Raw genomic sequence first — 57345 nt, forward strand, 5'->3', positions numbered from 1 at the left:
AGGGACTTGCCGCCATTTCAGACGAATTTCCGCAAATTATCGAGGAGATCAGGGGCACTGGCCTGATGCTCGGCATCAAATGCAAGGTCGAGAACGGCAAGGTCAATGCAGCCCTGCGCGACCAGCATCTGCTTGCCGTGCCTGCGGGCGACAATGTCGTCCGGCTGTTGCCGCCCTTGACCGTTTCGGATGAGGAAATCCGCGAGGGCTTGGGGCGCATCCGTGCGGCTGCGAAAAGCCTTTCCGAAGCCGCATCCAGCTAACGAACGCCTGGGGTTCGCCATGACCAGTGGTATCCGCCACTTCACCGATCTTTCCACCACCGCAGCGGCAACGCTGCGCGGCATCCTCGATGATGCTGCAGCCCGCAAGGCGCGCCTGAAAGCCGGCGAGCGCTCGCGTCCGCTGGAAGGCAAGGTCCTGGCGATGATCTTCGACAAGCCTTCGACCCGCACCCGTGTTTCCTTCGATGTCGGCATGCGTCAGCTCGGCGGCGAAACCATCATGTTGACCGGCACTGAAATGCAGCTCGGCCGCTCCGAGACCATTGCCGATACGGCCAAAGTGCTGTCGCGCTATGTCGATGCGATCATGATCCGCACCACGGCACATGAGCGCCTGGTCGAGCTTACCGAAAATGCCACCGTGCCGGTAATCAACGGCCTCACCGACGATACCCATCCCTGCCAGATCATGGCCGATATCATGACGTTCGAAGAGCATCGCGGCCCTGTCGCGGGCAAGACCTTCGCCTGGGTTGGCGATGGCAACAATGTTCTGCATTCGCTTTTGGAGGCATCGGCCCGCTTCGGCTTCAACCTCAATATTGCCGTGCCCAAGGGCAGCGAGCCGCAGCAGAAATATGTCGACTGGTCGCTTGCCAATGGCGGTGCCGTCAAATTTACCAGCACCGCCGAAGAGGCGGCTACGGGAGCCGATTGCATCGTCACCGACTGCTGGGTGTCGATGGGGCAGGAGCATCGGGCGCGGGGTCACAATGTCTTTCTTCCCTATCAGGTGAATGCCGCGCTGATGGGACATGCCAACCCTGACGCGCTGTTCATGCATTGCCTGCCTGCCCATCGCGGCGAGGAAGTCACCGACGAGGTTATCGACGGGCCGCATTCGGTGGTTTTCGACGAGGCGGAAAACCGCCTGCATGCGCAGAAGGCGGTGCTGGCCTGGTGCCTGGGTGCCTGAAGGGCACTGCTTGCGCATCCGTTGAGGGCATTGACCGCGCTTGGCCGGCGGCCTTGATTGTCCGGCTGGGCATCCCTATTTGCGGCCATCGCTTGCCTTTCATTTGAACCTTGGCGTTTCCGGACTATCCTGCCCGGACGCTGCTTCCCGGGATTTGGACTCGTGGCTGACAATGAACTGAAACTCGGCGAATTCGGTTTCGCCGGCGACGACACTGTGGTTCCTTTCGATGTCGGGCCGCTGGATGTGCGCGGCCGCATGGTCCAGCTAGGTCCGGTGCTCGATCAGATTCTGGCACGCCATGCCTATCCCGAGCCCGTTGCCCGGCTGCTCGCCGAAGCGGTCGTGGTGACCGTGCTTTTGGGCACGTCGCTGAAATTTGAAGGCAAATTCATCCTTCAGACCCGCACTGACGGGCCGGTCGACATGCTCGTCGCCGATTTCGCCACGCCGCAGTCGCTGCGCGCCTATGCGCGCTTCGACGCGCAGCGCCTGCAAGCGCTGCTCGATGCCGGTGATGCGGTCCCGCAGGCGCTGCTTGGCAAAGGGGTTCTGGCGCTCACTATAGATCGGGGCGCGCATATGCAGCGCTACCAGGGTATCGTGCAACTCGAAGGCACTACACTGGAAGAGGCGGCCAAGACCTATTTCCGCCAGTCGGAGCAGATCCCGACCGACGTGAAATTGTCGGTAGGCAAGCTGGTGCTGCCTGCCGAGGGCGGCAGCCGCGAGCATTGGCGGGCCGGCGGGTTGCTGGCGCAGTTCCTGCCCAAGGCGGCGGAGCGGCGGCACATGCCCGATCTGCATGGCGGTGATGGCGATCCGGGCGAGCCAACCGCGGCACGTGAGCCGACGGACAATGCCTGGCAGGAGCTTCTCGCGCTGGCTGCGACAGTCGAGCACAATGAACTGCTCGATCCGGCCGTGGGCTCGGAGCGACTGCTTTATCGCCTGTTCAACGAGCATGGCGTACGTGTCTATGACGGCACGCGTGTCCTGGACGAATGCTCCTGCTCACGCGAACGCATCCGAGGCATACTCGACAGTTTTTCGGCTGACGAGATCACCGAAAGCGTCGAGGACGGCGTCATCCGCGTCAACTGCGAATTCTGCTCCAAGAAGTATGAATTCGAGCCGGCGGAGTTTGCCGCGTAGGAAGCCGGTTTCTTGTCCGGATTGTGTAAAAACAAAGGGTTAGAGCGGTTTAACAATTCGTTAGAAAATGAACCGCCTGGGCTTGATGTTACCCCTCCGGCCCGTTGGGGCCGGAGGATCTGCGACCTCAATTCACGGTCTTCGGCGTCGGCAGATCGAGCGAAAAGGCCGGGATGTCGACGTCGAACAGTTCGTCTCGCGCATTGCGCATCGTATAGCGCCCGACCATGATGCCCGAAGGGGTCGAGAGCGGGCAGCCCGACATATATTGGTAGCTGTCGCCGGGGCCGAGTTCCGGTTGTTCACCGACCACGCCGGCACCGCGCACTTCCTCCACCCGCCCCAATCCGTCAGTGATGTGCCAGTAGCGCGACAGGAGTTGCACCCTTTCGTCGGATTGATTGGCAATCGTTACACGGTATCCCCAGACATAGCGGCTGTCTTGCGGATCGGAGCGGTCTTCCAGGTAAAACGGCTCGACGGTCACTTCGATGCCATAGGTCGTGGTGCTATACATGGCTCGTCACTCCGTCTCGGCCCTGCTGGGTTCAATGAAGTTCATACCCATCATCGGCCTGATTGTGATTTCCGCATGGCAGGCTGTTTCCTTCTATTGCACGAAAGCCCATCGTTTCTAATAGCTTGGGCCAGACGGTAAACGCCGGCCTTCGTCATTCAGGAGATTTCCCCATGCTGGACGGCTGGGCACGCAGGCATCTCGACCCCATTCTCGATGCGGCCGGCAGTCGAATTGCCACCGCCGGCATCTCGGCGAATGGTGTGACGCTTGCCGCCTTCGCCGTTGGAATTGCCGCCGCGGCCTTCATTGCCCAGGGCTGGTTCCTCACCGGTCTCGGGCTTCTGCTCGTCAGCCGGTTGGGCGATGGGCTTGACGGTGCTGTCGCCAAGGTGAGGGGCAAGACTGATCTTGGTGGATATCTCGACATAGTCCTCGATTTTACCTTCTACGGCGCGATTCCGATCGGTTTTGCCCTGGCGGACCCGGCGGTCAATGCGGTTGCCGGCGCGGTTCTGGTGTTTTCCTTCTACGTCAACGGAGCGAGTTTCCTCGCCTACGCTGTCATGGCCGAAAAGCGCGGTCTGGAAAGCGAGGCGCGGGGAGCAAAGTCGCTGTTTTTCACAACCGGGCTGGCGGAGGCCACCGAAACGCTCGCCGTCTTCGTCGCCTTCTGCCTCTTGCCGCAGTGGTTTGCACCGATCGCCTACGGCTTTGCGGCACTCACTTTCTACACGGCGCTGTCACGCATCGTGCTGGCCGCGCGAACCTTCAGATAGGCAAAAAAAGCTGGCGGCGCGACTTGTAGGCCGCTTTTTCCCACATCCGTGCAGCGCGATATAGTAGTTGTCGATCCTTATATAGTTATGCATACTTCAGGTAATGGCACCTTGGAGGAAAATCTTCCAAGTATATTATGTGGGAGATAAGTACAATGGAAAAGGAATTCGGCAGGAACAAGGCAATTGTCAGCAGCGCTGATCACGTGCGTGGCGGTGGTACAGAAAATTCTCTTTTACCGATGCTTATCGGTGGCCTCATCATGATCGTGATCGGCGCGATTATTGTGATGGCTTTTGTGTGAGTTCCAGAGCACTCATTTTTTGCGCCTTAATAGATATATTTTACATATATCATTTTATCCGGGGCCGAGCCGGCGCGACTCCAATATGCGCACATAAGGCGAGTTCTGGGCTCGGCCTGGTCCTGGCGGCCCCTTGGGGCTGGTCTTTTCGGACTGGAAGCGGCCCCAAGAACACACTCTGCGCCACTTTGCCGCTATGCCAAACACCCGGCGAGACATTCGCCGGGTGTTTGGTTTCGACAGTCCTGCCGTCGTGCCTACACGCCGATCGGCATATGTTCCGCCGACCGGGTGACGGCGCGCGGGGCGGTGATTTCCTTCCACTTCGACAGCGCCTGATTGACCGCAGGGAAAGGGCGGCGCTTGATGAACTTGCCGCGTCCGGGCTGCGGCATCGAATTTTGCCCCTCCGACCAGACGATATCGCCACGAGACAGCGTGTAGCGTGGCAGGCCGCGCACCTTGAAGCCCTCAAAGACGTTGTAGTCGATGATCGACTTCTGATTGGCGGCCGAGATCGTCTTCGACAGTTTGGGGTCCCAGACGACGAGATCGGCATCCGAACCGGGCAGGATAGCGCCCTTCTGCGGATAGATGTTGAGGATCTGGGCGATATTGGTAGAGGTCACCGCGACGAATTCGTTCATGGTCAGGCGACCCGTTTCCACGCCGCGCGACCATAGCACCGGCATCCGGTCTTCCAGCCCACCGGTTCCGTTGGGGATCTTGCGGAAGTCGTCGAGGCCGAGCGTCTTTTGCTCGCTGGTGAAGGCGGCATGGTCGGTCGCCACCACCTGCAGCGAGCCGGCCGCCAGCCCGGCCCACAGGCTGTCCTGATTGCGCTTGTCACGGAAGGGCGGCGACATCACCCGGCGGGCGGCATGCATCCAGTCGGGGTTCTGATATTCGCTTTCATCCAGTGTCAGGTGCTGGATCAGCGGCTCGCCATAGACGCGCATTCCCTTCTGGCGTGCCCGCCTGATGGCTTCGTGGCTCTGCTCGCAGGAGGTGTGCACGATATAGACCGGCACGCCGGCGGCATCGGCGATCATGATGGCGCGGTTGGTTGCCTCCCCCTCGACTTCCGGGGGCCGGGAATAGGCATGAGCCTCCGGGCCGGGCACGCCCGCATCGATATATTTCTGCTGCAGGGCCGCAACGATGTCGCCGTTCTCGGCATGAACCAGCGGCAGCGCGCCAAGGGCGGCGCAGCGCTGGAAGGAGGCGAACATCTCGTCGTCATTCACCATCAGCGCGCCCTTATAGGCCATGAAATGCTTGAAGGTGTTGATGCCGCGCTCCACCACCTTGGCCATGTCGGAAAAGACCTGCTCCGACCAGCTGGTGACGCACATATGGTAGGAATAGTCTGATGAAGCCTGCCGCGTGGCGCGGCCTTCCCACTCCTGCAGTGCCGCCAGCATCCCGTCCGGTCCTGGGATGACGAAATCGACGACGGTTGTGGTGCCGCCGGAAAGTGCGGCGAAAGTGCCGCTTTCCCATGTTTCGGCTGCCGTGGTGCCCATGAAGGGCATTTCCAGATGGGTGTGCGGGTCGATGCCGCCCGGCATCACATAGGCGCCCTGCGCATCCACCACCGTATCGCCGGAAAGGTCCTTGCCGATCGCCGTGATCTTCTCGCCTTCGATCAGTATGTCGGCCTCATAGGTTCTGTCGGCGGCAACGATGGTGCCGCCCTTGATGACTTTCGACATTGCGGTCTCCTTCCTCAATCCATCCTCCGGCGGCGGGGCCGCCGCATTCCCCAATGGTGGCCTCTTTCGGCGCGGATTTGACAGCGCCGTGGGCCGGATATCGATTAGGCCACTCTACCCCCTTTCGGATGGCGGCAAAGCGCTTTCCTGAACCGAGATGGCCGTCAGCGCGCTCCGCAGCCTGGCGTCGATGGGCGTAGGCCGTCGCGTGTTTCTGTCGACATAGACATGGACGAAGAAGCCTTCGGCGGCGGCGGTCTGCGCGTCGTTGCGAAACAGGCCGATCTCGTAGCGCACCGAGGAGGTGCCGAGTTTCGCCACCTTGAGCCCGGAGGTGATCAGGTCCGGATAGCCCATCTCGGCAAAATAGCGGCAGCCGGTTTCCACCACCAGGCCGATGCGCGCGCCGCCACCGATGTCGAGCAGGCCGTTGTCGATCAGCCAGCCGTTCACCGTCGTGTCGAACAGCGTGTAGTGGACGGTGTTGTTCATGTGGCCGTAAATGTCATTGTCCAGCCAGCGGGTGGCAATGGTGCGGAAGGCCCTGTAGGCGTCGCGCGTCGAGGGGGCAGGCCGCTCGCTCATCACCTCACCATGCCGCCCGGTAGATGGAAAGCGCATCGGCCTCGGAAAGCCCGCGCGGATTGTTGACCAGAAGCCGCGTCTGCTTCATCGCATCCGCCGCCATCTTGGCCAGATGTTCTTCGCCGATGCCGACATCGCGCAGGCGCGGCGGCAGGCCGAGCTTGCCCGCCAGCGCGGCCAGTTCCGCGATGAAGGCGGCGCAGCGGCCCTGGATGTCCTGCTCGCGCTCCAGATGCGGGAAGACATCGGCGGCGATCTCGGCATAGAGATGGGCGGCCTCGGGCGCGTTGAAGCGCAGCACATGCGGCAGTACCAGCGCATTGGACAGCCCATGCGGCACATGGAAGGTGCCGCCGATCGGATAGGCCAGCGCATGCACGGCCGCCACCGGCGAGTTGGCGAAGGCCTGCCCGGCCAGCATGGAACCCAACAGCATGGCGCCGCGCGCCTCGACGTTGTTGCCGTCAAACACCGCTTTCTCGATATTGGCGCCGAGCAGCCGCAAGGCCTGCCGCGCCAGCATCTGCGACAGCGGGTTGTTGTTGGCGCTCTTCGAGGCATAGGCCTCGATGGCATGCACCATGGCGTCGATGCCGGTGGCGGCGGTGATCGCCGGCGGCAGGCCGAGCGTCAGTTCGGCATCCAGCACGGCGATGTCGGGCAGGATGATGGGAGACGACGCCCCGCGCTTTTCCTCCGCACCCACCGTGATGATGGACACCGGCGTGACTTCCGAGCCGGTGCCCGCGGTGGTCGGCACCAGCACCAAGGGCAGGCGCGGGCCCTTGGCATTGCCCACGCCCCAGGCTTCGTCCAGAACCTCGCCCGAACCGATCAGCAGGGCGGCAAGCTTGGCGACATCGAGCGAGGAGCCGCCGCCAAAGCCGACGACACCGGCCACCGAGGCCGCCCGCCCGGCCTCGACCGCCTTGTTGAGCGTTGCCAGCGACGGATCGGCCTCGACCGCATCGAAGACCGTGACCGCAATGCCCTCATCCTCCAGCGAGCGCAGCGCATGATCGCACAGCCCCAGCTTGCGCAGGCCCGGATCGGTGACCAACAGCACCCGGCCGCCGAGGCCGGGCCCGGCAAGCCTGCCGAGGCGGCCGGCCGCCCCTGCCTCGAAGATGATGGACGACGTCGTGTTGAAGCGGAAAGAATCCATTGTGGTGTTGATCCTGGAGTATGATGCCGAAAGCGGGAACCGGCTTTCGGGAAGGATCATGCTCCAATGGAGAGATGGATCAAGTTATTATCTCGTCTAAAGGATGCGCTTACCGAATGCGGACATGACGAAATTCACCGCTTCGGAGGCGATATGCTCGTCGAGGTCGCGGGTCAGGCCTGAAACATTCATCGAGATCATGCCGCCATTCAAGGCTATTGTTTCCATCGCCTGATGGGTCTCGCGAACGGTGATCCCGCCGGCCCCCTTGCTCCAGCCATGCATCTCGGTTGCGCTCGGCGAATAGCTGACGTGAAAACCGCGCGTGCCCGATGAAGCGACCTTCAGCGCCTCGCGCATCACGTCGCGCATGCCCGAAGCGTCTATCTCCGCCATGGTGAAGACCGAAATGCGGGAGCTTTTCAGCAGGCGGGCTTCGGCCGGGTCGGCATGGCGCAGCCCGACAAGGACGACGTTTTCCGGCGAAAGCTGCGGCTGGGCGGCCCCCAGTCTTCCGTCTAGGCCGAGCAGGCGCGTAAGCGCCGAGAAATCTGGTCGCAGATCCGGTGTTGTGTTTGGCGGCATGAGTGCGGCAATCGAGTCGATCCAGATCAGCCCGAGTGCGTCGGCGTTGCGTGCCGAGGCGGCCACGGCGCGCAAAGCGACCCGCCTGTCCTCGCCTGCGGAAAGCCGGAGGGACGTATCCGACATGGCCTCTCCGTCCCCGGTCATTGCAACGTCATAGTCCATGGCTTGCAAGCGAGCGTCGATGGCGTAGCGTACCAGCAATTGCGAGGCTGCAGGCTCTGCGTCGATCACGACCACCTTGGGCGGGGCAATGGTTTCGGTGTCCTGTATCGGTGTTTTTTCTACATATTCCGAGGTCATCGCCGTCAGCAGAGCGCCATAGTCCATGCGGAAGCTGACGCTGTCTCCGACCGCAAGCGCAGGGTCGGCATCGGTCACATCCAAAACGAGATGGTCGCTCGATGCGCCGAGAACCCTCACGCCTTTCTGGATCGGGGTCAGACCCTCAACGATCGTGTCCTCGCGCCCGATATTGGCGATGGCACGCAGCCGGTCGCCTTCGTCGACAAAGAGCGGCCTCTTGCCGAAGGCGTCGAAGCCCGCTTCGCCGATCGGCAGCGACGGCTTGAGTTTGACCTCGATCAGTTCTCCCGTCAGACGAAAGGCATCGGTCTCAAGTTCCGGCCACGGGTCGGCGCGGAAAGCGTCCACGCCGCCTTGCAGGATCGCCTCGCCGATCCGAAGGTTGTTGATCCCGGCGGGCATGCGTCCCGCTTTCAGCAAAGGCAGCGAGGATGAATTGCCGCCGGAAACCCAGTCCAGCCCGACGCCGGTAAGCCGTTCGATCTTGTAGGCATGGGCGACGAGCTGGCCAAGATTTTCCTCCGTCGGTACGATGGCGCCGAAGCAGGTGAGGTTGGTGCCGAGGCCAGCGATGCGCACGCCACGAAGTTCCAGGATTTTCTCCACAGTTGGCAAGAGGTCGTTGGGCCAGATGCCTTCCCGGAGGTCGCCGAGATCGACCATCACGATGATGTCGTGGATGCGGCCCATGCGCTCGGCCACGCGCGCAATTTCGCGGATCGTCGCCAGTTCTGATTGAAGGCTGATGTCGACGGTGCGCACCACTTCCTCGACGCGGGCCATTGGCGGACTGCGCAAAAGCATGATCGGGCAGGAAATGCCGCTGTCGCGCAGGCGGCGGATGTTTTCGAACCGGGATTCGGCTATGCCGGCAACGCCCCCGCGCAACATAGCGCGCGCCACCTGCGGCATGCCGCAGGTGCCCTTGGTGACCCCAAACACCTTGATGCCCGAGCGATTGCACAAATCGACAACGGTCCTTGCATTGCGCTCTATGCAGCCAAGGTCGATGGCGATCTGCGGTCCCATTGCCCGAGCCTCAGTTCACCGGCACCAGGCCTTGCGGGTCGATGTCAGGCTTGCGGCCGGCCACGACGTCGGCCAGGAATTTTCCCGAACCGGCAGCCATTGTCCAGCCGACATGGCCGTGGCCGGTGTCGAGATAGAAGTTTGCATAGCGGCGCGTCGGCCCGATCACCGGCACCGAACTCGGCATCATCGGCCGCAGCCCCGCCCAGCATTGGGCCTTCCTGTCGTCCACGGCGCCCGGGAACAGTTCATGCGCCGATCGGAACATCCGGGTAAAATCGCTCGGCCGGTGGCTTCTGTCGAAGCTCGCGAATTCCGCCGTCGAGGCCAGCCGCAGGCGATTGCCGATGCGCGAATAGGCGACGTAGCGGTCCTCGTCGACGCCGCCCATCGTCGGCCCCTTGGCGGGGTCCTCCAGTGGGATGGTCGCCGTATAGCCCTTGATCGGATAGATTGGCAGGTCGATGCCATGGCGTCGTGCGAAAACGCCGCTTTCCGGGCCCATGGAAAGGACGACGGCGTCGCATGCGATCGCACCATTGGCCGCCCGAACCGTGCGCACGCGCCCATCGGCGATATCGAGGCCCTTGACCTCGTTGTTATAAAGGAAAGTCACGCCGAGCCGATCTGTTGCCCATTGTGCCAACCGCGTGGTGAACAGGAGGGAATCGCCGGTCTGGTCCATCGGCGAATAGATGCCGCCGGCAATCCGGTCGCCTGAGTCCGCCAGGCCGGGTTCGATTTCGAACAACCGCTTGCGGTCCACCACTTCCATTTCAAGGCCGCGCTCGCCGATATAGCGGAAGTGCTCAGCGCCTGTATCGAGGCCCTGCTGGGTACGGTAGAAATAGACGATGCCCTTGCGGCGCTCGTCAAAATCGATGCCCGTATCGGCAGTGATCTCATTGATGCAGTCACGGGCATGAAGCGCAAGCCGCAGCTTCACTTCGGTATTGGCGTTAGCACGCGTTTGTGTGCACTGGCGCAGGAAACGCCATGTCCAGGCAAGCAGATAGGGATCGCGCAACCTCAGCTTTATGCCGAGATCGGGCGTGTAGAGCGATTTAATGAAGGTCCTGAGCGCGGAAGGGGAGCCCCAGGCATAGGCGTCTCCGGGCGAAACCAGTCCGGCATTGCTGTAGCTCGTGCCTTGCGCCGGCCCATCGTGACGCTCGATCACCGTGACCTCGTGGCCGTCACGCGCTAGATAGTATGCGGCCGCAGTGCCGACGACGCCTGCGCCCAGAACCAGGATTTTCATCAAGCCCCTCAAATTCCCTCGGCCACGCCATGGCCGGACCGGACGGGGTCCGGCCGAATGCTATCGCGTGTTCTTGCCGGTCAGTATTCTTTCCCACGAAAGCGCATCGCCGACAATGCCGTCAAGATCGTCATGCTCCGGCTTCCAGCCGAATTCGCGGCGGGCAAGATCGGAATTGGCAACGATCGCGGCTGGGTCGCCGGCGCGGCGGGGTCCGGTCGTCACCTCGAAATCCTTGCCGAAGACGCGGCGCACGCTTTCGATCACCTCCAGCACCGAATAGCCATGGCTGTAGCCGCAATTGGCGACCAGGCTGTCGCCGCCATCGCGCAGCCGCTGCAGCGCAAGCCGATGCGCGGCCGCCAGATCGCTGACATGGATATAGTCGCGCATGCAGGTGCCGTCGGGCGTCGGATAGTCGCTGCCGAACACCTGCATGGATGCCCGCTTGCCCAGCGCCGTCTCGCAGGCGACCTTGATGAGATGGGTGGCGCCCGGCGTCGACTGCCCGGTGCGGCCCTTCGGATCGGCCCCGGCGACATTGAAATAGCGCAGCGCGGTATAGCGCAAATCATGCGCCATCGCCGCGTCGCGCAGCATCCATTCGCTCATCAGCTTGGAGGTGCCGTAGGGTGATTCCGGTGCCAGGCGGGCGTCCTCGCGAACTGGCTCCAGCCCGGCAGTGCCATAGACCGCCGCCGTCGATGAAAAGATGAAGTGGCCCACCTTCTCGCGCACGGCGGTTTCGATCAGCGAGCGGGTCTTGCAGGTATTGTTCTCGTAATAGGCGAGCGGATCGGCAACCGATTCCGGGACGATGATCGAGCCGGCAAAATGGATGATGGCGTCGACGGAGTATTCCCGAATGATCGAAGTAACAAGCTCACTGTCGGCCACGTCGCCGACCACAAGCGTTGCCTCGGGCGCGACAGCCCAGTCGAATCCCGTGGAGAGGCGGTCGATGACGACGACTTCTTCGCCGGCGTCGATCAGTTCCCACACCATATGGCTGCCGATATAGCCGGCGCCGCCGGTCACCAATACGGTCATATGAGCCTCCATTTTGCGGCAATATCTACAATTATCGGGACAATCGCGAAAGTGCTCCCGCAGCTCTGAACAGCACAACCACGGGCGGCATTTCGTGCCCGCACTTACACCAAAGTGCAGCGTGGCAATTTGACCGTCATGCGGTAATAGACGAAATGACGAGCTTGCGTTTATGATCCCAGCCAAAATTGGGAAGCCGAGATGAACTATCAGCGTTTTTTCGAAGAAGCGATAGACCAGATTCATGCCGAACGGCGCTATCGTGTTTTCGCAGATCTTGAACGAATCGTCGGTTCCTTCCCACAGGCCATATGGCGCAACAATGGCGAGAAGCGGGAGATCACCGTCTGGTGCTCCAACGACTATCTCGGCATGGGTCAGCATGAAGACGTCATCAGAGCCTTCCAGGAGGCAGCCGGCAAGATGGGGTCCGGCGCTGGCGGCACACGCAATATTTCCGGCAACAACCATCCGCTGGTCGAGCTGGAGCACGAGCTTGCCGATCTCCACGGCAAGGAATCCGGGCTGGTGTTCACCTCGGGCTTCATCTCCAATGAAGCGTCGATCTCCACGATCGCTCGCTTGCTGCCCAACTGCCTCATTCTTTCCGACGAGCTCAACCACGCCTCGATGATCGAGGGCGTGCGCCGCTCCGGTGCGGAAAAGAAGATTTTCCGTCACAACGACGTCGCGCATCTGGAAAGCCTGTTGCAGGCGGCCGGGCGTGAGCGCGCCAAGCTGATCGTGTTCGAGTCCGTCTATTCGATGGATGGCGACATCGCCCCCATCAAGGAGATTGCCGATCTCGCCGAAAAATATAACGCGATGACCTATATAGATGAGGTCCATGCCGTGGGCATGTATGGCCCGCGCGGCGGCGGCATCACCGACCGCGAAGGCCTGGCCCACCGCATCGACATCATCGAGGGAACGCTGGCGAAGGCCTTCGGCACGCTCGGCGGCTACATCACCGGAAAGACCGCCATCATCGATGCGGTGCGCTCCTATGCGCCGGGCTTCATCTTCACCACCGCCTTGCCGCCGGCAATCGCTGCGGCTGCCACCACGTCGATCCGGCACCTCAAGAATTCGCAAGCCGAGCGTGATGCGCAACAGCGCCAGGCAGCACGAACCAAGGAGGTGCTTGCTTCGGTGGGCCTGCCGGTCATGCCTTCGGCCACCCATATCGTACCGATCCTGGTGGGCGACCCCGAGCTTTGCAAAATGGCGACCGATCGCCTGCTTGGCGTCCACGGCATCTATATCCAGCCGATCAACTACCCGACGGTGCCGCGCGGCACCGAGCGTCTGCGCATCACGCCCACGCCTTTCCACAACGATGCCCTGATCGATGTGCTCAAGGATGCGCTGGTCGAGACCTGGAACGCGCTGGGTATTCCCTATCGTACCGAGGGCCAGACCTCGGTTGCCGAAAGCGAGCGGATCGTTTCGCTGCTGGTGCCCAAGTCGGGCGGCTGAAAAGATCGTCCGTCCTGGCCGCCACTGGCGGCCGACACCCATAGAAATCAGATCGTGCGAATCCAGCCGGCGAGCCTCGTTGCAGCCTCTTCGAGCTGATCCAGCCTTCGATTGAAGCACAGCCTGAAGAAGGCTTCGCCGCCGTCACCGAATGCCGTTCCGGGCGCCAGCCCGACATTGGCCTTGTCGACGATCTCGAAGGCCGCGCTGCGGGAGTTGGCGACCCCATCCACCGCAAAGAACAGGTAGAAGGCGCCCTGCGGAACGCTGAGGCGCACTCGTCCGGTTTCACCCAATATGCCGCAGATCAGATCGCGCGCCTGCTTCGCCCTCTCGATCTGCGAGGCAAGGAAGTCGTCGCCAAGCTCAAGGGCCGCCACGCCGCCGCGCTGCATGAACGGAGCAACGCCTGACGTCGAATACTGGATGAGGTTTTCGAATGTCTGTTGCAGCGAGGGATGCACGCGCAGCCAGCCCATGCGCCAGCCGGTCATCGCCCAGTTCTTGGAGAAGGTGTTGACGAACAGGATACGGTCTTCGTCCTCCATGATGTCCATGAAGGAGGGAGCGCGTGCCCCGTCGAAGTAAAACAGGGCATAGATTTCGTCAGCGATGATCCAGAGCCCGTGCCGCCGAGCAAGCTTGAGGACGGCCTTCAGCGTGTCGATATCGGCTGTCCAGCCGGTCGGGTTAGAGGGGCTGTTGAGGAATATCGCCTTGGTGCGCGGCGTGATAGCCGCCTCGATCTTGCCGACATCGCACATCCAGCCATTGTCGGAGTGATCGAGTTGCACGCCGACCGGGCGCGCGCCGGCGATGCCGGCTGCACCGGCAAAATTCGGCCAGGCCGGGGTCAGGTAGATGACCTCGTCGCCGGCACCCGCCGTCGCCTGAAGCGCAAGCTGGATTGCCTGCATGCCGCCGCCGGTCACCAGAAATTCCTGGTCGGCAAAGTGCCGTCCGAAATGACGGGCGTGGTAACGGGCGAGCGCCTGCCGCAATTCAGGGATGCCGCGTTGCCAGGTGTAGAAGGTCTCACCGGCATTTAGCGCCTTTGTGGCGGCGTCTGCGATGAAGGCCGGGGTTGGCAAATCGCCTTCGCCGACCCATAGCGGGATCAAGCCGTCGCGACCGCGGCCGTAATTGGCAAGGGCGACAATGCCGCTTTCGGGAGCGAGCCGAGCTTCGGTGCGCAGATGTTCGACGAGGGTCATGGCGGCCTCACTGAATGGTCGTGTCAGAGTGCTACACGCTTTCGCCGCTCGTCGGAACTGAAAAGCCCCGGCCTTTTTATGGGCCAGGGCTGGCTATGGTTGGCAATTGCCGCGACCCTGCAACCGCAGGATCGGTCGGCGAAAACTATCGCTTGGCCAGGAGGTCGCGAATTTCCGTCAGCAAGGCGATATCGGCAGGCGGTGCCTCCGGTGTGGCCGGCTTTTCGGCGATAAGGCGGCGCCGCATATTGTTGACGGTCCGCACCATCAGGAAAATGATGAAGGCGAGGATAAGGAAGTTCAGGACGACGGTGGCGAAACTACCATAGGCGAAAACCGCGCCTTGCGCCTTGGCGGCATCGAGCGATGTTGCGGTGACGGCTGACGACAAGGGAAAGAAGTAGTTGTTGAAATCGAGTCCGCCGAAAATCGCGCCGACGATCGGCATGATGATGTCGTTGACCAGTGATTCGACAATTTTGCCGAAGGCGGCGCCGATAATGACGGCAACCGCCAGATCCATCACATTGCCCTTGGAAATGAATTCCTGGAATTCCTTTAACACTGTGTCCTCCTTAAGCTGACGACCGCGCGACCATATCGCCCGCCGCTTGTGATGCCGGCCGGTAAAGTCATCATAACAAAAACTTCAGATTGCAAAACGACCAAAATAGAGGCGGATTTTCATCGAAAATCGCTAAATTAGTATCCGCAGATACAACCCGGCAGTCCCCGCGCCACCAATCCGATGGACAAGGCTTTCCGGCTGTGATTGCCTCTGTGCGCAAGCGTTCCGGACAAGTCGGACATGGAGGTGGCGAAGCGTGCAAGGCTGGGTGATCGTCATCATCGCTATCGCCTATGTGACGCTGCTGTTTGCGATCGCCAGTCTGGGTGACCGTCGTGGGGCGATGCGGAGCGCAAGCTGGCCAAGACCCTATATCTATGCGCTCAGCCTCGCCATTTATTGCACGTCCTGGACCTTCTTCGGCTCGGTGGGCCTTGCCTCCGAGCGCGGCATGGAATTCCTCGCCATCTATATTGGCCCGGTTCTGGTCTTCGTCTTCTGCTTTCCGCTGCTCAGGCGCATCGTCAAATTGGCCAAGGCCGAAAACATCACCTCGATCGCCGACTTCCTTGGCGCGCGCTACGGCAAGAGCTTTGCGGTCGCTTCGCTCGCCACCTTGATCGCGACGATCGGCACGCTCCCCTATATCGCCCTGCAGTTGAAGGCGATTTCGAGTTCGGTCAGCCTGATGATCGAGCACTATAGCGGCTCGCGGCCGTCCTTCGATCCCTTCGTCAGCGATATTTCGCTGATCGTGGCCATGCTGCTTGCGCTGTTTGCGGTCCTGTTCGGCACCCGCCATGCCGACGCCACCGAGCATCAGAACGGCCTCGTGTTGGCCGTGGCGGTCGAATCGGTGGTCAAGCTTGCGGCTTTCCTCGCCGTTGGTCTTGCAGTCACCTTCATCGTCTTCGACGGGCCAAGCGGCATGATGGAAATATTGTCGGCCAATGCCGAGGTCCAGCAGGCGATGGACTACCAGACCTCGCTCGGCACCTGGCTCGTGCTTACCACCATCAGCGGCTTTGCCATCATCATGCTGCCCCGGCAGTTCTACGTCATGATCGTGGAGAACCGCAGCGAAGCCGAATTGCGCACGGCAAGCTGGGTGTTCCCGCTCTATCTGGTGGTCATCAACCTGTTCGTGCTGCCCATCGCCTTTGCCGGGCTGGTCATGGTCGGTTCGCGTACCAGCAGCGACCTCTATGTGCTGTCGGTGCCGCTCTTCGGCGGCCAGAACATCATGGCCATAGCGGCCTTCATCGGTGGCCTTTCGGCAGCGACCGCGATGGTGATCGTCGCCAGCGTTGCCCTCTCGATCATGATCTCCAACGATCTCGTCATTCCGCTCTTCGTCCGGCGCCGCCTGGTCAAATCCGAGGCCGGAGAGAACGAGGACTGGTCGACACTGATTCTGAACATCAGGCGCGCCTCCATCTTCCTGATCCTGTTTGCCGCCTTCCTCTATTATCGCGAAGGCACCAACAGCACGCGGCTGGCCTCGATCGGCCTGATGTCCTTTGCTGCCATCGCTCAGTTTGCCCCGGCCTTCTTCGGCGGCCTGATCTGGCGCGGCGCCAATGCCAGGGGGGCGGGCCTTGCCATGGCGGGAGGTTTCGGCGTCTGGACCTATACGCTGCTGCTGCCGACCCTTGTCGCACCGGACAGCGCCATCCTTGCCGAAGGCCCGTTCGGGATCGAGGCACTGCGGCCGCAAGCGCTGTTCGGCCTCGTCGCCGAGCCGCTCAACCACGGCGTCTTCTGGAGCCTGACGGTCAACACGATCTGCCTGATTTTGGGGTCGCTCTCGCGTGCCTCCACGCCGCTGGAACGCATCCAGGCCTCGATCTTCGTCCCGCGTGATACCAACCCGATGCCAAGCCTGCGCCGCTTCCGCACCGCCATTACCGTCAACGACCTGAAGGACACGATCTCGCGCTATCTGGGCGTGGAGCGCACCGAGCGCTCATTCCAGACCTTCGAGAACACCGGTGGCGTAAAACTCAATGGCAACGAACAGGCCAGCATCGCCGTGGTGCGCTTTTCCGAGCAGCTTCTGGCCAGCGCGGTCGGATCGTCCTCGGCCCGCCTGATCCTGTCGCTCTTGTTCAGGCGCAATGACGGGACGTCAAAAGATACGTTCCGCCTGCTCGACGACGCCACCGAAGCCCTGCAGCACAATCGCGATCTGCTGCAGATCGCGCTTGACCAGATGGAGCAGGGGATCACCGTCTTCGACAAGGATTTCCGGCTGACCTGCTGGAACCGGCAGTATCGCTCGCTGTTCGATCTTCCCGACGACATGGGCCAGGTCGGCGTTTCACTCGACAAGATATTGCGTCATCTCGTGGCGCGCGGCGATATCGTTGCCGAGGCGCGGGTGGCTGCGCTCGACCGGCTGACCAGTTTCGGAAGCCCATGGCAGATGGAACTGAAAACCAGCGGTCGCATCATTGAACTGCGCTCGAACCTCATGCCCGATGGCGGCATTGTCGCGACCTATACCGATATTTCGGCGCGTGTGGCGGCGGATCTCGCGCTCAAGCGCGCCAATGAATCGCTGGAACAGCGCGTGGAAAGCCGTACTGCAGAACTGACGCGCGTGAATGAGGAACTGGCGCAGGCGCAGATGCTGGCCGAGGAAGCCAATCAGAGCAAGACGCGCTTCCTTGCCGCCGTCGGCCATGACATCCTGCAACCGCTGAACGCTGCCCGGCTCTATTGCTCTTCGCTGATCGAAAAGACCGGCAAGAAGAACGAATTCAGCAATGCTGCCGCCAATATCGATTCCTCGCTGGAATCGGTGGAGGCGATATTGGGCGCGGTTCTCGACATTTCCAGGCTCGACGCCGGCGCCATGAAGCCTGTCGCGACGGTTTTTCGGCTGGACGAAATCCTGCGGCGCATCGCCACCGACTTTCAGCCGCTGGCGGCAGAAAAGCGCCTCGAGCTGATCGTCGTCCCGTCATCGCTGTCAGTGAACACGGATCGCAACCTGCTGCGCCGACTGGTGCAAAATCTGGTTTCCAACGCCGTCAAGTTCACCCGCAATGGCCGTGTGCTGGTCGGGGTCAGACGGCGTGGCAATCTGGCCGAAATCCAGGTCTTCGATACCGGCATAGGGATACCCGTCGACAAGCTCGAGATGGTGTTTCGTGAATTCACCCGTCTCGACGAAGGCGCGCGCGAGGCGCATGGCCTGGGGCTGGGCCTTTCCATAGTCGATCGCATCGCCCGGGTGCTGCGCCTGGAAATCCAGATAGAATCCGGCCGGGGGAAAGGGACGCGGTTTTCCGTCCTGCTGCCCATCGCCAAGGCGCAGAAACAAGGTCCGGTCGCAGAAGTCCGGCGGCGCCTTCCGGTGATCGGTGCGCTGAATGGATTGCGGGTACTGTGCATCGACAATGACACCCGGATTCTGGAAGGTATGCGCCTGCTGTTGCAGGGATGGGGATGCGAGGTACAGGCCTATTCCGGCTCAGCCGCATTCAATGTCGGTTGGCCGAAAGCAGCTCCGGATATTATCCTGGCCGATTACCATCTGGATAACGAAAGCGGTCTCGACGTCATCGTCAGGCTGCGCGCGATGTTTGCGGCCCAAATCCCCGCCATGCTTCTGACAGCAGACCGCTCCAACGAAGTCCGGGCCGCGGCCGATCGGCTTGACGTGCCGGTGCTCAACAAACCGGTCAAGCCCGCCGCCCTGCGTTCGATGATGACGCGCCTGCGTCAGATGACGCCCGCTGCGGAATAGACGGCAACGATAGTCTCTGTTTTCTATGCAACCGGCAGCGGATCGCTGCCGATCCTCGACAGCATGATAACCGCCTGTGTGCGGCTATCGACCCCGAGCTTCTGCAGCACGGCAGACACATGTGCCTTGATCGTCGCCTCGGATACCGAGAGTTCATAGGCGATCTGCTTGTTGAGCAGCCCTTCCGCAAGCATGCCGAGCACCCGGGTCTGCTGCGGCGTCAACGATTGCAATCGCTTGATCAGGTCTGAAATCTCGGGGTCCCGCTCGACACCGAGATCGACGCCGGCAGGTGCTGCGATGCCGCCCGAAAGCACCGTGCGGACGGCGCTGCGGATGTCTTCCATGCTGGCGGATTTGGAGATGAAGCCAGAGGCGCCGAGTTCGAGCGCGCGGCGAATGGTTTCGGGGTCGTCATGCGCCGATACGACCACCATCGGGATAGCGGAATGAATGGCGCGCAGCGAGATCAATCCGGACAGTCCGCTGGCTCCCGGCATCGACAGGTCCAGCAGCACCAGATCGGCATCCTCATTCGCGGTGATGACCGTTTTGGCCGTCTCGAAGTCGCCGGCTTCAAGAATAGTGCCGACACCGTCTATGCCTGACAACGCCTGCTTGAGCGCGCCACGAAAAAGCGGGTGATCGTCCACGATCACGAACTTGTAGCCTGACGGCACATATGCCTCCCGAAATACCCACCCCGAAAACCCCGCGCCGCTTGTCGTTCTTGTCTGGAGCGGGCCCGAGTTTCATCGATTATGCGGTCATATGGCGGCTTTTCAAGCGCGAAGCCAGCAATCAATCCGCCCGAACGTGCCTATGCGCACAAAAAATACAGGAAAAGCGCGGGCATCACGTCTTGTTGGGTTCCGGAGCCTGCTGTGTGCCGGGCGTCTTGGACTCTTCCTCCATATCCTTGGCGATACCCATGAAGCGGCGCAGGAAGCGCTCCATATAGCCCATGGTCTTTTCAAACTCCTCCTCGGTGGGCAGAGCCGATTGCGGTTTGGCCGGCAATGCTGCTTCCAGCTTGGCAATCCTTTCCTCCAAGGCGGTCACGGCGTCCTGCAGCCGCTCGACTTCACCTTCGAAGGCCGTGCGCATATCGGTGGCAAGCTTGCAGATCAACTGGCCGTCGCGTTCCTCGCAAATGGACATTTCACCCGTCTGCGTGTCCATGCGGACATAACCCGTATCCGTTTTTTCCAGCCGGTAGCGCTCCGTCTCGGCGGCATTGGTGTTGGTCGAGGCGAGCATGGTCAGAGCCATCGGGATGACTGTCGTGATGAGACGCATGGCTTCCTCCTTCGGCAGTTCGCGAGAGCATGGCTTTCCTTTGCGCCCGAAATAGGGAAGGACAGCGCTCGCATCCCTTTACCCTTCGCGGGCTTTCGGACTATAGCGCAGGCATGCGACAGACCATCTACAAGATATGCACGCGAACCTTGTGGCGCGAGGCCCAAAGCCTGGGTGTCTTTACCGGTGCTCCGGTAGACATTGCCGACGGGTTCATCCACTTCTCGACCGCCGATCAGGTCCGGGAAACGGCGGCCAAGCACTTTGCCGGCCAGGACGATCTGGTGCTGGTGGCTGTCGACGCGGCGAGACTTGGCCCTTCGCTGAAATACGAGGTTTCGCGCGGCGGGGCTCTGTTTCCCCATCTTTACGGCACGCTTGATCCGGCTACCGTGCTTTGGGTCAAGCCGCTTCCGCTCGATGCCGAGGGCAATGATGACTTCCCGCCACTGGATGCCTAATGACGCTGCTTGACCATCTTGGCCGCAACCTGCTTTTTGCGCTCGATCCGGAAACCGCGCATGGGGTATCCATCAGGGCGTTGAAATGCGGTCTTGCACAGACGCGCAAGGCGCATCCGGACCAGCGTTTGCAGGTGCGGCTCTGCGGCCTCGATTTTCCCAACCCTCTCGGCATGGCAGCCGGCTACGACAAGAATGCCGAAGTGCCGGACGCGCTGCTGGCTCTTGGCTTCGGGTTCGCGGAAGTTGGCACGGTCACGCCTCTTCCCCAGCTGGGAAACCCGAAGCCGCGCATTTTCCGCCTGACGGCAGATGAAGCCGTGATCAATCGTCTTGGCTTCAACAATGAGGGGCATGCACGTTGCGAACAGCGGCTTGCCTCGCGCTTGGGCCGTCCGGGTATCGTCGGCATCAATATCGGCGCCAACAAGGACAGTGCCGACCGAATCGGCGACTACGAGCTGGGTGTGAAGCGCTTCTCGCGCTACGCTTCTTATCTCACGGTGAATATTTCTTCGCCCAACACGCCCGGCCTGCGCGACATGCAGGCACGTGCCAATCTGGCGGAACTCCTTTCGCGCGTCGTCGCCGCTCGCGACGAAGCGGTGACCGGACCCGGCCGGAAACCGCCGCTGTTCCTCAAAATAGCGCCGGACCTGCACCAAACCGACCTTGAGGACATTGCCGCCGAGATCCAGGATAAGGCCATCGAAGGCGTCATCGTTTCGAACACGACGATTTCACGCCCCGCTCTCAAAAGTGCCGTGAACACGGCAGAAACCGGTGGCCTTTCAGGCAAGCCGCTATTCCAGCGCTCGACCGTCGCGCTAGCGAAAATGCGTAAGCTGCTTGGGCCTGACCATGCCATTGTCGGCGTTGGCGGCGTGGATTCGACCGAGACCGTGCTGGAAAAAATCCGCGCCGGCGCCGATCTGGTCCAGCTCTATACCGGCATGATCTATGCGGGGCCGGCCTTGCCGGGGCGCATTGTCAGCGGGCTGACACGGTTTCTCGACAGCCAGGGCTTGTCGAGCCTGCGCGCGATCCGCGATACGCGGCTCGATCACTGGGCCGCCCAACCGCTCGATTGAGCAGTTCTGTCAACGCCGGTAGCTGAACAGCCGCAGGATAAGGAAGGCCGGCACCACGATTGCCGCGCCAAGCAGGAAATAGCCGACGAAGCGATCGATCGCCGCAAAGCCCATATTCCATATGTCGAGAACGAAGTCCCGAACCCGGTACAGCACGTCGTAGGGCGACCAGCCGAAGAAATTCATGACGACGCCGACCAGAAACGACACGATGATCAGTTTGAGGAGTACCCGCAGCGGGCTGTCGCCGAGAAAGCGTGTAAGTCCTGACATGGTATTCTCCCGCAAGCCGGTCCCTGGCGATAAGCGTCCGACGGAGATGCAAGGCGCAACCCCTGTGCCGCATGCCAAACATCGATTCAGGCGCAAAAGCCATCATGCAGCGCTGCGCGCACATACGAATTTATGCGATCCGCTTCAAGCCGATGGTGGCCATCCCAGTGCAATCACCGATGGTTTTGAAGTTGCCGATCACGTCGCGACCGTGATATCTAACCCCTGTCGCGGGTATGATGTAATGGTAGCTTGTCAGCTTCCCAAGCTGATCGCGCGGGTTCGATTCCCGCTACCCGCTCCATTCTGTGAATATTGATGTATCTAACGGGCGCGTTTCGTGATTCGCCGGTGAGCCATGCGTATTACCTGATGGGGGCGAATGACGAACTGTGTCCTGGTGTTGCATTTCCTGAACACTGGTGACGTGTCGTCTCCGGCGTGCGGCGCACTCCAATCGTCTTCTTTATGGCGCCTTGGGGTTTAACTGTGATAACAGGGCGGTATCTTTAAGTGTCCGCGTCAGTCAAAATTGGCGGTTGCAGCATAGTGTTGAAGTTTCTCGGGACAGGTCGAATCAATATCTTGCGGATCGGCAGTGTAGCGCTCGATCTGGCGATTGCGGCTGGATCGTTCGTGGCTGCCTATGGCTCGGTCTATGGATTCGATCGGCTGAAATGGGTGCCGGGGCTGGAGGAGAAGACCGCTACCTACACCCTGATATGCGCCGTCTGCTTCGTGGCCTTCGGCGTCAATAAAGGGTCCTGGCGCTACGTTTCGATCTCCGAACTGCTTGCTGTTATCAAGGCTGCGGTCGTCGCCATCGGCATATACACCGTTGGAGCGTTCCTGATCTCGCGCGGCCAGAATGTGCCGCGCAGCGTCCCGGTTTTTTCTACCCTGTTCCTGATCGGCGGGCTCTCGGCCGTCAGGCTTGCCTATCGCCTGGCCATGGATGGCACTTGGAAAGGGATCGGGTGGAAGACAAAGGCCCCGCCGGAGCGAAAGGTGCTGCTGTTTGGGGTTTCGAACGCCGCGGAAAGCTTTATCCGTAGTGCCCGCAGAAATTTCGATAGCGGCATCACGATCGTCGGGGTCTTCGATGACAATCCGGCCAAATATTCGCGGCTGATTCATGGCGTGAAGGTGGTCGGTGCGCTCGGCGACATCAGAAAGCACATGGAGCGCCTGGCCCGGCGCGGCATCCGCCCCACCGAATTGATAGTGACGGAGAACAAGCCGAGCCGCCAGAGACTGACCGAGATCCTCGCGGTGGCGGCAACGGTCGGTCTGAAGGTGACCAGAATTCCCGATATCACGGTCACTTCCTCGATCACCAGCCACCTGCTGCTCAAGCCCAAGCCGATCGAACTCGAAGATCTCCTGGGCCGGCCGGAAGTCACCGCCGATCTTGACGGTATTGCCCATCTGATCAATGGTCGCACTGTGCTGGCAACCGGCGCCGGCGGCTCGATCGGGTCGGAATTGTGTCGGCAGATCGCAACCTTCAATCCGCGCCAACTCATCATCACCGACTGTTCGGAATTTCACATCTATCTGCTCGACAAAGAGCTGCGCGAGAATCACCCTGATCTGCCCATCGTCACGCGCATCGTCGATGTGCGTGACCGTGCCAGGGTCAACGATATGTTCCGGACCTATAGGCCCGAAGTGGTTTTCCACGCGGCAGCGCTCAAGCATGTCCCCTTGGTCGAGGACAATCCGGTCGAGGGCATCAAGACCAATGTGCTTGGTACGCGCAATGTGGCGGACGCCGCCCTTGCCAATGAAGCCAACACCTTCGTCATGATTTCGACCGACAAGGCGGTCAATCCCACCAACATCATGGGTGCCACCAAGCGCGCCGCCGAAGCCTATTGCCAGTCGCTGGACGTCAATTCGAAGACGACGCGCTTCAAGACCGTTCGCTTCGGCAATGTGCTGGGCTCCAACGGGTCGGTGGTGCCGCGCTTCCAGGAACAGATCGCTGCCGGCGGGCCGGTCACGGTCACGCACCCCAATATCGTACGCTTCTTCATGACCATTCCAGAAGCGGTGCAGCTTGTCCTGCATGCCTCCTCGCACGCGCTGCTGCACATGACCGAGCGTGGCAAGATCATGGTGCTCGACATGGGCAAGCCGGTCCGGATCGTCGATCTGGCCGAGCGGATGATCCAGCTTGCCGGTTACGAGCCGCATGTCGATATCGAAATCGCCTTTGTCGGGCTGCGGCCGGGAGAAAAGCTCTATGAGGAGCTTTTCGATCCCTCCGAGGTTCAGGATACGCGTACGGATGAGGGCTATGTCGTGGCCGCGCCACGCATCATCGACAAGACATTGCTTCTCAAGACCTTCACCAGCCTAGAGGCTGTCGTCGAGCGGGAGGAAGCGGAAAGAGCCATCGAACTCCTGTCGCATGTGGTCCCCGAATATCGCAAGGAAACTACGCCGCCGGATCTGATCCCGTCGCCCGAGGCCCTGGAACTCAAATAGTCGATCCGTTGAAGGGCGCGGCGCCGGATTCAGCCGGCGCGAAAATGCTTGGAAAGTTTCAGGCCCTGTGCCTGGTAGTTCGAACCAAGATCGCTGCCGTAAAGCGCCTTCGGGCGCGCCGCCATGCGCTCATAGACGAGGCGGCCGACGATCTGGCCATGTTCGAGGATGAAGGGCACTTCATGGCTGCGCACTTCCAGAACGGCGCGACTGCCCGTGCCGCCGGCCTTGGAATGGCCGAAGCCCGGATCGAAGAAGCCGGCATAATGCACCCGGAACTCGCCGACCAGCGGATCGAAGGGCGTCATCTCTGCCGCATATTCAGGCGGAACATGCACCGCCTCGCGTGAAACCAATATGTAGAATTCATCGGGGTCGAGCACGAGTTCGCCCTCGCCACGCCGGTAAAGCGGCTCCCAAAAATCCACTACATCCTGCGCCGCGCGCTTGTCGACATCGACCAGCCCGGTGTGATGCTTGCCGCGATAGCCAATCAGGCCGTCCGCATTGCCGTGGAGGTCGATCGAGAGCGCGATACCGCCGCCGGAAATATTCGGCCTGTCGGAAGCGACCAACTGTTCGGCCTCGTGCAACGCATGAAGCTCTGCTTCACTCAGTAATGCATTGCCGATGCGGAAGCGGATCTGCGACAGGCGCGAGCCGGTGCGCACGATGATCGGAAAGGTGCGGGGGCTGACTTCCAGATAAAGAGGGCCGCTGTACCCGGCTGGAATCTTGTCGAACTCCTGGCCGTGGTCGGTCATGACACGGGTGAAGATATCGAGCCGGCCGGTCGAGCTTTTCGGATTGGTTGAGGCCGAGACCTCCGCCGGCAAGTCAAGCCTCTCCAGCAAGGGCACGATATAGACGCAGCCGGTTTCGAGCACCGCGCCCTCGGTGAGGTCGATCTCGTGCAGCTTCAGCCGGTCGAGTTTTTCATCGACCCGGCATCCTGGCCCAGGCAGGAAGCTTGCGCGTACCCGCCATGCCTTCTCGCCAAGTCGCAGATCGAGGCTCGCCGGCTGGACCTGGTCGCGGTCTAGCGGGCGTGGGGCGACAAGCGCGCCGGACGTGAACAGGGCTGCGATCTCCTGGTCCGGAAGGATACCCGACTTCTGCAACGATCAACTCCTGAAATAACCCATCGACGTTTAATGATACGCGTCATTGACGCAAGCCGGCACCGGGTCTAAAGGCATTTTATCCCGTGGTGATTTGCCGGTCGGCTTGCAGCCACGTTAAACAAGTCGCTAAAGGGCCGCCTTTGGACCGGCACGCGACTTTTTGCGGCCGGTTTTTTTGTGTCTGGATCAAAGCGATGACCATCGAAAAGAAGCGTAATTGGAAGCCCGCAACCCAACTTGTCCACTCCGGAACAATGCGTTCCGGTTTTGGTGAGACCTCCGAGGCGATCTATCTCACGCAGGGCTATGTCTATGACAGCGCGGAGGCCGCCGAGGCCCGCTTCAAGGGCGAGGAACCCGGATTCATCTATTCGCGCTATGCCAATCCGACCGTCGACATGTTCGAAAAGCGCATGTGCGCGCTCGAAGGCGCGGAAGACGCCCGTGCCATGGCATCCGGTATGGCGGCAGTGGCTGCCGCAGTGTTGTGCAGCCTGAAAGCCGGCGACCACATCGTTGCGGCGCGCGCTCTGTTCGGCTCCTGCCGTTGGGTGGTCGAGACGCTGGCGCCGCGCTACGGCATCGAAGCGACGCTGGTGGACGGCACCAAGGCGGAGAGCTGGGAAAAAGCGGTGCGGCCCAACACCAAGCTGTTCTTCCTGGAAAGCCCGACCAATCCGACGCTTGAAGTGGTGGACATCGCAGCCGTTGCGGCTCTCGCCAATTCGATTGGTGCCAAGGTGGTGGTCGACAATGTGTTCGCCACGCCCTTGCAGCAAAAGCCGCTGGAACTTGGCGCGCATGTCGTCGTCTATTCGGCGACAAAGCATATTGACGGGCAGGGGCGCTGTCTTGGCGGCATCGTGCTGTCGAGCAAGGAATGGATCGACGAAAACCTGCATGATTATTTCCGTCACACTGGGCCAAGCCTGTCGCCGTTCAATGCCTGGACGCTGCTGAAGGGGCTGGAAACGCTGTCGCTGAGGGTGCGTCAGCAGACGGAAAACGCTGCCAGGGTGGCGGATTTCCTTGCCGGGCGCCCGGAGATCGCGCGGGTGATCTATCCCGGCCGCGCCGACCATCCGCAGGCTGATATAGTCGCCAGGCAGATGTCGGGCGGATCGACGCTGATATGCCTGGATGTCAAGGGCGGCAAGAAGGCGGCCTTCGCCTTCCAGAACGCACTCGACATTTTCCTGATCACCAACAATCTCGGCGATTCCAAGAGCCTAATTACCCATCCGGCAACCACCACGCACAAGAACCTGACGCCGGAAGCACGTGCCGAACTCGGCATCGGCGATGGCACGCTGCGCCTGTCCATGGGTGTGGAGGATATCGACGATCTGCTGGAGGATATCGAGCAGGCGCTGCGCAAGGCTGGATAGGGTCTACCGGCCAGCCTCGGCTATCCGGTCGAGCAGTACCCGCTGCACCGCAAGCCCGCTGATCTCGCTCGATTGCCGTGCAGCGTTCTTGCTCAGCCCGGGGATATGCACGCAATAGTCCCGGCCAAGCCGCTGCAATTGCCGGTCCAGCCGCTCTGCAAAACCTGGCGCGATGGCTTGCGCATCAATCGCCAGCACGAACAGGCCGGCGCCGGGGCTTTGCGAACCTTCGCTAAAGGAGGGGGCGTCGAGCGACCAGTTGGCGCCCGCCAGTCCGGCTGAAAGCACCTCCACCATCAGCGCGATATTGGCGCCGCGCGCGCCGCCGAATGCGAGCAGCGCGCCGCGCATCGCCTCGCGTGGATCGGTGGTCGGCTTGCCGGATTTGTCGAGCGCCCAGCCTTCCGGGATCGGCTTTCCTTCTTCGGCAGCACGACGGATGCTGACAAAGGCTGCCGCACTCGAGGCCTGGTCGATCAGAAGCGGCGGCCCGTCGGCGCGCGGCGCCGCAAAGGCCAGCGGATTGGTGCAGAAAGTCGGCTTGGTCGCTCCCGATCCGGCCAGCAGGGCCGGCCCGTTGGTGGCGGCAAGGGCAAGCAGGCCGCGCCTGGCCAATCGTGCCGTGAAATAGCCGAGCGAGCCGCAAGTATAGGCATTGGCCTGCGCGAATATTCCGACACCGAGCGTGCGCCCCGTTTCGACCAGCTCTTCGAAGGCGGTGTCGAAACCGAGATGCGCGACACCCCCGCCGGCATCCGAATGGATGATTGCCGGCAGGGGCCGGGTCAGCACCGGCCGGGCTCCCGCCTTGATCCTGCCCGCTCGCCAGCTGTCGAGATAGTCGAGAAAATGCGCCAGCCCCACCGTCTTCTGGCCGGAGGCCTCGGCATCGACGCTTGCCCGTGCGACTGCATGTGCCGCTTCGGCGTCCGCACCGCAGCGAAGCGCCGCCGCAACGCAAATCTCTTCCAGCGCATCAAGCTGGATGGTGATGGTTTCGGCCGTTATGTCAGAGCCCGAGCGCAATCTTGCGGCCTTCATGGATGGCATAGGGCGCCTGCCTTGCGGCCACGCAATCGCCAATCGCCGTGAAGGCGATGCCGCGTTCGGCGAGTTCGCCCGCCAGTGTGTCCTCCGCCATATTGGCCGTGGCGAAAACCAGCGTGTCGGCCTCGATCTCACTGCTGCCGTCATCGAGCAGCGAGACGATGGTCGCCGCGTGGCCGCTCCATTGCGTGATCACGCTTTCGGTCATGAAGCGCACGCCGAGTCTCGCCAAGGCGCGGCGCAAGGGGAAATCGGCGGTCGTGCGCTGCAGCTCCTTGCCGACCAGTGCGTCCGGCGTGACCAGCGTCACCTGATGGCCGTCCTCGGCCAGTTTCCAGGCTGTGCCGCAGCCCTTCCAGTTGCCGCCCTCGTCCAGCACGATCACGCGCTTTCCCGGCCTCGCTTCCCGCGCCATGACGGCTTCGGCCGAAAACACATTGCCGTGCTCGATGCCGGGCAGCGTGTCGAATTGCGGCAGCGCCTTCTGGAAGCCGGTCTCGGGCGGCAGCGATCCCGTGGCCAATATGATCTCGTCGGCCCGCTCGACCTCGATGTCTTCGGCGCTCATGTAGCTGTTGTAGCGGATTTCCACGCCGAGTTTCGTCAATTGCCGCTCATACCAGTCGATGAGGTCGAGTATCTGCGCCCGGCGCGGCTGCATCCCGGCAAGACGGAACTGGCCGCCGAGCCGGCTGGAGGCTTCCGCCAGCGTGACCTTATGGCCGCGCTCGGTCGCCACGCGCGCGGCCTCCAGCCCGGCCGGCCCACCGCCGACCACCAGTATCCTCTTTTTGCGAGATGTGGCCACGAAACGGTCACCGCCCCATTCCCACTCACGGCCGGCGGACGGGTTGACGAGGCAACTGATCCAGTAGTCGCGCGAGCGGCGGCCCCAGCACATCTGGTTGCAAGACAGGCAGCCGCGAATATCTTCCGGGCGTCCCTCGCGCGCCTTGGTGGCAAGATGCGGATCGGCGATCTGGCCGCGAACGATCGAGACAAGGTCCGCGCGCCCTTCGCTGAGCACGCTTTCGGCGTTTTCCGGGGTGCGGATATGGCTTTCGGCGGTGACCAGCGTGTGTTTCAACGCGCCTTTGAGCGTGGCGGCAAGGTCCGCACCCAGCTTTTCGGGATAGAGAAAGGTCGGCATCAGCTTGTAGAAATCGAAATAGCTGCCGGAGCCGCAGGTGACGTAATCGAGCAAATCCTCGCTTTCATGGCGGGCGACGATCTCCGCCAGTGCTTCGCGCCCCAGCGCTACCTCCACATCCGGCTCGTCATTGACCGCCAGCCCGACGATGAAATCCTCGCCGCAGGCCTTGCGTATCCGCGCCATCACCTCGCGGCTGAACCGTGTCCGGTTTTCCAGGCTGCCGCCCCAGCAGTCGTCGCGCCGGTTGGACCATGGCGTCCAGAACTGGTCGAGCAGTCCGTGATAGGCCGCCCAGACCTCGACGCCGTCGAAGCCCGCCTCCCGGCAGCGGCGTGCCGCCTGCACGAAACCATCAATGGTTTCCTCGATCTCCCGCTCGTTCATACGGTGCGAGCCGTCGGAATCATGATAGCTCGGCAGGCCCGAGGGCGACCAGCCGGCATGGAAGGAATTGTCGGCGTCACCATGCTGGCCGACATGGTAGAGCTGCTGGATCGCCACCGCCCCATTACCGCGAATGGCCTCCGTCACCTTGCGGAAGTGTGGGATCACGGCATCGTCGCCATGGCGGAAATTGCCGCGCGTCAGCACCGCGGCGGCATGGACGGGCATCGGCTCGACCACCACCATCGCCGCACCGCCGATCGCCCGCTCGGCATAATAGGCGACATGGCGTTCGGTCGGCAGGCCCTCCACCGCCATATTGGCGGTATGCGCGCCGAACACGATGCGATTGCGCAAGGTCTTGCCGCGCAGCATGGCCGGCGTGAAGAGATGCTTGAATGTCGGGCGATCCATCGGCACTCTCCGGCGTGAGTGCCGTCAAGAATGACTTCCCATAAATCTGTGTCAATCGAAATGAGTCTGGGGAGCTATTGGCGCTGGGCGACCAGCCAGTCGCGCACGCGGCGCGCGGGCTCGGTCAGCGGGCGGTTCTTGACCGATGCGACATGGAAGGACTTGCCCGTCGACAATATGTGATCGGTGACCCGCACCAACTGCCCGCTTTTGACCATGCCGTCGGTCAGATGGCGCCATCCGAGGGCGATGCCCTGGCCTTCGATCACCAACTGGATCAGCGGCACGTAATCATTGATGCGCAGCCCAGAGGGCGTGCGCCTGCCGTCTATCCCGGCCGATTCCAGCCATTCGGCCCAAGTCGCGGCCGGCCGGTGCGGCTCCTCCAGATGCAGCAGCCGATGGGACAGCAGGCCTTCGACCGTATCGGGAATGCCGTGGCGATCGCGATAGGCCGGGCCGCACACGGCCTGGACCTCCTCCGGCGCCAGCGCGAGAAGATCATATTGCGGCCAGTCACCAGCATCGCCGCCCCTGATCCCGAGCGGAAAGCCCTCCGCAACCAGATCGAGGTCGCGGTCGGCCGTTTGAAGGCGCAGGTCGATATCGGGCAGGTCCTCGCGGAATTTCTGCAGCCGCGGCACCATCCAGAAGGACACGAAGGCGGTCGAGGCCGAAAGCGTGACATGCGGCCCGTTCGACGCCGAGCGCAGTTCCAGCGCCGAGCGATGGATATAGGACAGGCCGAGCGAGACATCGGCGAAGAAACGCGCGCCGGCATCGGTAAGCCTCACCCGCCGATGCTCGCGGTGGAACAGCGCGGCTCCCATCTGCCGCTCCAGCCGGCTGATGGCATAGGAGACGGCTGCCTGCGTCATGCCCAGTTCGCGCGCGGCGGCGGTGAAGCTTGCCAGCCTGCCCGCCGCCTCGAACACGATCAGGCCGCCGCCCGAGGGCAGCAGATGTCGAAGGTTTGCCATAAGTTCAGTTTATCGAATTGATGAATCTTTTCCAGCGTCACAACGCCGGCGGACTTGATAATCTTCTCCCGGACCAATCGGCATTCATGGGAGGCATCATGAGCGTCGCTCAAGCGGTAGTCGCTGACGGTACATCGAGGCGCGAGCGGGGAGGGCGCAGCGCAAGGCGCGAGCAGCGCTCGCATGGGCCGCAAGGGCTGGGCCGGCCCTATATCACCCGCAACATCCCCAGCTATGACATTCTGTCGGAAGAGAACCTCCTGCGCATCGAGGCGGCGGCGGATCGCATCCTTGCCGAAATCGGCATCGAGTTTCGCGACGATCCGGTGGCGCTCGATCACTGGAAACGGGCGGGCGCCAATGTCGATGGCGAGCTGGTCAAGTTCGAACCGGGCATGCTGCGCGAAATCCTGAAGACGGCACCTGCCGAATTCACCCAGCATGCGCGCAACCGGGAAAGGTCGGTGCGGATAGGCGGCAAGAATGTCGTGTTCTCGCCCGCCTATGGCTCGCCCTTTGTCATGGATCTCGACAAGGGCCGCCGCTACGGCACCATCGAGGACTTCCGCAATTTCGTGAAGCTGGCGCAGTCCTCGCCTTGGCTGCATCATTCCGGCGGCACCATCTGCGAGCCGGTCGACGTGCCGGTCAACAAGCGCCATCTCGACATGATCTATGCCCATATCCGCTATTCGGATCGCGCCTTCATGGGCTCGGTGACATCGGAAAGCCGGGCGGAAGACTCCATCGACATGGCCCGTATCCTGTTCGGCCGCGACTTCGTCGAGGAAAACTGCGTCATCCTCGGCAATGTCAATGTCAACTCGCCGCTGGTGTGGGATGCGACCATGACCACGGCACTGCGCGCCTATGCGCGCGCCAACCAGGCGGCTGTGGTGGTGCCCTTCATCCTCGGCGGTGCGATGGGGCCGGTCACCAATGCCGGCGCGATTGCGCAGTCGCTGGCCGAAACCATGGCCGGCTGCGCGCTGACGCAGCTTGAGCGGCCGGGCGCGCCGGTGATCTTCGGCAATTTCCTGTCATCCATGTCGCTGCGTTCGGGCTCGCCCACTTTCGGCACGCCGGAGCCGGCCATCGGCTCGATGGTGGTGGGGCAGCTCGCGCGCAGGCTCAACCTGCCGCTGCGCTGTTCGGGCAATTTCACCACCTCCAAGCTGCCGGACGCCCATGCGATGAACGAGGGCACGATGTCGATGCTGGCGGCGGTGCATTGCGGCGCCAATTTCATCCTGCATGCGGCCGGTTTTCTCGATGGCCTCCTGTCCATGTCCTATGAGAAGTTCGTCATGGACGCGGATTTTTGCGGCGCCCTGCACACCTATCTCGACGGCGTGCAGATCGACGACAACCAGCTTGCGCTCGATGCCTTTCAGGAGGTCGGCCCCGGAAATCACTTCTTCGGCTGTGCGCACACCATGGCCAATTACCAGACCGCCTTCTGGGATTCGGAGATCGCCGACAACGAGCCCTTCGAGAAATGGGAAGCTGCCGGCGGCGAGGATGCCGCAAGGCGCGCCAATCGCAAATGGAAGAAGGCGCTTCTGGAATATGAAGCGCCGCCGCTGGACATGGGCATTGATGAGGAACTGCAAGACTTTATCGCCCGCAAGAAGGCCTCGATGGAGGATGCATGGTATTGAGGATGCCCAGGTGAACGTTCCTCTTCGCAACGACCCCTTGCTCCAGCCCTATGACCTGAAGCATTTGCGCCTGAAGAACCGGCTGATGTCGACGGCGCATGAGCCGGCCTATTCCGAAGACGGCATGCCGAAGGAGCGCTACCGGCTCTATCACGCCGAAAAAGCCAAGGGTGGCATTGCGCTGACCATGACGGCCGGCTCTGCGATTGTCTCGCGCGACAGCCCGCCCGCCTTCGGCAACCTCCACGCCTATGACGATGCCATCGTTCCGTGGCTTTCCGAGCTTGCCGATGCCTGTCACGAGCATGGCTGCGCGGTGATGATCCAACTCACCCATCTTGGCCGCCGCACCGGCTGGAACAAGGCCGACTGGCTGCCGGTGCTCTCGGCCTCGCCGGTGCGCGAGCCGGCCCATCGCGCCTTCCCAAAGGAGGCCGAGGACTGGGACATTGAGCGCATCGTTGCCGACTATGCGTCTGCCGCCCAGCGCATGCAGGCGGCCGGGCTCGACGGCATCGAATTCGAAGCCTATGGCCATCTGATGGACGGTTTCTGGTCGCCTCTGACCAATCGGCGCGAGGATGCTTTCGGCGGCTCGCTCGACAACCGCCTGCGCTTCACCTGGCAGGTGCTCGACGCGGTGCGGGCGGCGGTCGGATCGCAATTCATCGTCGGCATGCGACTGGTGCTGGATGAGGACAAGCAAAACGGCCTGGCGCGCGAAACCGGCATCGAGATCGCCCAGCGCCTGAAGGCATCGGGCAAGGTCGATTTCCTCAACATCATCCGCGGCACCATCGAGACCGATGCTGCGCTGACGAAGGTCATTCCGATCACCGGCATGGCTTCGGCGCCGCATCTGGATTTTGCCGGCGAGGTTCGGGCGGCGACGAAGTTCCCGGTTTTCCATGCCGCCCGCATTAGCGATGTGGCGACCGCCCGCCATGCCATTGCCGAGGGCAAGCTCGACATGGTCGGCCTGACCCGGCCGCATATGGCCGACCCCTATATCGCCAACAAGGTCGCGGCGAGCGAGGAGCATCGCATCCGGCCTTGCGTTGGCGCCACCTACTGTCTCGACCGCATCTATGAAGGTGGCGAGGCGTTGTGCATCCACAATGCCGCCACCGGCCGTGAAGCCACTGTCCCGCATGTCATTTCGCGCAGCGATGGCCCGCTGCGCAAAATCGTGGTGGTGGGGGCAGGGCCGGCGGGGCTGGAGGCTGCGCGCGTCGCTGCCGAGCGCGGCCACAGCGTGACCGTGCTGGAAGCCGCAAGCCAGGCTGGCGGCCAAGTGCGACTGGCCGCGCAAAATGCCCGTCGCAAGGAACTGATCGGCATCGTCGATTGGCGGCTTGCCGAACTCGAGCATCTTGGCGTGACGGTCCGCTACGATATCTGGGCCGAGCCCGATGACGTGCTGGCGCTTGACCCGGAAGTGGTCGTCATCGCCACCGGCGGCCTGCCGCAGAACCCCGGACTGGAGGCTGGCGATGAGCTGGTCACGTCGAGCTGGGACATCGTTTCAGGTGCTGCCAAGCCGGCCGAAACGGTCCTGCTTTATGACGACAATGGCGGGCACCAGGGCATGAGTGCGGCCGAGATGATCGCCACCTCTGGTTCTGCGCTGGAACTGGTTTCGCCCGAGCGCTTCTTTGCGCCGGAGATGGGCGGCATGAATCATGTGCCTTATATGCGCGCCTTCCATGAGCATGGCGTCAGGGTGACGATCAACACCCGCCTGAAGAAGGTGGCGCGCGAGGGCAACAAGCTGGTGGCGACGCTGGCCTCGGACTTCGCGAGCGGCTGGAGCGAAGAGCGGCGCGTCGACCAGGTCGTCGTCGAGCACGGCACGGCCGCCAATGACGAACTCTACCACGCGCTGAAGCCGCTCTCCGCCAATGGCGGGGCGGTGAACTATGAGGCGCTGGTTTCCGGCGGCGACATCTTTGCGCGCCGCAACCAGAACGGCTGCTTCACGCTTCTGCGCATCGGCGATGCGATCGCTTCGCGCAACATCCATGCCGCGATCTATGACGGCATCCGCTACGCCCTGCGCTTCTGAGCGCAACCAAGAACAACAAACCGCTAGGGGAGAAAGACATGACATTTTTCAGGAGCAATGGTGACCGCGTCCCGCAGGTCATCCACAAAATGGCCGAGGAAACGCGCGCGGGCCGCATGGACCGGCGCGAATTCCTGGCGCTCGCCAGCGCCATGGGCGCGACCACAGCCCTTGCCTATGGCATGATCGGTGCGGCCGTTCCCAGCCGGGCATTAGCGCAGGAGCCCGCCAAGGGCGGCACGCTCAGGGTCGCCATGGCGGTGAAGGCGCAAAAGGACCCGCGTTCCTATGACTGGGTCGAACTTGCCAATATCACCCGCACCTTCCTGGAACCGCTGGTCACCTATACGCGCGAATTCACCTTCGAGCCGGTGCTGCTGGAAAGCTGGGAAGTCAATGACGACGCCACCGAATATGTGCTTCACATCCGCAAGGGCGTGACCTGGAACAATGGCGACGAGTTCAACGCCGACGATGTGGTCGTCAATTTCAACCGCTGGTGCGACAAGGGCGCGACCGGCAATTCCATGGCCGCGCGTGTCGGCAACCTCATCGACGAGGCCACCGGCAAGGCTAAGGAAGGCGCCATCACCAAGGTCGATGACCACACCGTCAAGCTCAAGCTGAATGCGTCCGACATCTCCATCATCCCCAACCTGACCGATTATCCGGCGCTGGTGGTGCATCGCAATTTCGAGGCAGATGGCGCCGATCCGACCAAGGCGCCCATCGGAACCGGCGCCTTCGAGCTGGTGTCCTATGAGGTCGGCTCGCGCGCGGTGGTCAAGCGGCGCGAAAGCGGTGCCTGGTGGGGCGGCGAAGCCTATCTCGATGGCGTGGAATTCATCGATTACGGCAGCGACCCATCGGCCATGATCAGCGCTTTCGAGTCCGGCGAACTCGACGTCAATCTGGAGACGCCGGCCGATTTCGTCGACATTCTCGACGGCATGGATCTGGTCAAGTCGGAGGTGGCAACGGCTACCACGCTGGTTGCGCGCACCAATGTCGGCCACAAGCCCTATGAAGACCAGCGCGTGCGCAATGCCTTGCAGATGGCGGTCGACAACAACGCCGTTCTCCAGCTCGGCTATGGCGGACGCGGTACGGTGGGCGAGAACCACCATGTCAGCCCGATCCACCCCGAGTATTACGAGCTGCCGAAAAAGACCCGCGACATCGAAGGGGCGAAGAAACTCCTGGAGGAAGCCGGCCAGCTCGACTTCGAGCACGATTTGATCACGGTCGAGGATGACTGGCAGAAGAACACCGGTGACGCCATCGCCGCCCAGCTGCGCGAGGCCGGCATCAAGGTCAAGCGCACGGTCCTGCCGGGCTCGACCTTCTGGAACGACTGGACGAAATATCCCTATTCCATGACCATCTGGTATATGCGCCCGCTCGGCGTCCAGGTGCTGGCGCTGGGTTACCGCACCGGCGAGGCGTGGAATGAGAGCGCCTATTCCAACCCGGAATTCGACGCCAAGCTCGAAGAGGCGCTGGCGATCAGCGATCCGGACAAGCGCCGCGAGGTGATGAAGGATATCGAGCAGATCCTGCAGGATTCCGGCGTCATCATCCAGCCGTTCTGGCAGTCGCTCTACTGCCATATGGTTCCGGCGGTGAAGGATTACGGCGTACACCAGACCTTCCAGATGGATTTGCAGAAGGTCTGGCTGGAACAGGCGTAAGTCGCCTGAACATCGGCGCAACAGGGTGCGGCCCCACTGCTGATGCGGGCGGGGCCGCGAACTGGTCCTATTCCTCGATCGTATAGGATTCCATCTCGCAAAGGTTTTGCGTGTCGGTCGTCGTGTCGAGATCCGAATCTTCGCTGAATTCGAAGCGCAAGTCGTATTTGCAGACCCGGCGGCCATCGGCGATCGTGACTTGGGCAGTCTCGCCCGGATTGAGAACGTCGCGGCCCAGAATGTCCTCTTCCCACTGCTCTACATTGGCGGGCGACGCATAGAATTCAGTCAAAACCGAATTCGTGCCGTTCTTCAGCGTGAATACTAGATTATCGGCCTTCGCCACAGAAACGGATGCAACGCAGGCAGCCATGGATGCAGCCAATAAATAGTTTAATTTCAAAGTCATAATATGATCCGCCCGAGATTGGGCAGCGCCTGATAGCAGCAGTCGTCGGCGTTGGGAATAGGGCAGGAGGCGACACCACAGGCCCATCATCGCGATGAACCGCGACCTGTATGAGGGAATGATCCTCCGGGATGCCTGTTTCGGTCTGTGTCACAATGTGACCGCGGCCGGCACATCTGTGGGTTGAAATCACATTGTCGCCGGACAATCGTGTGCGCGGAAGGAAACCGTCCGTGCAACAACGATCGACATTGCGGCAGCGTCTGATCGCGATCCTTGTTACCGGTGTCGGTGCGACGGCGGCCGCAGCCATTTCCTTCGGGGTAACTGTCTACGAAGCGGCCCACCCGCGGGCAGTTCCCGTCGTTCCAGCCGGCGAGCCTATCGATACCGGCCGCTGGAACATCACGTTTCAGGCAGCCCACAGCGGCCCGGTGCCGCCGACAGGCGTCGAGCCGTCCGAGTCCAAGAAATTCGTCCTGGTCGAGTTTGACGCAACCAATCTTTCGGCGGCGACCGGCTTTGTCTCGCCGACGCTTTTTACCGTCGATCCACCAGTCCCGAACCTGCCGGCCCCTGTCTTTTATCTTGCGCGTGACAAGTGGATTGCCAGTGGTCTCAACCCCAGTATGCCTGAGCGGATGATTGCTGTTTGGGAGTGGCCGCAGGCGTTGGCATTGCCGGAAACGTTGCGCCTGACGGTAGGCAGCCAGATCTACAAGCGGCGTGACAATCTTTACGGCGCCTCCAGCTGGTTCGACCGTGATCCGATTGCGGTCGTCGAACTGCCGGTTTCGCGGGACGGCGCGAGATGATGAGTAGGTTCAGGGAAATAGCGGCGGTTTTTCTCGTTGCGGCGATCCTCTATGGAATGCAGCGCACCACGCCCCTCTACAGTGAAATCACATCTCTGGTGCCAGCTTATGGCGAGCAGGGTAAGCGGATCGACGCGCGGGCCTTTGCGTTTGCAGTGGTCAATGTCCACCTCGCACGGATGGTCAGAACCGAAAGCTTTGGCCGCACCCAAGATTTTACCACATCGGGCGTCTGGGTGTTAATCGAAGGGGCGGCAGAGGCGAAACGGGAGAGCCTGACGCTTACGACCGCGAATTGGCTCGGGCCAAGCGGTATCAGCTATGCGCTCAGCCAGCGATTTTCGATTCTGCCCGGCCTGCTGCCGAATCAGAGGCTGGAGCCGGGTTTGCCGAAACCGGTTCTGTTGGCTTTCGAGGTGCCCGAAAGCGAAGTCTCCGGCGCGACCCTGCTGGTTCCCCGCAATTACATGACACCACTCGACGAAGAGATACGGATGCCGGTGACGAATATCGACACCAACGCTATTCATGCCGCGATCACCCTGAAGCGAAGCACCGTCGGCCTCCCCTGGATTCTGGAGACTGAATGATGGGGGACGTCGCACCACGCGAAAGGCGCCACTATTGGCTCAGCCTGGCGGCGCTTGTCGTCATATTGCCGGCCACCGTCCTGGCGAGCAGCTGGGACAGCCTCATGCAGTGGCGCGCCAACCACTATCGCATTCAGATCTCGGTCGAGAGACAGGCAGCCCAGCGTTATGCCGGTGCCGACTGGAAGCTGTCGGAGTTGACGCGCCTTCCCGGCGGAATGCCTGAAGAATCGGTAGTGCTCGTCGAGTTCGAGGCGGCGGTGGACGATCCCGCCATCCTGTCGAAAAGCCCCTGCGAGGTCGCGCTGACCGACGAGCAGGGCCGCATATGGAAGCCCGTCTTCCTGACCGAACCCATCGTGCGCGAATTGCACCCGGAAGCGGCTGAAAAGCAGGGATGCAGCAATTTTGCCTTCGAAGGCTCCAGCAAGGGGAGCAGGATCACAATGGCCGAGACCTTTACGGTGCCGACTGCCGCGGAGAATTTAGCGCTTTCGGTTACCGTATTCGGCGCCTTGCCGGACTATATGTTGCTCAAGTAGCTGAGGGTACAGGCAATCGTTCGCTGCGTTGCGAGGCAACCGCATATTCCAGGACCGCAGCCAGAAGGGCGATCCGCACCGCGTCCAGAAGAATGCCGCCATTGAGATCACTCGGGCTCCCGATGAACGCGGCAGCGACGGAAAAGGCGATCTGCCAGGCGTCGAGATTGGGAACATCAAGCGTGCGTGTCATCCAAAGCCAGGCCCACGCACTGAGCCAGCCGAGCAGGCGATAGACGATCATGAAGCTCAGCAATGTTGCAATCCCCGTGCCCAAGGTCATCTTCAGGCAGGCCCAGACAGGCCGGTAGCGCGTGCGGTAGCCGCCGAGGAAATGTGCCACGAAATCATGCAGCCACTTTCGCCCGGTCGTGGCGCGAGAGGGCTGGGCGGGTGCAGCGGCGGGCGCTGCCGACAAATCATAGCCATTGATGATCGCCGCCATTACCAGCCAGACAATCGGCAGCAGCGCGTAGAAGAACAGGCCCTGCGCTTGCTCCCAAAATTCCGGTTGGCGGAACTCGACGGGCGTGAAGCCCTCGGCCGCAAAGGCGGCCATGCTGGGCACGAGCTGCTGCAGGCCCATGCTGAATTGATCGAGTATCGCGCCAGCGCCGATCCAGGCGATGAATTCATTCTTCCAGATGCTGAGCGCGTAAAGGCCGATGAATATCCAGCTTGCATCCGCCGCCACGATCAGGAGCCGCCAATAGGGCGAGCGGGCGTGCCGGTTCATGCGTTTGGCAAACCAACGCACGACCCAGCAGGCGACGATGGACAGGATGAGGCCGCGAGACTGCAGCAGTTCGAAGATTTCGAGTTTTTCGCCAAACGGCACCCGTGCCAGTGCGAGTCGGGAATATTCCCGAACCGTGTCGCCAAGAAAACCCCAGGCGGCGTAATAGGCGAAAAAGGGCAGGATCACGGCGGCGGTGACCGCCAACATATGTTCGGAGCTCTCCTTTGTGGACGCCGTCTGCCGGCTTGTATCGGAGGCCGCTTGGCGCAGAGATGCCAAAGCCGGCAATCCTGGCCGCAGGGCGGCGAACATCGCCACGACGACCACAAGCTTTGTCAGCACCACGAGTGACAGCACTACCATGCCGCCAAGCGGGTTTTCCAGCCCGACTGTGACTGCCGCGCTGAGCAGAAGGGTGCGCGTAATGTAGCCGATGGCGCCGAGCAGGAGAAGTTGCGGCCAGAAGCGGACAAGAAGACGGGCAGTCAGGGCAAGCGGGCGGGCGATGTCCTCGATCATCGTCATATTGCCTGCTTAGCCGACGGCGCTCTGCGCCTCAACGGACCCGACGGTCAGATTTCGACGCCCCCATTCACAAACCGTGTCCGGGATCGGCCGCTAGCAACGCCGTGCCGTTATCGCGACGACCACCGCGGCCATGCCGGCAACTTTGCCGTTACGCAGGCCGGCGTTCTCATGCTATGTTGCCGTGCGGGGCTTCCTTTGAAGGGAAAGGCAATGCTGGCCCTCTCAGCCTGGGTGCGCAGCGCCATTGTCGCAGCGGTCGTTGGCTACGGCTCGATGCTGCCCGTTACGTCCGGTGCGGACGACGCCGACGATCTCATAACCGGGACCAGACTGGCCGAACTGCTGCGCGCGGGCCGCAACATCGTCTCCAACTACCAGGAGCTTATCAACGATCCCGCCCGTGGCGACAAGCAACTGACCAGCGATCGATTCACCAAGGAAGCGATCGCGCTTTATTCCAAACGCACCGGCCACGATCCTCTTTCCGGTGAATTGTCGCAGCGCGACAAGCGCCTGCTCAACGCCCAGATCGAGGCGATGCGCGAGGTGCTGGACGAACAGCAGGCCGACATCAATCGTGAGGGGATAGGCTTCAAGGGCTTCGTGCCGGCGGTGTTTGCGCGGCTGGTGAATGAAAAATTCATCGCCAAGGTCGGTGAGGACGCCAGGGTACGGGTGACCGCGCCTGAATATCTGGTGCGCAATCGCAAATCGCTCCCGGACGATTGGGAGGCCCGGATCATAAACGATGTTCTTTCAGATCCGAAGCGGACCAAGGGTGAGGTCTATACCGAAGTTGCCGAGGCGGATGGACGTCCGGCATTCCGCATGCTCTTGCCGGAATATTATACCGAGTCCTGCCTGACCTGCCACGGCGCCCCGAAGGGCGAGATCGACGTTACCGGTTATCCCAAGGAAGGCGGCAAGGCGGGTGATCTGGGAGGCGCAATCAGTATCGTCCTGTTCAAATGAGCGCTTCTGGAGCCCAATCCGCGATCGATCCCGCTCCGCCGCGGGACACTGGTGCACAAGCGCCCCAGCCTCGCCGCGGCCTGACCTATCGCATCGCCAATTTGCCGATTTCCGCCCGTGTGGCGGCGCTGACGGCGGCAGGGCTGATCAGCCTCATCCTGTCTTCGATCTTCCTGACCCAGGCGCTTTACCGCAGCGCAGATCGCACGGCCGAAACCAAGGCGCTGTTCGACCATGCGGCGACAGCCGCTGCCGCCCACGTCACCTTCGGCGAATTGCGATATTGGCTCACCGACCTCTCCGTCAGCCTGCTGATGAATTCGCAGCGCAATGCCGAGCAGGCGCGCGAACGGCTGGGCGAGCATCTGGACAGCCTTGCGGGGACTTCGCCCGAAGTGGTCGCGGCCCTGCGTACCGAGATCGACGCCTATGTGAAAACGGCGCTGGAAGCCGCCGACAGCTACACGCAGGACAACCGCATCATCGGCAACGCGCTGCTGGCGGAAGCGCGCACGCATAGTTCAAATGTCGATGCAGCGCTCAACCGGCTTGTCGATCAGGCGAGTGCGGCCGCCGAAAGCGCCCGCAATGAAGCGGTGGGACAGGCACGAGACACCGCCAGGACCGCCGCCATCCTGGTGGCCATAGTCCTGCTGATAGGCTCGGTCCTGACCGCGCTTGTGCTGCGTTCCATCATTGGCCCGTTGCGCCGTCTGAACAAGGTCATCGCGGAACTGACCGCCGGACATTATGACGTCGAGGTTCCGGAGGAGGGAGGCGACGAACTCGGCTCGATGGCGCGCACGCTTCGGCTGTTCCGGTCGAGCGCGATGGAGAGGCAGCGGCTGGAGGAGGAGGCCGAGGGGCAGCGGCGGACGATCGCGACAGCCTTGGAGGCGATCTCCGACGGGTTCGTCCTGTTCGATTCGCAGGACCGGATCCTGCTGGCCAACAGCAAATATTGCGAGATATTCCCTGATTACGAGCAATCGGACCTTCCCGGCCGAAGCATCGAGGAAATTCTGAGACGGCGCCTGGCAAGCGGCCAGATCAATCTCCGGGGCACGCCGCCGGAGGAGTGGATCGCCGACAGGCTGCGGGTTCACAAGAACCCGGCCGGTTCGATCCATGAGGGACGGTTCGGCCAGCGCTGGGTGCGCATCACCAAGAGAAAGACGCCGAATGGCGGTACGGTCGCGGTCTACACCGACATCACCGAACTGAAGGAGCGACAGGGCGAACTCGAACGCGCCAAGAGCCGCGCCGAAACGGCGAACGAGGCCAAGAGCCGCTTCCTGGCTTCCATGAGCCACGAACTGCGCACGCCGCTCAATGCGATCATCGGCTATAGCGAGATGCTGATTGAAGAAGGCGACGAGCAGGATTTGGAGGAGTCAGTTGCGGTACTGGAAAAGATCGCAGCCGCTGGGCGCCACCTGCTGTCGTTGATCAACGACATCCTCGACCTGTCGAAGATCGAAGCCAACAAGATGGAGATCTATCTCGAGACCTTCGACGTCGATGGTCTGCTGCGTGATGTCCAGGCGACGGTCGTGCCGCTGATGGCCAAGAATCGGAACGAATTCGTGCCTGAGATCGACGGAAATCTCGGGAAAATGTATTCCGATCAGACCAAATTGCGCCAGAATCTGTTCAATCTGCTCAGCAATGCCGCCAAATTCACCGAAAATGGGCGGGTCACGCTCTCTGTTTACCGCGACAAGCGGCCGGATGGCGACTGGCTGGTATTTCAGGTGTCGGACACCGGGATCGGCATGACGCCGCAACAGCAGGAGCGCCTTTTCAGCGCCTTCACGCAGGCCGACGCTTCCACCACCCGCAACTATGGCGGGACGGGTCTGGGTCTCAGCATCACCCGTAGCTTCTGCCGCATGATCGGCGGCGTCGTCACCGTCCGCAGCGAGAAGGGACAAGGCTCGACCTTCACCATGGAGGTTCCGGCCGAGGCGACTGCGGAGACTGCTGTGGAACAGCCCGCCGCGGCCCCGTCGCCGATACCGTCGAACAAGGCCGTCCTCATCATCGATGACGAACCTGCAGCCCGCACCATCATCGCCAAGGCGCTTTCGGAAGCGGGGCTTTCGCCCATCGAAGCTGCAAGCGGCGCCGAAGGTATAGAAGCGGCACGCATGCATCGGCCTGCCGCCATCATCCTGGACATCATCATGCCGCATCAGGATGGCTGGTCGGTCCTGCGGTCGCTCAAGAGCGATAAGGAGCTGTGCGAAATTCCGGTGATCCTGGCCACGATCCTTGCCGATCGCGAACTCGGCCTTTCGCTGGGTGCGGTCGAGTATCTGACCAAGCCGATCGACACCGACAAGCTGATCCGCACCATAGAGGCGTGCGGCGGCGGCAATCGCGATGTGCTGGTGATCGACGACGATCTGGCCTCGCGTGATTTCCTGCGCCGTATCCTGGTCAGGAAGAATTGGCGGGTCCATGAGGCAAATGACGGCTTGCGTGGCCTCGAACTGATGAAGCGCCTGCGGCCCCGCCTGGTCCTGCTCGACCTGCTGATGCCGGAGATGGACGGGTTCCAGACCCTGAACGAGATGCAGCAGATACCCGAACTGCGCAACATTCCCGTGGTGGTCATCACCTCGAAGGATTTGTCGTCGATGGAACTGAAATGGCTGCGCGACCGTGCGGTAGCGGTGGTGACCAAGGGCGCAAACAGCAGGTCGCAACTGGTCAAGGCGCTGGAGCGCCAGATTGCGCCGCGCGAACCCGCCGGAGCGGACGTTGCCGGCAGTTGAACGCCACATGTCTGGAGGAAGCCACGCATGATGAGGATCCTTCTGGTGGAAGACAACGAAATGAACCGTGACATGCTTTCGCGGCGGCTGTCGCGGCGCGGCTTTGAGGTGCTTCTTGCCGAAAACGGACAGGCAGGGGTGGAACTGACGGTTTCGCAGAGGCCCGACCTGGTGCTGATGGATATGAGCCTGCCGGTTATGGATGGATGGGAGGCAACAAGGCGCATCAAGGCTGATCCGTCGACCTCGGCCATACCTGTCATTGCTCTGACGGCGCATGCAATGGCGAGCGACCGGGATATGGCGCTTCAGGCGGGTTGCGACGATTATGACAGCAAGCCGGTGGATCTGGCCCGGCTCATCCAGAAGATCGAGCAGCTGCTTGATGCCTCGCAAAAGCCGCCGGCTGGCCGACTGGGAACATGACGGCAGAAAATGAATTCCAGCGGCGCGCCGTCGCGGCCCACGTTGCGCAGCAACTCGTCGGCTCCGCGCGGGCAATACAGGGATTCCAGGATCTGCTGATCGAACAGGCGCGCGGGCTCGGTCTGGTGCAGATGACGCCGGATATCGAGAGGATAGGCATTGCCGCGCGGCAATTGAACGGCCTCATAGACGATTTGATCGCCGGCAAGGGCGAACTGCCCGAACAAGGCGATTTCGGGCTCGAGGCGAAACTGCGCCACGACCTGCGAACGCCGCTCACCGCAATTGTCGGCTATTCCGAAATGATCCTCGATGAAGTACGGGAATTGGGCGAGGTCCGCCTGGAAGGGGACGTCACGACGCTGCTAGCGGCGGCGGCCGAACTGCTCGCGCATGTCGACGCGATCGTGGGTCTGTCACGTGCGGGCAATACTGCGGGGTCGAACACACTGCAGGAGATGGCGTTCGACGCGGCGGGGCTCGAAAGGGCACTGAGCAGGACCGAGGAGGATGTGTCGACTGTCGCAGGCGGCAGGATACTCGTGGTGGACGATATCGCCAGCAACCGCGATCTCGTCTCGCGCCGCCTGCAACATGACGGCCATGAGGTGGTCACAGCCAAATCCGGACCCGCAGCACTTGCCTGCCTTGAAGGAGACGACTTCGATCTGGTCCTGCTGGACATATTGATGCCGGACATGAACGGCGTGGAGGTGCTTTCAAGGCTGAAGGCCGAGCCGCGGTGGCGGCACATTCCGGTCATCATGATTTCGGGCCTGCACGAGGTGGACGCGGTGGCGCGCTGCATCGAAGCCGGCGCAGACGACTACCTGCCCAAGCCGTTCAATCCCACGCTGCTGCGTGCCCGTATCAGTTCCACTCTTGAGAAAAAGCGCTGGCTGGATCGCGAGCACCAATATCTCCAGCGCATCGAAGCCGAGAAGCAGCGCGCGGATGCGCTGCTCCATGCGGTTCTGCCGGGCCAGATCGTGGCGCGACTGCAAGCCGGCGAGGCGATCATTGCCGACCGCTTCGATGAAGTGACGATCCTGTTCGCCGATATCGTCGGCTTTTCTCCCATTGCCGCAAGGCTGGCGCCATCGGACCTCATCAAGCGTCTCGACCGGCTGTTCAGTACCTTTGATCTGCTGGCGGAGAAACATCGTGTGGAGAAGATCAAGACCATAGGCGACGCCTATATGGCCGCCTGCGGTATCCCGGAACCGGCAGCCGATCATGCGGACAGGATCGTGGCGCTGGGCAAAGCCATGCTGGAATCGCTGGGCGAGCAGGGGCCGGCGGATGGGGAGTTCCGCATCCGCATCGGTGTCCACACCGGACCTGTCGTTGCCGGACTGATCGGCCGGCGAAGGTTCGTCTATGACGTCTGGGGTGAGACGGTGAACATTGCAAGTCGGCTGGAGTCGCAGGGCATTCCCGGCCGTGTGCAAATCTCGGCTGCGACCAGGCAGGCACTGAGGTCGCCCTGGCACTTTGAACCACGCAATGCGGTCGACCTGCGAGGCGTCGGCAGGATGCAGACATTTCTCATCCATTGACGATAGGGCCGGCAGGGTGCCTCATGGCCGTGATCGGGCTTCTGGTGATGACATGAACATGCCTTCGTCTTCCACCCGCGAAAAACTCGAACCGACCCTGCGGGCGATCCGGCCCAGTGATGCGGAAGCGCTCTGCGCGATGGCCAATATGCCCGGATTTCGCCGCGGCACGCTACGCATGCCGTTTGAAACGGTGGAATCCTGGGAAAAACGGATCGCCAAGGCTGGCGCGGGCGACAGCTGGATCGTTGCCGAAGTCGACGGAAAAATCGTCGGCCACGGCAATCTCGTGGTGCGCTCTACCCCACGCCGGGCTCATATAGGTGAGATCGTCATGGGGGTTGCCGACGATTTCGTAGGTCGCGGGATCGGCACCGCGATCCTGTCGGCACTGCTCGATGTGGCCGACAATTGGCGTGGGCTCAAACGGGTGGAACTGACCGTCTATGCCGACAACGAACCGGCAATCCGGCTCTATGAAAGCCGCGGTTTTGAAGTGGAGGGTCGGCATATAAAGGCAGGATTCAGCGATGGGAAATACCACGACCTGCTGACGATGGCGCGCTTGCGGTTCTAGGGCATGATCCGGAAAAGTTGCAGACTTTTCGGACGAGATCATGCCTCAATTACGGCAATTGCGCTGCGAGCCTTCGCCATCTTGCGTTATCGTCGATCACAATGAGATTGCGGGTGACATCGCCAAGCGTTCGCTGCCGGTAGTGGCGATATAGTTGCGGCAGGATATCCGTTGCCGGCAGTCCGGCGAGTTGGTCAAGAACAGGCAGCTGTTCGTCGATGACTCGCATGCCCCATCCACTTTCCCGCTGCGCCAATTCAGCCGCCAGTTCGCGTTCGTCGCGCGAATTGTTGTCCAGGGCAGCCTGCAGCACCGATTGGAAGAGCGGGACATAGCCGATCTGACGCGGCCCGCCCATGGCTCTCACCCTCGGCAATATTGCCAGCACCAGAAACACCAGGAGCAGATTTGGCAGCAGTTCCCCGTCCAGCAAGGCTTGGCGCAGACGCGGGCGATCGAGTGGGATCGACAGGCCGTGCGGTCGCTCCGGCTCGACCAATCTATCCTGTTCAACGACCAGCTTGCGCACGCGTCGGTCGCGGACGCCCCAGAAGTGAAGGGTCCCGCCCGGCAGGAAACCACCGAAAGGGCCGTTGGATGCGAGTTGCAAAGCATGTTCGAGGCGGCGGCGCCGCTGAGGGTCCGCCAGCAGCTTTGAGGGGATGCTGTCCTTATCTTCAAGATGGCGGGCCAGGACCATTGCGGCGAAGCGGTCATCGATGAATATGGGCTTGGCCAGCGGCAGGCGATCCCATTCGCACGCCAGATCGGCATTGAGGGCGGTTATTGCGTCGGCGGCAGTGGCAAACATCTCGTCGGCCCGTTTGAGCAATACGTCTGCAAGCTGGGTGCCGGGCATCGTCTGCGAGACTGCTTCCAGCGCCTGCCTGTTGATGGACACCGGCCCTGTCGCGCAGACGCTGCGCCGTGACAGCTTGTGGCGTCCCATACCGAACAGATTGACTTTGTCCGTACCGGTGTCGAGCCATCCGGGTCCCTCGCGGCCGATCGTCTCCATCGTCATCGTCGTTCCCGAGAAGACGAGGAAAGCGGGTAGCCGGTTTTCGGCCGCGCCGAGCCAACTCAGCACAAAGGCGTCGAAGGTCGTCCGGTCGAGCAGAAGCTGGCAGTGAAGTCCGGTCTGGATCGCCGCCGCGCGGTCGAACTCCCTGAGCCCGGCCGCGGCGTCCTGAGGGATCATGATTGTGCTGAGATGCTTGCCCAGCATCTGGCGTAGTATCGCGCGTGCCTCGTTCGCCAATCGGGAAGCTGGCGCGCTGGTAGCACGCCACAGATGGCCGGCATAGCTGGTGACCGGCTCGTCCCAATGCCTTTCGATGTCTTGTGCAACTTCCGGGCAAAGCAGCGACAGCGCTGCCAATAGGCGTCTGGGTGGTCTGGCGGCTTCAATTGCCCGGTCCATCCACGCTATTCCTTCGCCGGTAGCCGCGCACCCCGCTCCCGCGAAGGCTGAAATATAACATCCCGACCGTCGTCGAAAAATACGCTCCGGCGGTATTTTCTGCCCAGACAGGCCGGTAGGCGGGCCCCTACGCTATTCGGCGCATGGCTGAGATGAACTCAGCGCCTTTTGGTGCCTTGCATTGAAACGGCGACAGTGATGTAGTTTCTGTTCGAGTGCGGATTTCGAAGGGGACGGGGGAGAAGTCGACGCTAATGGCCCACAAGGGGGGCCAGGGTAAGGTGGTGCGGTCATGGTGCGGCGCTTCGAACACGCTCGGATCCTGATGTATAGCCACGATACTTTCGGTCTCGGCCATTTGCGCCGATGCCGAACAATCGCGCATTCGCTTGTCGCCGACTATCATGGCCTGCATATCCTGCTTATTTCTGGCGCCCAGATTGCAGGCGCGTTCGATTACCGGGCACGCGTCGACTTCGTGAAAATCCCCAGCGTGATCAAGCTGCGCAGTGGCGAGTACACGTCGCTCGAGCGTCACATCGACCTCAGGGAAACCATGAAGATGCGGCAGGCGATCATCCGTCATACCGCCGAGAGCTTCCAGCCGGATTTCTTCATCGTCGACAAGGAGCCGCTTGGCCTGCGCGGAGAGATCGAGGAGACGCTGTCCTATCTGAAGACGCGTGGCACCACGCTGGTGCTCGGGCTGCGCGAGGTCATGGATGCGCCGGCGCTGCTCAATGCCGAGTGGCGCCAGCATGACGTTATGCGCAAGATCGGGCTGTTCTACGACATGATCTGGGCCTATGGGCCGCCCGATTTCTACGACCCGCTGACCGGGCTGGAAGTGCCGCCTGCAATCAGGGCGAAGATGAAATTCGTAGGCTTTCTGCAGCGCAGCTTGTTGCCGGAAGGACTGCCCGGCCACCGGCCGGAGGGCGAATATATTCTGGTTACCACCGGCGGCGGCGGTGATGGCGCCGATTTGATCCATGCCGTCATCCACTCCTACCAGCAGGACCCGGAACTGACGCACAAGGCGCTGGTCGTGCTCGGCCCCTATATGCCGGCGAGGAAGCGGCGCAAGTTGATCCGCAAGGCGGCAGGCATTCCCTATATCGAAATGATCGAGTTCGACAGCCGGATGGAGGACCTGATCGCGGGCGCCAGGGCGGTGGTGGCGATGGGAGGCTACAACACCTATTGCGAGATATTGTCCTTCGACAAGCCCGCGCTGATCGTGCCGCGGATGCGGCCGCGCGAAGAGCAGCTTATCCGCGCGCGCCGGGCGGCCGAACTGGGATTGATCGAGATGCTGCTGCCGGAGGAAGCCGAAGATGCCTTGCGTTTTGCGGCGGCATTGAAGGCGCTGCCCAACCGGCCGCGCCCGTCGCAGAGCAATCCCGATTTGCGGCTCGAAGGGCTGGTCCATATTTCGGAGATCGTTGGAGATTGGCTCGACCAGCGCCACCGCCATCAATTCACCGTCGTTGAAAACATGAGTTGAACCGTGGGCAACCGCAAGGTCGTGGTGGTTTTGAAGGGCTATCCGCGCCTGTCGGAAACCTTCATCGCGCAAGAACTGCTCGGCTTGGAGCGCGCTGGCCTGGATCTCGTCATCGTTGCCCTCAGGAAGCCGACGGATGCCAAGCGCCACCCGATCCATGCCGAGATCGAGGCCCCGGTCCATTACCTGCCGGAATATCTGCATCAGGAACCGGTGCGGGTGATACGTTCGCTCATCGCCTGTCTGCCGCGCGCCGGATTCCGGCGCGCATTCGGTGCGTTGCTCGCCGATCTTCGCCGCGACTGCACCCGCAATCGCGTCCGCCGCTTCGGCCAGGCGCTGGTGCTGGCAAATGAATGGCCCAGCGGCGGGCAGTGGCTTCACGCCCATTTCGCGCATACGCCGGCCTCGGTGACGCGCTACACCAGCATGTTGCGCGGCCTGCCCTGGACCTGTTCGGCCCATGCAAAGGACATCTGGACGTCACCGGACTGGGACCTCGCCGGAAAGCTTTCCTCGGCGCGCTGGACGGTGACCTGCACGCGCACCGGCTTCGAGCATCTGCGCAAGCTGGCCAATGGCAGTTCGTCCGTGCATCTCAGCTATCATGGGCTCGACCTTGCCCGTTTCGGACGGTTCGAAGCGGCACGGCCCGCACGCGACGGCTCCTCCGCCGAAAACGCGGTCGCCATCCTCAGCGTCGGCCGTGCGGTGGAAAAGAAGGGCTTTGACGTCTTGCTGCAGGCGCTGGCGCTCCTGCCTGCCGGCCTGCACTGGCGGTTCGAGCATATAGGCGGCGGCGAGCAGCTAGAATGGCTCAAGGCGTTGGCGCAAAAGCTCGGCATTTCCGGGCGCGTTTCCTGGAACGGTGCGCTCGCGCAGGAGGATGTGCTGGCGCATTACCGCCATGCCGACATCTTCGCCTTGGCATGCCGCATTGCCGGTGATGGCGATCGCGACGGCCTTCCCAACGTGCTTGTCGAAGCCGCCAGCCAGCGGCTTGCTTGTGTGTCGACGCAGGTCTCTGGCGTGCCTGAACTGCTGACGCATGAAGAAACCGGTCTCGTGCTTCCGCCCGAGGATGCGCCGGCCCTGGCTACGGCGCTGGAGCGGTTGATCCGCGATCCGGCTTTGCGCATGCGTCTGGGCGACGCGGCCGAGCACCGGGTGCGCGCGCATTTCGACTATCGGTCGAGCGTCGATCAGTTGAAGACCTTGTTCGAGCAGGAATGGCAGGCAGCGCAATGAACGGGCCGCGTGTGTTCTTTTACGTGCAGCACCTTTTGGGCATCGGCCACCTCGCGCGCGCCAGCCGGATCGCGGCCGCGCTGGTCGAGGATGGTTTCGACGTCACCGTGGTGACGGGCGGGGTGCCGATCAGGGGTTTCCCCGGTCCCACCGTTCGGTCTGTGGCACTGCCTGCGGTCGTGGCAGGCGAGGGCTTTTCGGCGCTGGCGGATTTGCAAGGCAATGCGATCGACGACGCCTTCCGGCAAAGGCGGCGGGACCTGCTGCTTGCAGCATACAGAGAGTGCCGCCCCGATATCGTCATCGTGGAAGCTTTCCCCTTCGGCCGCCGCCAGATGCGCTTCGAACTGCTGCCGCTGCTTGAGGCGATCGAAGCAATTGTGCCGAAGCCGCTTCTGGTGACGTCCGTGCGCGATATTCTGCAGGAGCACGCCAAGCCGGGGCGAAATGAGGAGACGGTCGAACTCCTCAACCGCTATTTCGACCTCGTGATGGTTCACGCCGACCCGAAATTCGCAACGCTCGATGAAACCTTCCCGCTGGCATCGTCCATCAATTGCGAAGTGGCCTATACCGGTCTGGTGGCCGCGCCGGTCCCACCGTCGCCCTCTCAGCATTACGACGTCCTGATTTCTGCCGGAGGCGGTGCGGCCGGCCGCGACTTGGTGAAAGCTGCGGTTGCCGCGGCGCGGATGGTGTCAGGCGCCGGCAACTGGGCGCTGATCACCGGCCCCAACCTGTCGCAGTCCGAATTCGATGCGGCCACGCAAGAGGCGCCCTCGGGCCTGTCCATATTCAGGTTCCGCGAGGATTTCGCCAGCCTGCTGGCTGGCGCGCGCCTGTCGGTTTCCCAGGCCGGCTACAACACCGTTTGCGATATCTTGCGTGGTGGCTGCCGCTCGCTGCTCATTCCCTTCGCAGCCGGTGGTGAGACCGAACAAACATTTCGTGCAACACGGCTGGAAAGGCTGGGATTTGCCGGTGTGCTGAGCGAAAAAGACCTCACGCCCGACAGGCTGGCGGCGGCCATTACGAGCGTCCTGTCTGCGCCACGCCCGCCGGCCCACAGCCTCGATCTGGAAGGTGCGTCGCGCTCTGCCAAGCTGTTGCGCGAAAGGACTACACTGTCCCGATCAGCATGAAGCGCATGTAGTTCTTGAGCGGGAGCGCACCGGAAAACCGCACTTCCGTCAGTCCAGCCATCTCCTCGAAGGCCGCGGCCGAGGCCACGCAATTGATATGGGTAGGCTCGCTGAAATAGTCGTTGGATTGCAGCAGCACGCGCGTACCTTTCGGGATAAGGGCAAGCCAGCCCGGAAGATCGGCAATGTGCTCGCAACTCGTATTGATCACCAGATCGGGCCGCGCGCCAGCATAATCGAGCCCATACATGTCGGCAGTCATTGCGGTGAACCGGTTTCCGGCGGGCGCGTTGAGGGTACGTGCGACCGGGGCCACACCGGCATCGATGTCGATGCTGTCGATGGCGGCGATGTCGAACCTTGCATCGTCGAACAGCATCGCCGCCAGAACGCCATACCAGCCGCCGACGATCCAGACGCGCCCGAGACGGGCGCCGCAGTGATCCAACAGCCTGTCGCGGGCCCACATCTTGCAGGCGACCTGCTTGTGGTTGAACGCCGTGGAAATATTGGCATCGGGGTGCTCGGCGATGACGCGCGCCAGCCTGCCGACCAGTGGGTTACCGATATAGGCGGCAATCCCGCGCGTAAGGTCGAACGCGCATTCACGCCAGTCGATGCCGGGACCGCCCGGCTGGGTAGCGTCCATCATATGCCTGTTGTATGTTGAGATATTGGGCGACACAACACGCTGTTCTTCTGCAGCGCACCTTCATGGATTGAAGTATGTTGGAAGCCGTTTCGCCATTGATCGGCACTGGGGACGATCTTCCGCATCTGTCGGGGCCGGCCGCGATCATCCGTCAGGTCATAGCCGCCCATTTCCTTCGTGATTGTGAGCACGTGATAGAGATCGGCGGCCATGTCAGGCCGATAACGCCTTATCTCACGCACCGGCCGTCATCTGTGCTTTCCGTCGATCCGAAGACACCCGCTTTCGAGTCCGAGCAACTCAACGGCCATCCTTGCCGGGTTCGCCATATTCCCCGGAAGTTTCAGGAGATCGACTACGACTACGCGCCGCGAAGCTATGGGCTGGTTCTGCTTGGATATTCGCTGAAGCCATTCGGCAGCCGCGAACCGCTTGGCCGGCTGTTCTATTCGCTGATTGACAATGCCCAAGCCGTGGTGCTCGACTATGCCCCTGAGCTGGAGCGAGCGTCATCGCAGGTTCCAGCCATCCTTGGCCGGCCGAATGTCAGGGTTCATTGCCGTTTCGAATTTGTGCTCGATGACGCGGAGATCGCCGGTTCGCCATTTGCCAAGAGGCTTTTTTACGTCCTGCACCCTGTCCCCTGAACAGCCTTCGGCCACCGATGGAAAAGAGTCTTGCTCGCTATATCTGGTCACACACCTGGAGGCAGCAACTCTGGATACTTGCGATTGTCGCCGTGTCGATGGTCCCTTATTTCCTGTCCTTCGACCTGCCCAAGCTGATCGTCAACGGGCCGATTCAAGGGGAGGGGTTCGAGACGCCGGGCGCCACACGGCTTTTCATGAATATCGATTTCACCCTGCCGATGTTGGGCCAGGTGACGTTGTTCGAAGGGTTCCAGCTCAACCGGCAGGAAACGCTCTTTGCGCTCAGCCTGGTGTTCCTGTTCCTGGTCGTGGTGAACGGCCTCTTCAAATTCTACATCAACACCTACAAGGGGCGTCTTGGCGAGCGGATGTTGCGGCGCATCCGCTTCTACCTTGTCGATCGCGTCCTGCGGTTTCCGCCGCACCACTTCAAGCGCGTGAAACAGGCCGAGATCGCGACCATGGTCAAGGACGAGGTGGAGCCGCTGGGTGGCTTCATCGGCGACGCATTCGTGCAGCCGGCGCTGCTCGGCGGCCAGGCGCTGACAGCCATGGTCTTTATCATGATCCAGAATTTCTGGCTCGGCATGATCGCGGCTGCGATTGTCTGCATCCAGATTGTCCTCATTCCGCGAATGCGCCGCAGGCTGTTAATACTTGGCCGGGAAAGGCAACTGACCGCACGCGCACTCTCCGGCCGGGTCGGCGAGATCGTTGACGGAATCGACACGATCCATGTCCACGACACTTCCAACTATGAGCGCGCGGATATCGCCGCGCGGCTCGGCCGGATTTTCAAGATCCGCTATGACCTGTATCAGTGGAAGTTCCTGGTAAAGTTCATCAACAATTTCCTCGCTCAGATCACCCCGTTCCTTTTCTATCTGATCGGCGGCTACCTGACCTTGCATGGCAGGCTCGATATCGGCCAGCTGGTGGCGGTGATCGCCGCCTACAAGGACCTGCCCGGTCCGTTGAAGGAGCTGATCGACTGGGACCAGATCCGTCAGGACGTTCAGATCAAATACACTCAGGTCGTCGAGCAATTCAGCGTCGATAATCTGGTCGAGCCGCATATCCAGGCGGTGACCGTCGATCCGGTGGCCCCCCTGAGCGACCCGCTTGCGGCAGCCAATCTCTCGCTGAGCGACGACAGCGGCGCCACCTTCCTTGACCGGGTTTCCTTCGAGATCAAACCCGGCGAAACCATTGCGATCGTCAGCACCGGAACCGGAGGAGCTGAAGCGGTTGCCCAAGCCTTCGCGCGGCTGAACTGGCCCGAAAGCGGCAAAATCGTTGCCGGCAGTGTCGATCTGCTTGAATTGCCTGAATCGGTGACAGGACGGCGCATATCCTACGCCTCGTCGGATGTTTTCCTTGTCCATGGCAGCCTTCGCGATAACCTGCTCTACGGCCTGAAGCACGCGCCGCTAACGCGCGTCAGCTATGAAGGCGTGGAGGCCGATCACCGCCGCTGGGCGGTCGAGGAAGCTCGCAAGGCGGGCAATCCCGATTTTGATCTTCGTAGCGACTGGGTTGACTACGCCGCAGCGGGTGCAACCGGTCCCCAGGACCTGTTCGCACAAATCCGTCATGTTCTCGAGGCCGTCTTCCTGTCACAGGATATTCTCGATCTGGGTTTACGATCGCCGGTCGACCCGGAGCGCCACAAGGCGCTGGTCGAGCGCATTGTCGAATTGCGACTGGCACTGCGCGGACGATTGGAAGCCGAGGATCTGAGCGATCTGGTCGTTCCTTTCGAACCCGGAACCTACAACAAGGAAGCCAATATTGGTGAAAACCTGTTGTTTGGTGCCGCTCGAGGCCCGGAACTGGCCGACAGGGCGCTTGCCGCCAACCCATATTTCGCTGCCGTGCTCAAGCAAACCGGCCTGGACCGCACGCTTTACGAGATGGGCATGGGGATAGCCGATCAGACAATAGAACTGTTCAGCGACCTGCCGCCCGACCATCCCTTCTTCCAGCAGCTCGCCTTCATGGGCGCCGAGGAAATCCCCACTTACCAGGCATTGCTGCAGAGATTGAACGGGCGATCCTATGATACCGTATCGGAGGCGGATCGGGCGGCCATGACGGCGCTCAGCTTCGCCTATATCGAGCCGCGCCACCGTTTCGGCTTTCTGACCGACGATCTGATGACCAAGATCGTGGAGGCCAGGAACCGCTTCTACGCCGGTCTTCCGGCAACATTGAAAGACGCAATCGAGCCCTATGAACCGACGCGCTATATCATCGCTGCCACCGTCATGGACAATGTCCTGTTCGGGCGCATCAGGCACAATCACCCCGAGGGTCCCGAGCGCATCCGGGCAATCATTTTCGGCATGCTCGACGAGCTTGGCCTGCATGACGAGGTTCTGGATGTCGGGCTTGATTTCAATGTCGGCGTCGGCGGCAAGCGCCTGACCGGTGCACAGCGCCAAAAGCTGGACATGGCGAGAGCTCTGCTCAAGCGCGCCGACTATCTCATTTTCAATCGTCCACTATTGGCTCTCGACCAGCGGGCGCAGGATCAGGTTCTGCGCAATGTCCTGGAGGAGGTGCGGCGGGGAGGCCGTGAACCGGCGGTGATGTGGGTCCTCGGCAACCCCTCGATGGCGGCGATGTTCGATCGTGTCATGGCGTTCGATGCCGGCCAACTGGTGGCCGATGGGACCTATGAGACGCTGCATGAGGCAAACGATATTTTCCGGTCGATGGTATCGTAGTCGGCCGGGCAAAACAGCGAGGCTTGGGACCATGCTGCTCAAGGACGAAGTGGGAATGCTGCGGCGCGTACCGCTATTTGCGGGTGTAGACCCTTCTAAGTTGAAACTGCTGGCCTTCACGTCGGACAGGGTAAGCTACACTGCCGGCCAGACCCTCTTCAATCAGGGCGACGAGGGCGATGCCGCTTACGTGATCCTGTCCGGTACGGCCGATATATTGGTCGACTCGGCTGCCGGGCCGATAAAGGTTGCCGAAGCCGAGCCCAATTCGATTGTGGGTGAGATAGCCATATTGTGTGATGTCTCGCGCACGGCGACCGTACGGGCGGCCGGCCAACTTGAAACGTTGCGCATCCGTAAGGAGGATTTCTTGCGGCTGTTGAAGGAGTTTCCGGAAATGACTGTCGAAATCCTGCGCGTGCTGGCTGATCGGCTCAGCCACACCACGGCGGACCTGATCGATGCCCGAAGCAGGCGCAACTGACCCCAAACGAGCCCAACCGGCCACCGAACCCTATATGTCTATTTGAGCGGGCGGAGGTCCCATACATTCCAAAGGCGGGATTGCATGTCGCGCCTGACCGAGTCAGTTTGGAACGATGATCGCGAAACACCCGCCCCGGCGGAGGTAGAATGGAAGACCTCGTCTTTCAGGTCAGGTTCTGGGGCGTGCGCGGCAGCATACCTGTTTCCGGGCCGGAGACGTCGCTCTATGGCGGCAATACTGCCTGCGTTGAAATGAGATGCGGCCGACACATCCTCCTGTTCGATGCCGGCTCGGGTATTCGCCCAGCGGGCAGGGCGCTCGTGCCGGGCGCCAGGGACATCGACCTGTTTTTTACTCATTGCCACTATGACCACATCATTGGCTTCCCGTTTTTTGCCCGTCTTTACGATCCGCATGTCAGACTGTCGGTCTGGTCAGGACATCTTGCGGGGGAAATGACGACCCTGCAGATGATCGAGAAATTCATGCGCCCGCCATGGTTCCCGGCCAAGCTCGATGTATGCAAGGCAAACCTCACCTGCCGGGATTTCGTCTCCGGCGACGTGCTGCGCCCGCGCAGCGGCGTGACCATTCGAACCGCCAGCCTGCTCCATCCGGGCGGCTGCATCGGATATCGCGTCGAATGGGGCGGCCGCGCGGTGGCGCTCGTCACCGACACGGAACATATCCCTGGCGAGCTTGAACCAGCCATTGTCGGGCTCATCGCGGATGCCGATCTGGTGATCTACGATTGCAACTACACCGAAGAGGAAATGCCGCTGCGCAAGGGCTTCGGCCACTCCACCTGGCAGCAGGGTGTGAAACTGTGCGAGGCGGCCGGTGCCCGCGGGCTCGCGATCTTTCATCACGACCCGGGACGAACGGACACCGAGCTTGCCGAGATCGAACGGCAGGCGAAACGGGCCTTCGCCGGCGCTTTCGCCGCACGTGACGGCCAGATCATTAAATTCTCACGCCGCACTGCCAGCCATGATATCGCCGGCTGATCGCCATTTGCAGGCCGCGTGCCGCAACGTCGTCTCGAACAGGCGCTCCAGAAAGGTCCATGCCCTTTCGTCATGCACGAGATGGTGAGTGAGAAGACCCACTCCATCGCCGCCATCCTCAAAAGCCTGTTGGAGTTGCACGACGATGCCGTGCACCAGCAGGGAATGGTCGTGACACCCGCTTGTACCGTGCCAATCCATCAGGTCGATAGTGCTGTTGAGCATGCGGATCGGTGACGGCGTGGCTGGCCCGTAGACGGACAGCGTTTCGAATCCGAGCGCACCCAGATCGGGCAGCAGCCCGGAATCGATCCGGTTCCAGGGCGGAACCAGCATCGGTATCAGGCGCTGCCCGTGCAATTGTTGCATTCG

The 57345-nt window shown here is 61.8% G+C and carries 50 protein-coding genes, 1 tRNA gene and 1 riboswitch (2 of these 52 running past the window's edge); of the genes, 30 read left to right on the forward strand and 21 right to left on the reverse strand.

The window, feature by feature from the left end; all coding sequences use genetic code 11:
• The 3 genes from EET67_RS01365 to EET67_RS01375 form a co-directional block, all read left to right on the forward strand.
• Positions 1-263, forward strand: partial view of an aspartate aminotransferase family protein gene (locus EET67_RS01365; protein ID WP_128624401.1) — the final stretch only. The gene continues 925 nt to the left of window position 1, outside the view; only the last 263 of its 1188 coding nucleotides appear in the window; the start codon falls outside the window, past its left edge; the stop codon is at positions 261-263.
• A gap of 19 nt (positions 264-282) precedes the next feature.
• Positions 283-1200, forward strand: a complete 918-nt coding sequence (gene argF / locus EET67_RS01370) for an ornithine carbamoyltransferase (RefSeq protein WP_128624402.1) — start codon at positions 283-285, stop codon at positions 1198-1200.
• Between the two features lie 162 nt (positions 1201-1362).
• Positions 1363-2355, forward strand: coding sequence for an Hsp33 family molecular chaperone (locus EET67_RS01375; RefSeq protein WP_128624403.1), 993 nt, complete (start codon positions 1363-1365; stop codon positions 2353-2355).
• 127 nt (positions 2356-2482) lie between these two features.
• Here EET67_RS01375 and apaG read toward each other — a convergent pair whose 3' ends face one another.
• A complete protein-coding gene (gene apaG, locus EET67_RS01380; RefSeq protein ID WP_128624404.1) occupies positions 2483-2872 on the reverse strand; it encodes a Co2+/Mg2+ efflux protein ApaG in 390 nt (129 codons plus the stop codon).
• 173 nt (positions 2873-3045) lie between these two features.
• Here apaG and EET67_RS01385 point away from each other — a divergent pair, with 173 nt between their 5' ends.
• Positions 3046-3651, forward strand: coding sequence for a CDP-alcohol phosphatidyltransferase family protein (locus EET67_RS01385; RefSeq protein ID WP_128624405.1), 606 nt, complete (start codon positions 3046-3048; stop codon positions 3649-3651).
• A gap of 155 nt (positions 3652-3806) precedes the next feature.
• The gene (locus EET67_RS25490; protein ID WP_165899748.1) at positions 3807-3956 is read left to right on the forward strand and encodes a hypothetical protein; all 150 of its coding nucleotides are present in this window, start codon (positions 3807-3809) and stop codon (positions 3954-3956) included.
• A 257-nt stretch (positions 3957-4213) separates the two neighbouring features.
• Here the strand turns inward: EET67_RS25490 and hydA are convergent, their stop codons facing one another.
• From hydA to galE, 6 genes are all read right to left on the reverse strand, one after another.
• Entirely contained in the window at positions 4214-5671 is a 1458-nt protein-coding gene (gene hydA, locus EET67_RS01390) for a dihydropyrimidinase (RefSeq protein ID WP_128624406.1), read from the reverse strand.
• Positions 5672-5785: 114 nt separating this feature from the next.
• Entirely contained in the window at positions 5786-6256 is a 471-nt protein-coding gene (locus EET67_RS01395; protein ID WP_128624407.1) for an acyl-CoA thioesterase, read from the reverse strand.
• Between the two features lie 4 nt (positions 6257-6260).
• A complete protein-coding gene (locus EET67_RS01400; RefSeq protein ID WP_128624408.1) occupies positions 6261-7421 on the reverse strand; it encodes an iron-containing alcohol dehydrogenase in 1161 nt (386 codons plus the stop codon).
• A 96-nt stretch (positions 7422-7517) separates the two neighbouring features.
• A complete protein-coding gene (locus EET67_RS01405) occupies positions 7518-9341 on the reverse strand; it encodes an alanine racemase (RefSeq protein WP_128624409.1) in 1824 nt (607 codons plus the stop codon).
• A gap of 10 nt (positions 9342-9351) precedes the next feature.
• Positions 9352-10602 (reverse strand): D-amino acid dehydrogenase, encoded by a 1251-nt coding sequence (locus EET67_RS01410; RefSeq protein WP_128624410.1) that lies wholly within the window; start codon positions 10600-10602, stop codon positions 9352-9354.
• A gap of 60 nt (positions 10603-10662) precedes the next feature.
• Positions 10663-11652: a UDP-glucose 4-epimerase GalE gene (galE, locus tag EET67_RS01415; protein ID WP_128624411.1), complete on the reverse strand. Its 990-nt coding sequence runs from the start codon at positions 11650-11652 to the stop codon at positions 10663-10665.
• 201 nt (positions 11653-11853) lie between these two features.
• Here galE and hemA point away from each other — a divergent pair, with 201 nt between their 5' ends.
• Complete coding sequence (hemA, locus tag EET67_RS01420; protein WP_128624412.1) at positions 11854-13131, forward strand: 5-aminolevulinate synthase; 1278 nt, start codon at positions 11854-11856, stop codon at positions 13129-13131.
• A gap of 47 nt (positions 13132-13178) precedes the next feature.
• Here hemA and EET67_RS01425 read toward each other — a convergent pair whose 3' ends face one another.
• The gene (locus tag EET67_RS01425; protein ID WP_128624413.1) at positions 13179-14345 is read right to left on the reverse strand and encodes a pyridoxal phosphate-dependent aminotransferase; all 1167 of its coding nucleotides are present in this window, start codon (positions 14343-14345) and stop codon (positions 13179-13181) included.
• Between the two features lie 145 nt (positions 14346-14490).
• Positions 14491-14910, reverse strand: coding sequence for a large conductance mechanosensitive channel protein MscL (gene mscL, locus EET67_RS01430; RefSeq protein WP_128624414.1), 420 nt, complete (start codon positions 14908-14910; stop codon positions 14491-14493).
• A 259-nt stretch (positions 14911-15169) separates the two neighbouring features.
• Between mscL and EET67_RS01435 the strand changes: the two genes are divergently transcribed.
• Complete coding sequence (locus EET67_RS01435; protein WP_128624415.1) at positions 15170-18667, forward strand: hybrid sensor histidine kinase/response regulator; 3498 nt, start codon at positions 15170-15172, stop codon at positions 18665-18667.
• A gap of 23 nt (positions 18668-18690) precedes the next feature.
• Here EET67_RS01435 and EET67_RS01440 read toward each other — a convergent pair whose 3' ends face one another.
• Together EET67_RS01440 and EET67_RS01445 are read right to left on the reverse strand one after the other, a co-directional pair.
• Positions 18691-19347: a response regulator transcription factor gene (locus EET67_RS01440; RefSeq protein WP_128624416.1), complete on the reverse strand. Its 657-nt coding sequence runs from the start codon at positions 19345-19347 to the stop codon at positions 18691-18693.
• A 175-nt stretch (positions 19348-19522) separates the two neighbouring features.
• Entirely contained in the window at positions 19523-19966 is a 444-nt protein-coding gene (locus EET67_RS01445) for a hypothetical protein (RefSeq protein ID WP_128624417.1), read from the reverse strand.
• A gap of 113 nt (positions 19967-20079) precedes the next feature.
• On the opposite strand from EET67_RS01445, the gene EET67_RS01450 reads away from it, so the two are divergent.
• Entirely contained in the window at positions 20080-20427 is a 348-nt protein-coding gene (locus EET67_RS01450; protein ID WP_128624418.1) for a DUF952 domain-containing protein, read from the forward strand.
• Positions 20427-21518, forward strand: coding sequence for a quinone-dependent dihydroorotate dehydrogenase (locus tag EET67_RS01455; protein WP_128624419.1), 1092 nt, complete (start codon positions 20427-20429; stop codon positions 21516-21518). Before EET67_RS01450 ends, EET67_RS01455 begins: the two co-directional genes overlap by 1 nt.
• A gap of 9 nt (positions 21519-21527) precedes the next feature.
• On the opposite strand, the gene EET67_RS01460 is transcribed toward EET67_RS01455, so the two are convergent.
• Positions 21528-21791, reverse strand: a complete 264-nt coding sequence (locus EET67_RS01460) for a DUF6460 domain-containing protein (protein WP_128624420.1) — start codon at positions 21789-21791, stop codon at positions 21528-21530.
• A gap of 230 nt (positions 21792-22021) precedes the next feature.
• Here EET67_RS01460 and EET67_RS01465 point away from each other — a divergent pair.
• Positions 22022-22095 (forward strand) — tRNA-Gly (locus EET67_RS01465).
• A gap of 281 nt (positions 22096-22376) precedes the next feature.
• Positions 22377-24284, forward strand: coding sequence for a polysaccharide biosynthesis protein (locus EET67_RS01470; RefSeq protein WP_128624421.1), 1908 nt, complete (start codon positions 22377-22379; stop codon positions 24282-24284).
• Between the two features lie 29 nt (positions 24285-24313).
• Here the strand turns inward: EET67_RS01470 and EET67_RS01475 are convergent, their stop codons facing one another.
• Positions 24314-25405, reverse strand: coding sequence for a 2'-deoxycytidine 5'-triphosphate deaminase (locus EET67_RS01475; RefSeq protein WP_128624422.1), 1092 nt, complete (start codon positions 25403-25405; stop codon positions 24314-24316).
• 76 nt (positions 25406-25481) lie between these two features.
• Positions 25482-25558, forward strand: a riboswitch (SAM riboswitch).
• Positions 25559-25602: 44 nt separating this feature from the next.
• Between EET67_RS01475 and EET67_RS01480 the strand changes: the two genes are divergently transcribed.
• On the forward strand, positions 25603-26796 hold the full coding sequence (locus EET67_RS01480) for an O-succinylhomoserine sulfhydrylase (RefSeq protein WP_128624423.1): 1194 nt from the start codon (positions 25603-25605) through the stop codon (positions 26794-26796).
• A gap of 3 nt (positions 26797-26799) precedes the next feature.
• On the opposite strand, the gene EET67_RS01485 is transcribed toward EET67_RS01480, so the two are convergent.
• From EET67_RS01485 to EET67_RS01495, 3 genes are all read right to left on the reverse strand, one after another.
• Positions 26800-27837 carry an Ldh family oxidoreductase gene (locus tag EET67_RS01485; protein ID WP_128624669.1) on the reverse strand — a complete coding sequence of 346 codons (1038 nt, stop codon included), beginning with the start codon at positions 27835-27837 and terminating at the stop codon, positions 26800-26802.
• Complete coding sequence (locus EET67_RS01490) at positions 27806-29794, reverse strand: oxidoreductase (RefSeq protein WP_128624424.1); 1989 nt, start codon at positions 29792-29794, stop codon at positions 27806-27808. The genes EET67_RS01485 and EET67_RS01490 overlap by 32 nt, the downstream gene beginning before the upstream one ends.
• A 74-nt stretch (positions 29795-29868) precedes the next feature.
• Positions 29869-30774, reverse strand: coding sequence for a LysR substrate-binding domain-containing protein (locus EET67_RS01495; protein ID WP_128624425.1), 906 nt, complete (start codon positions 30772-30774; stop codon positions 29869-29871).
• 98 nt (positions 30775-30872) lie between these two features.
• On the opposite strand from EET67_RS01495, the gene EET67_RS01500 reads away from it, so the two are divergent.
• From EET67_RS01500 to EET67_RS01510, 3 genes are read left to right on the forward strand one after another with little or no spacing between them, the layout of a single operon-like run.
• On the forward strand, positions 30873-32435 hold the full coding sequence (locus EET67_RS01500; RefSeq protein WP_128624426.1) for a trimethylamine methyltransferase family protein: 1563 nt from the start codon (positions 30873-30875) through the stop codon (positions 32433-32435).
• Between the two features lie 10 nt (positions 32436-32445).
• Positions 32446-34500: an NADH:flavin oxidoreductase gene (locus EET67_RS01505; RefSeq protein WP_281010972.1), complete on the forward strand. Its 2055-nt coding sequence runs from the start codon at positions 32446-32448 to the stop codon at positions 34498-34500.
• Positions 34501-34538: 38 nt separating this feature from the next.
• Positions 34539-36191, forward strand: coding sequence for an ABC transporter substrate-binding protein (locus EET67_RS01510; protein ID WP_128624428.1), 1653 nt, complete (start codon positions 34539-34541; stop codon positions 36189-36191).
• Between the two features lie 67 nt (positions 36192-36258).
• Here EET67_RS01510 and EET67_RS01515 read toward each other — a convergent pair whose 3' ends face one another.
• Positions 36259-36600 (reverse strand): hypothetical protein, encoded by a 342-nt coding sequence (locus EET67_RS01515; RefSeq protein ID WP_128624429.1) that lies wholly within the window; start codon positions 36598-36600, stop codon positions 36259-36261.
• Positions 36601-36833: 233 nt separating this feature from the next.
• Here EET67_RS01515 and EET67_RS01520 point away from each other — a divergent pair, with 233 nt between their 5' ends.
• The 3 genes from EET67_RS01520 to EET67_RS01530 are packed head-to-tail and all read left to right on the forward strand — an operon-like array spanning position 36834 to position 38547.
• Entirely contained in the window at positions 36834-37415 is a 582-nt protein-coding gene (locus EET67_RS01520) for a hypothetical protein (RefSeq protein WP_128624430.1), read from the forward strand.
• Positions 37416-37471: 56 nt separating this feature from the next.
• Positions 37472-38005, forward strand: coding sequence for a hypothetical protein (locus EET67_RS01525; protein WP_128624431.1), 534 nt, complete (start codon positions 37472-37474; stop codon positions 38003-38005).
• Entirely contained in the window at positions 38002-38547 is a 546-nt protein-coding gene (locus tag EET67_RS01530; protein ID WP_128624432.1) for a hypothetical protein, read from the forward strand. The genes EET67_RS01525 and EET67_RS01530 overlap by 4 nt, the downstream gene beginning before the upstream one ends.
• Here EET67_RS01530 and EET67_RS01535 read toward each other — a convergent pair.
• Positions 38540-39811 carry a hypothetical protein gene (locus EET67_RS01535; protein ID WP_128624433.1) on the reverse strand — a complete coding sequence of 424 codons (1272 nt, stop codon included), beginning with the start codon at positions 39809-39811 and terminating at the stop codon, positions 38540-38542. The two genes, EET67_RS01530 and EET67_RS01535, sit on opposite strands and share 8 nt — an antisense overlap.
• 213 nt (positions 39812-40024) lie before the next feature.
• Between EET67_RS01535 and EET67_RS01540 the strand changes: the two genes are divergently transcribed.
• The 5 genes from EET67_RS01540 to EET67_RS01560 are packed head-to-tail and all read left to right on the forward strand — an operon-like array spanning position 40025 to position 46128.
• Positions 40025-40786: a Tll0287-like domain-containing protein gene (locus EET67_RS01540; protein ID WP_128624434.1), complete on the forward strand. Its 762-nt coding sequence runs from the start codon at positions 40025-40027 to the stop codon at positions 40784-40786.
• Entirely contained in the window at positions 40783-43566 is a 2784-nt protein-coding gene (locus EET67_RS01545) for a response regulator (protein WP_128624435.1), read from the forward strand. The genes EET67_RS01540 and EET67_RS01545 overlap by 4 nt, the downstream gene beginning before the upstream one ends.
• A gap of 27 nt (positions 43567-43593) precedes the next feature.
• Entirely contained in the window at positions 43594-43992 is a 399-nt protein-coding gene (locus EET67_RS01550; RefSeq protein ID WP_128624436.1) for a response regulator, read from the forward strand.
• Positions 43989-45551: an adenylate/guanylate cyclase domain-containing protein gene (locus EET67_RS01555; RefSeq protein WP_128624437.1), complete on the forward strand. Its 1563-nt coding sequence runs from the start codon at positions 43989-43991 to the stop codon at positions 45549-45551. The genes EET67_RS01550 and EET67_RS01555 overlap by 4 nt, the downstream gene beginning before the upstream one ends.
• Before the next feature lie 52 nt (positions 45552-45603).
• Entirely contained in the window at positions 45604-46128 is a 525-nt protein-coding gene (locus EET67_RS01560) for a GNAT family N-acetyltransferase (protein ID WP_128624438.1), read from the forward strand.
• A gap of 49 nt (positions 46129-46177) precedes the next feature.
• Here EET67_RS01560 and EET67_RS01565 read toward each other — a convergent pair whose 3' ends face one another.
• Positions 46178-47551, reverse strand: coding sequence for a hypothetical protein (locus EET67_RS01565; RefSeq protein ID WP_128624439.1), 1374 nt, complete (start codon positions 47549-47551; stop codon positions 46178-46180).
• Between the two features lie 292 nt (positions 47552-47843).
• Here EET67_RS01565 and EET67_RS01570 point away from each other — a divergent pair, with 292 nt between their 5' ends.
• The 3 genes from EET67_RS01570 to EET67_RS01580 are packed head-to-tail and all read left to right on the forward strand — an operon-like array spanning position 47844 to position 51448.
• Positions 47844-49058, forward strand: coding sequence for a glycosyltransferase family protein (locus EET67_RS01570; RefSeq protein ID WP_128624440.1), 1215 nt, complete (start codon positions 47844-47846; stop codon positions 49056-49058).
• A gap of 3 nt (positions 49059-49061) precedes the next feature.
• A complete protein-coding gene (locus EET67_RS01575; RefSeq protein WP_128624441.1) occupies positions 49062-50306 on the forward strand; it encodes a glycosyltransferase family 4 protein in 1245 nt (414 codons plus the stop codon).
• On the forward strand, positions 50288-51448 hold the full coding sequence (locus EET67_RS01580; protein WP_165899749.1) for a glycosyltransferase family protein: 1161 nt from the start codon (positions 50288-50290) through the stop codon (positions 51446-51448). The genes EET67_RS01575 and EET67_RS01580 overlap by 19 nt, the downstream gene beginning before the upstream one ends.
• On the opposite strand, the gene EET67_RS01585 is transcribed toward EET67_RS01580, so the two are convergent.
• Positions 51426-52100, reverse strand: a complete 675-nt coding sequence (locus tag EET67_RS01585; RefSeq protein WP_425359490.1) for a class I SAM-dependent methyltransferase — start codon at positions 52098-52100, stop codon at positions 51426-51428. The genes EET67_RS01580 and EET67_RS01585 overlap by 23 nt on opposite strands.
• Positions 52101-52174: 74 nt before the next feature.
• Here EET67_RS01585 and EET67_RS01590 point away from each other — a divergent pair, with 74 nt between their 5' ends.
• The 4 genes from EET67_RS01590 (at position 52175) to EET67_RS01605 (ending at position 56973) form a co-directional block, all read left to right on the forward strand.
• On the forward strand, positions 52175-52747 hold the full coding sequence (locus EET67_RS01590) for a hypothetical protein (protein WP_128624442.1): 573 nt from the start codon (positions 52175-52177) through the stop codon (positions 52745-52747).
• A gap of 17 nt (positions 52748-52764) precedes the next feature.
• On the forward strand, positions 52765-55479 hold the full coding sequence (locus EET67_RS01595; protein ID WP_128624443.1) for an ABC transporter ATP-binding protein: 2715 nt from the start codon (positions 52765-52767) through the stop codon (positions 55477-55479).
• A gap of 31 nt (positions 55480-55510) precedes the next feature.
• Entirely contained in the window at positions 55511-55963 is a 453-nt protein-coding gene (locus EET67_RS01600; RefSeq protein ID WP_128624444.1) for a cyclic nucleotide-binding domain-containing protein, read from the forward strand.
• A 149-nt stretch (positions 55964-56112) separates the two neighbouring features.
• Positions 56113-56973, forward strand: a complete 861-nt coding sequence (locus EET67_RS01605; protein WP_128624445.1) for an MBL fold metallo-hydrolase — start codon at positions 56113-56115, stop codon at positions 56971-56973.
• Here the strand turns inward: EET67_RS01605 and EET67_RS01610 are convergent.
• A protein-coding gene (locus EET67_RS01610) for a polysaccharide deacetylase family protein (RefSeq protein WP_128624446.1) crosses the window boundary here: on the reverse strand, positions 56938-57345 show its 3' portion. Its footprint extends 351 nt past the window's final position; only the last 408 of its 759 coding nucleotides appear in the window; its start codon lies beyond the right edge, outside the window; its stop codon occupies positions 56938-56940. The genes EET67_RS01605 and EET67_RS01610 overlap by 36 nt on opposite strands.

The sequence above is a fragment of the Borborobacter arsenicus genome (assembly GCF_003934165.1).
Taxonomy (GTDB): domain Bacteria; phylum Pseudomonadota; class Alphaproteobacteria; order Rhizobiales; family Rhizobiaceae; genus Pseudaminobacter; species Pseudaminobacter arsenicus.

What these genes read in the sequence shown, in the direction of transcription:
- EET67_RS01550 (WP_128624436.1), top strand. Translation starts at nt 43,594, where the DNA reads ATGATGAGGATCCTTCTGGTGGAAGACAACGAAATGAACCGTGACATG.
- EET67_RS01425 (WP_128624413.1), bottom strand. Translation starts at nt 14,345, where the DNA reads ATGACCCTCGTCGAACATCTGCGCACCGAAGCTCGGCTCGCTCCCGAA.
- EET67_RS01450 (WP_128624418.1), top strand. Translation starts at nt 20,080, where the DNA reads ATGCGACAGACCATCTACAAGATATGCACGCGAACCTTGTGGCGCGAG.
- EET67_RS01530 (WP_128624432.1), top strand. Translation starts at nt 38,002, where the DNA reads ATGATGGGGGACGTCGCACCACGCGAAAGGCGCCACTATTGGCTCAGC.
- hemA (WP_128624412.1), top strand. Translation starts at nt 11,854, where the DNA reads ATGAACTATCAGCGTTTTTTCGAAGAAGCGATAGACCAGATTCATGCC.
- EET67_RS01605 (WP_128624445.1), top strand. Translation starts at nt 56,113, where the DNA reads ATGGAAGACCTCGTCTTTCAGGTCAGGTTCTGGGGCGTGCGCGGCAGC.
- EET67_RS01510 (WP_128624428.1), top strand. Translation starts at nt 34,539, where the DNA reads ATGACATTTTTCAGGAGCAATGGTGACCGCGTCCCGCAGGTCATCCAC.
- EET67_RS01410 (WP_128624410.1), bottom strand. Translation starts at nt 10,602, where the DNA reads ATGAAAATCCTGGTTCTGGGCGCAGGCGTCGTCGGCACTGCGGCCGCA.
- EET67_RS01560 (WP_128624438.1), top strand. Translation starts at nt 45,604, where the DNA reads ATGAACATGCCTTCGTCTTCCACCCGCGAAAAACTCGAACCGACCCTG.
- hydA (WP_128624406.1), bottom strand. Translation starts at nt 5,671, where the DNA reads ATGTCGAAAGTCATCAAGGGCGGCACCATCGTTGCCGCCGACAGAACC.
- EET67_RS01480 (WP_128624423.1), top strand. Translation starts at nt 25,603, where the DNA reads ATGACCATCGAAAAGAAGCGTAATTGGAAGCCCGCAACCCAACTTGTC.
- EET67_RS01515 (WP_128624429.1), bottom strand. Translation starts at nt 36,600, where the DNA reads ATGACTTTGAAATTAAACTATTTATTGGCTGCATCCATGGCTGCCTGC.
- EET67_RS01590 (WP_128624442.1), top strand. Translation starts at nt 52,175, where the DNA reads ATGTTGGAAGCCGTTTCGCCATTGATCGGCACTGGGGACGATCTTCCG.
- EET67_RS01535 (WP_128624433.1), bottom strand. Translation starts at nt 39,811, where the DNA reads ATGACGATGATCGAGGACATCGCCCGCCCGCTTGCCCTGACTGCCCGT.
- EET67_RS01455 (WP_128624419.1), top strand. Translation starts at nt 20,427, where the DNA reads ATGACGCTGCTTGACCATCTTGGCCGCAACCTGCTTTTTGCGCTCGAT.
- EET67_RS01540 (WP_128624434.1), top strand. Translation starts at nt 40,025, where the DNA reads ATGCTGGCCCTCTCAGCCTGGGTGCGCAGCGCCATTGTCGCAGCGGTC.
- EET67_RS01385 (WP_128624405.1), top strand. Translation starts at nt 3,046, where the DNA reads ATGCTGGACGGCTGGGCACGCAGGCATCTCGACCCCATTCTCGATGCG.
- EET67_RS25490 (WP_165899748.1), top strand. Translation starts at nt 3,807, where the DNA reads ATGGAAAAGGAATTCGGCAGGAACAAGGCAATTGTCAGCAGCGCTGAT.
- EET67_RS01400 (WP_128624408.1), bottom strand. Translation starts at nt 7,421, where the DNA reads ATGGATTCTTTCCGCTTCAACACGACGTCGTCCATCATCTTCGAGGCA.
- EET67_RS01600 (WP_128624444.1), top strand. Translation starts at nt 55,511, where the DNA reads ATGCTGCTCAAGGACGAAGTGGGAATGCTGCGGCGCGTACCGCTATTT.
- galE (WP_128624411.1), bottom strand. Translation starts at nt 11,652, where the DNA reads ATGACCGTATTGGTGACCGGCGGCGCCGGCTATATCGGCAGCCATATG.
- EET67_RS01445 (WP_128624417.1), bottom strand. Translation starts at nt 19,966, where the DNA reads ATGCGTCTCATCACGACAGTCATCCCGATGGCTCTGACCATGCTCGCC.
- apaG (WP_128624404.1), bottom strand. Translation starts at nt 2,872, where the DNA reads ATGTATAGCACCACGACCTATGGCATCGAAGTGACCGTCGAGCCGTTT.
- EET67_RS01495 (WP_128624425.1), bottom strand. Translation starts at nt 30,774, where the DNA reads ATGGCAAACCTTCGACATCTGCTGCCCTCGGGCGGCGGCCTGATCGTG.
- EET67_RS01405 (WP_128624409.1), bottom strand. Translation starts at nt 9,341, where the DNA reads ATGGGACCGCAGATCGCCATCGACCTTGGCTGCATAGAGCGCAATGCA.
- EET67_RS01490 (WP_128624424.1), bottom strand. Translation starts at nt 29,794, where the DNA reads ATGGATCGCCCGACATTCAAGCATCTCTTCACGCCGGCCATGCTGCGC.
- EET67_RS01585 (WP_425359490.1), bottom strand. Translation starts at nt 52,100, where the DNA reads ATGATGGACGCTACCCAGCCGGGCGGTCCCGGCATCGACTGGCGTGAA.
- EET67_RS01555 (WP_128624437.1), top strand. Translation starts at nt 43,989, where the DNA reads ATGACGGCAGAAAATGAATTCCAGCGGCGCGCCGTCGCGGCCCACGTT.
- EET67_RS01570 (WP_128624440.1), top strand. Translation starts at nt 47,844, where the DNA reads ATGGTGCGGCGCTTCGAACACGCTCGGATCCTGATGTATAGCCACGAT.
- EET67_RS01485 (WP_128624669.1), bottom strand. Translation starts at nt 27,837, where the DNA reads ATGAAGGCCGCAAGATTGCGCTCGGGCTCTGACATAACGGCCGAAACC.
- EET67_RS01565 (WP_128624439.1), bottom strand. Translation starts at nt 47,551, where the DNA reads ATGGACCGGGCAATTGAAGCCGCCAGACCACCCAGACGCCTATTGGCA.
- argF (WP_128624402.1), top strand. Translation starts at nt 283, where the DNA reads ATGACCAGTGGTATCCGCCACTTCACCGATCTTTCCACCACCGCAGCG.
- EET67_RS01525 (WP_128624431.1), top strand. Translation starts at nt 37,472, where the DNA reads ATGCAGCGCACCACGCCCCTCTACAGTGAAATCACATCTCTGGTGCCA.
- EET67_RS01595 (WP_128624443.1), top strand. Translation starts at nt 52,765, where the DNA reads ATGGAAAAGAGTCTTGCTCGCTATATCTGGTCACACACCTGGAGGCAG.
- EET67_RS01580 (WP_165899749.1), top strand. Translation starts at nt 50,288, where the DNA reads ATGGCAGGCAGCGCAATGAACGGGCCGCGTGTGTTCTTTTACGTGCAG.
- EET67_RS01460 (WP_128624420.1), bottom strand. Translation starts at nt 21,791, where the DNA reads ATGTCAGGACTTACACGCTTTCTCGGCGACAGCCCGCTGCGGGTACTC.
- EET67_RS01500 (WP_128624426.1), top strand. Translation starts at nt 30,873, where the DNA reads ATGAGCGTCGCTCAAGCGGTAGTCGCTGACGGTACATCGAGGCGCGAG.
- EET67_RS01545 (WP_128624435.1), top strand. Translation starts at nt 40,783, where the DNA reads ATGAGCGCTTCTGGAGCCCAATCCGCGATCGATCCCGCTCCGCCGCGG.
- EET67_RS01395 (WP_128624407.1), bottom strand. Translation starts at nt 6,256, where the DNA reads ATGAGCGAGCGGCCTGCCCCCTCGACGCGCGACGCCTACAGGGCCTTC.